The 46,606-nt window shown below is 64.1% G+C and carries 43 protein-coding genes (1 of these 43 cut by a window edge); 20 read left to right on the top strand and 23 right to left on the bottom strand.

Features of this window, described 5'->3' with window-relative positions; translation table 11 throughout:
- Window positions 1-248 precede the first annotated feature (248 nt).
- The 8 genes from E8E95_RS07640 to E8E95_RS07605 form a co-directional block, all read right to left on the bottom strand.
- Window positions 249-1,139: a LysR family transcriptional regulator gene (locus E8E95_RS07640; RefSeq protein ID WP_280349274.1), complete on the bottom strand. Its 891-nt coding sequence runs from the start codon at window positions 1,137-1,139 to the stop codon at window positions 249-251.
- Window positions 1,140-1,678: 539 nt separating this feature from the next.
- Window positions 1,679-2,005 (bottom strand): Rieske 2Fe-2S domain-containing protein, encoded by a 327-nt coding sequence (locus E8E95_RS07635; RefSeq protein ID WP_280349273.1) that lies wholly within the window; start codon window positions 2,003-2,005, stop codon window positions 1,679-1,681.
- Complete coding sequence (locus E8E95_RS07630) at window positions 2,002-2,313, bottom strand: YciI family protein (RefSeq protein WP_280349272.1); 312 nt, start codon at window positions 2,311-2,313, stop codon at window positions 2,002-2,004. Before E8E95_RS07630 ends, E8E95_RS07635 begins: the two co-directional genes overlap by 4 nt.
- Window positions 2,310-3,185: an intradiol ring-cleavage dioxygenase gene (locus tag E8E95_RS07625; protein ID WP_280349271.1), complete on the bottom strand. Its 876-nt coding sequence runs from the start codon at window positions 3,183-3,185 to the stop codon at window positions 2,310-2,312. The genes E8E95_RS07630 and E8E95_RS07625 overlap by 4 nt, the downstream gene beginning before the upstream one ends.
- An 89-nt stretch (window positions 3,186-3,274) precedes the next feature.
- Entirely contained in the window at window positions 3,275-4,342 is a 1,068-nt protein-coding gene (locus E8E95_RS07620; RefSeq protein WP_280349270.1) for a maleylacetate reductase, read from the bottom strand.
- An 8-nt stretch (window positions 4,343-4,350) separates the two neighbouring features.
- Window positions 4,351-5,814 (bottom strand): aldehyde dehydrogenase family protein, encoded by a 1,464-nt coding sequence (locus tag E8E95_RS07615; RefSeq protein WP_280349269.1) that lies wholly within the window; start codon window positions 5,812-5,814, stop codon window positions 4,351-4,353.
- A gap of 91 nt (window positions 5,815-5,905) precedes the next feature.
- Window positions 5,906-6,925 carry a hydroxyquinol 1,2-dioxygenase gene (locus tag E8E95_RS07610; RefSeq protein ID WP_280349268.1) on the bottom strand — a complete coding sequence of 340 codons (1,020 nt, stop codon included), beginning with the start codon at window positions 6,923-6,925 and terminating at the stop codon, window positions 5,906-5,908.
- A 37-nt stretch (window positions 6,926-6,962) separates the two neighbouring features.
- Window positions 6,963-7,457, bottom strand: coding sequence for a hydroxyquinol 1,2-dioxygenase (locus E8E95_RS07605; RefSeq protein ID WP_280349267.1), 495 nt, complete (start codon window positions 7,455-7,457; stop codon window positions 6,963-6,965).
- A 421-nt stretch (window positions 7,458-7,878) separates the two neighbouring features.
- Here E8E95_RS07605 and E8E95_RS07600 point away from each other — a divergent pair, with 421 nt between their 5' ends.
- Window positions 7,879-8,199 carry a hypothetical protein gene (locus E8E95_RS07600; protein WP_280349266.1) on the top strand — a complete coding sequence of 107 codons (321 nt, stop codon included), beginning with the start codon at window positions 7,879-7,881 and terminating at the stop codon, window positions 8,197-8,199.
- A gap of 365 nt (window positions 8,200-8,564) precedes the next feature.
- On the opposite strand, the gene E8E95_RS07595 is transcribed toward E8E95_RS07600, so the two are convergent.
- The 3 genes from E8E95_RS07595 to E8E95_RS07585 all read right to left on the bottom strand — a co-directional run bounded on the left by E8E95_RS07595 (window position 8,565) and on the right by E8E95_RS07585 (window position 12,996).
- A complete protein-coding gene (locus E8E95_RS07595) occupies window positions 8,565-9,536 on the bottom strand; it encodes a GTP-binding protein (protein ID WP_280349265.1) in 972 nt (323 codons plus the stop codon).
- A 24-nt stretch (window positions 9,537-9,560) separates the two neighbouring features.
- Window positions 9,561-11,297 (bottom strand): amidohydrolase, encoded by a 1,737-nt coding sequence (locus E8E95_RS07590; RefSeq protein WP_280349264.1) that lies wholly within the window; start codon window positions 11,295-11,297, stop codon window positions 9,561-9,563.
- A gap of 115 nt (window positions 11,298-11,412) precedes the next feature.
- A complete protein-coding gene (locus E8E95_RS07585; protein WP_280349263.1) occupies window positions 11,413-12,996 on the bottom strand; it encodes an amidohydrolase in 1,584 nt (527 codons plus the stop codon).
- 153 nt (window positions 12,997-13,149) lie between these two features.
- Here E8E95_RS07585 and E8E95_RS07580 point away from each other — a divergent pair, with 153 nt between their 5' ends.
- The 5 genes from E8E95_RS07580 (at window position 13,150) to E8E95_RS07560 (ending at window position 18,281) form a co-directional block, all read left to right on the top strand.
- The gene (locus E8E95_RS07580; protein WP_280349262.1) at window positions 13,150-14,055 is read left to right on the top strand and encodes a LysR substrate-binding domain-containing protein; all 906 of its coding nucleotides are present in this window, start codon (window positions 13,150-13,152) and stop codon (window positions 14,053-14,055) included.
- A 231-nt stretch (window positions 14,056-14,286) separates the two neighbouring features.
- The gene (locus tag E8E95_RS07575) at window positions 14,287-15,378 is read left to right on the top strand and encodes an ABC transporter ATP-binding protein (RefSeq protein WP_280349261.1); all 1,092 of its coding nucleotides are present in this window, start codon (window positions 14,287-14,289) and stop codon (window positions 15,376-15,378) included.
- An 86-nt stretch (window positions 15,379-15,464) separates the two neighbouring features.
- Window positions 15,465-16,580 (top strand): ABC transporter substrate-binding protein, encoded by a 1,116-nt coding sequence (locus E8E95_RS07570; protein WP_280349260.1) that lies wholly within the window; start codon window positions 15,465-15,467, stop codon window positions 16,578-16,580.
- A 10-nt stretch (window positions 16,581-16,590) separates the two neighbouring features.
- Window positions 16,591-17,427, top strand: coding sequence for an ABC transporter permease (locus E8E95_RS07565; protein ID WP_044874530.1), 837 nt, complete (start codon window positions 16,591-16,593; stop codon window positions 17,425-17,427).
- Between the two features lie 8 nt (window positions 17,428-17,435).
- The gene (locus tag E8E95_RS07560; protein ID WP_280349259.1) at window positions 17,436-18,281 is read left to right on the top strand and encodes an ABC transporter permease; all 846 of its coding nucleotides are present in this window, start codon (window positions 17,436-17,438) and stop codon (window positions 18,279-18,281) included.
- A 452-nt stretch (window positions 18,282-18,733) separates the two neighbouring features.
- On the opposite strand, the gene E8E95_RS07555 is transcribed toward E8E95_RS07560, so the two are convergent.
- Window positions 18,734-19,468 carry a class II aldolase/adducin family protein gene (locus E8E95_RS07555; RefSeq protein WP_280349258.1) on the bottom strand — a complete coding sequence of 245 codons (735 nt, stop codon included), beginning with the start codon at window positions 19,466-19,468 and terminating at the stop codon, window positions 18,734-18,736.
- A 112-nt stretch (window positions 19,469-19,580) separates the two neighbouring features.
- On the opposite strand from E8E95_RS07555, the gene E8E95_RS07550 reads away from it, so the two are divergent.
- Window positions 19,581-20,465 carry a LysR substrate-binding domain-containing protein gene (locus tag E8E95_RS07550; RefSeq protein WP_280349257.1) on the top strand — a complete coding sequence of 295 codons (885 nt, stop codon included), beginning with the start codon at window positions 19,581-19,583 and terminating at the stop codon, window positions 20,463-20,465.
- Between the two features lie 122 nt (window positions 20,466-20,587).
- On the opposite strand, the gene E8E95_RS07545 is transcribed toward E8E95_RS07550, so the two are convergent.
- The 3 genes from E8E95_RS07545 to xth form a co-directional block, all read right to left on the bottom strand.
- Window positions 20,588-21,613, bottom strand: a complete 1,026-nt coding sequence (locus E8E95_RS07545; RefSeq protein ID WP_280349256.1) for a LacI family DNA-binding transcriptional regulator — start codon at window positions 21,611-21,613, stop codon at window positions 20,588-20,590.
- Between the two features lie 177 nt (window positions 21,614-21,790).
- Window positions 21,791-23,401, bottom strand: coding sequence for a 5-guanidino-2-oxopentanoate decarboxylase (locus E8E95_RS07540; protein WP_280349255.1), 1,611 nt, complete (start codon window positions 23,399-23,401; stop codon window positions 21,791-21,793).
- A gap of 111 nt (window positions 23,402-23,512) precedes the next feature.
- Complete coding sequence (gene xth, locus E8E95_RS07535; RefSeq protein ID WP_280349254.1) at window positions 23,513-24,298, bottom strand: exodeoxyribonuclease III; 786 nt, start codon at window positions 24,296-24,298, stop codon at window positions 23,513-23,515.
- Window positions 24,299-24,492: 194 nt separating this feature from the next.
- On the opposite strand from xth, the gene E8E95_RS07530 reads away from it, so the two are divergent.
- Window positions 24,493-24,813, top strand: a complete 321-nt coding sequence (locus E8E95_RS07530) for a thioredoxin family protein (RefSeq protein ID WP_280349290.1) — start codon at window positions 24,493-24,495, stop codon at window positions 24,811-24,813.
- A gap of 6 nt (window positions 24,814-24,819) precedes the next feature.
- Here the strand turns inward: E8E95_RS07530 and ilvA are convergent, their stop codons facing one another.
- Window positions 24,820-26,400, bottom strand: a complete 1,581-nt coding sequence (ilvA, locus tag E8E95_RS07525; protein ID WP_280349253.1) for a threonine ammonia-lyase, biosynthetic — start codon at window positions 26,398-26,400, stop codon at window positions 24,820-24,822.
- A 234-nt stretch (window positions 26,401-26,634) separates the two neighbouring features.
- Window positions 26,635-26,829: a hypothetical protein gene (locus E8E95_RS07520; protein WP_179059100.1), complete on the bottom strand. Its 195-nt coding sequence runs from the start codon at window positions 26,827-26,829 to the stop codon at window positions 26,635-26,637.
- A gap of 156 nt (window positions 26,830-26,985) precedes the next feature.
- On the opposite strand from E8E95_RS07520, the gene E8E95_RS07515 reads away from it, so the two are divergent.
- From E8E95_RS07515 to E8E95_RS07505, 3 genes are all read left to right on the top strand, one after another.
- A complete protein-coding gene (locus tag E8E95_RS07515; protein WP_280349252.1) occupies window positions 26,986-28,164 on the top strand; it encodes a murein transglycosylase A in 1,179 nt (392 codons plus the stop codon).
- Window positions 28,161-28,667: an N-acetyltransferase gene (locus E8E95_RS07510; RefSeq protein ID WP_280349251.1), complete on the top strand. Its 507-nt coding sequence runs from the start codon at window positions 28,161-28,163 to the stop codon at window positions 28,665-28,667. The genes E8E95_RS07515 and E8E95_RS07510 overlap by 4 nt, the downstream gene beginning before the upstream one ends.
- Before the next feature lie 74 nt (window positions 28,668-28,741).
- Entirely contained in the window at window positions 28,742-29,710 is a 969-nt protein-coding gene (locus tag E8E95_RS07505) for a sensor domain-containing diguanylate cyclase (RefSeq protein ID WP_280349250.1), read from the top strand.
- 436 nt (window positions 29,711-30,146) lie between these two features.
- Here the strand turns inward: E8E95_RS07505 and E8E95_RS07500 are convergent, their stop codons facing one another.
- Window positions 30,147-30,284 carry a hypothetical protein gene (locus E8E95_RS07500; protein ID WP_179059104.1) on the bottom strand — a complete coding sequence of 46 codons (138 nt, stop codon included), beginning with the start codon at window positions 30,282-30,284 and terminating at the stop codon, window positions 30,147-30,149.
- Between the two features lie 235 nt (window positions 30,285-30,519).
- On the opposite strand from E8E95_RS07500, the gene E8E95_RS07495 reads away from it, so the two are divergent.
- The 3 genes from E8E95_RS07495 to E8E95_RS07485 all read left to right on the top strand — a co-directional run bounded on the left by E8E95_RS07495 (window position 30,520) and on the right by E8E95_RS07485 (window position 33,365).
- The gene (locus E8E95_RS07495; protein ID WP_280349249.1) at window positions 30,520-32,418 is read left to right on the top strand and encodes a potassium transporter Kup; all 1,899 of its coding nucleotides are present in this window, start codon (window positions 30,520-30,522) and stop codon (window positions 32,416-32,418) included.
- A gap of 155 nt (window positions 32,419-32,573) precedes the next feature.
- The gene (locus E8E95_RS07490) at window positions 32,574-32,735 is read left to right on the top strand and encodes a hypothetical protein (protein ID WP_280349248.1); all 162 of its coding nucleotides are present in this window, start codon (window positions 32,574-32,576) and stop codon (window positions 32,733-32,735) included.
- 3 nt (window positions 32,736-32,738) lie between these two features.
- Window positions 32,739-33,365 (top strand): XRE family transcriptional regulator, encoded by a 627-nt coding sequence (locus tag E8E95_RS07485; RefSeq protein WP_280349247.1) that lies wholly within the window; start codon window positions 32,739-32,741, stop codon window positions 33,363-33,365.
- A gap of 234 nt (window positions 33,366-33,599) precedes the next feature.
- Here E8E95_RS07485 and E8E95_RS07480 read toward each other — a convergent pair whose 3' ends face one another.
- Complete coding sequence (locus E8E95_RS07480; protein WP_280349246.1) at window positions 33,600-34,118, bottom strand: hypothetical protein; 519 nt, start codon at window positions 34,116-34,118, stop codon at window positions 33,600-33,602.
- 578 nt (window positions 34,119-34,696) lie between these two features.
- On the opposite strand from E8E95_RS07480, the gene E8E95_RS07475 reads away from it, so the two are divergent.
- Window positions 34,697-37,177: an EAL domain-containing protein gene (locus E8E95_RS07475; RefSeq protein WP_280349245.1), complete on the top strand. Its 2,481-nt coding sequence runs from the start codon at window positions 34,697-34,699 to the stop codon at window positions 37,175-37,177.
- A gap of 355 nt (window positions 37,178-37,532) precedes the next feature.
- Here E8E95_RS07475 and E8E95_RS07470 read toward each other — a convergent pair whose 3' ends face one another.
- Both E8E95_RS07470 and E8E95_RS07465 read right to left on the bottom strand, forming a co-directional pair.
- Window positions 37,533-37,748, bottom strand: a complete 216-nt coding sequence (locus E8E95_RS07470; protein ID WP_256873337.1) for a hypothetical protein — start codon at window positions 37,746-37,748, stop codon at window positions 37,533-37,535.
- Window positions 37,749-37,882: 134 nt separating this feature from the next.
- Entirely contained in the window at window positions 37,883-38,851 is a 969-nt protein-coding gene (locus tag E8E95_RS07465; RefSeq protein WP_280349244.1) for a helix-turn-helix domain-containing protein, read from the bottom strand.
- Window positions 38,852-39,074: 223 nt separating this feature from the next.
- Here E8E95_RS07465 and E8E95_RS07460 point away from each other — a divergent pair, with 223 nt between their 5' ends.
- The 4 genes from E8E95_RS07460 to E8E95_RS07445 all read left to right on the top strand — a co-directional run bounded on the left by E8E95_RS07460 (window position 39,075) and on the right by E8E95_RS07445 (window position 42,869).
- Entirely contained in the window at window positions 39,075-39,830 is a 756-nt protein-coding gene (locus E8E95_RS07460) for an SDR family oxidoreductase (RefSeq protein WP_280349243.1), read from the top strand.
- 44 nt (window positions 39,831-39,874) lie between these two features.
- Complete coding sequence (locus E8E95_RS07455) at window positions 39,875-40,285, top strand: cupin domain-containing protein (protein WP_280349242.1); 411 nt, start codon at window positions 39,875-39,877, stop codon at window positions 40,283-40,285.
- 391 nt (window positions 40,286-40,676) lie between these two features.
- A complete protein-coding gene (locus tag E8E95_RS07450) occupies window positions 40,677-42,386 on the top strand; it encodes an amidase (protein WP_280349289.1) in 1,710 nt (569 codons plus the stop codon).
- 132 nt (window positions 42,387-42,518) lie between these two features.
- Entirely contained in the window at window positions 42,519-42,869 is a 351-nt protein-coding gene (locus tag E8E95_RS07445; RefSeq protein WP_280349241.1) for a hypothetical protein, read from the top strand.
- 66 nt (window positions 42,870-42,935) lie between these two features.
- Here the strand turns inward: E8E95_RS07445 and E8E95_RS07440 are convergent, their stop codons facing one another.
- Both E8E95_RS07440 and salA read right to left on the bottom strand, forming a co-directional pair.
- A complete protein-coding gene (locus E8E95_RS07440) occupies window positions 42,936-44,291 on the bottom strand; it encodes an aromatic acid/H+ symport family MFS transporter (RefSeq protein WP_280349240.1) in 1,356 nt (451 codons plus the stop codon).
- 73 nt (window positions 44,292-44,364) lie between these two features.
- Window positions 44,365-45,654 (bottom strand): salicylate 1-monooxygenase, encoded by a 1,290-nt coding sequence (gene salA, locus E8E95_RS07435; protein ID WP_280349239.1) that lies wholly within the window; start codon window positions 45,652-45,654, stop codon window positions 44,365-44,367.
- 136 nt (window positions 45,655-45,790) lie between these two features.
- On the opposite strand from salA, the gene E8E95_RS07430 reads away from it, so the two are divergent.
- Window positions 45,791-46,606 carry the 5' portion of a LysR family transcriptional regulator gene (locus tag E8E95_RS07430; protein ID WP_280349238.1) on the top strand. The gene runs 87 nt beyond the window's last position, so 816 of the gene's 903 nt are visible here — the first part of the coding sequence; it begins with the start codon at window positions 45,791-45,793; its stop codon lies off the right edge, out of view.

Below are 46,606 nucleotides of genomic sequence, written 5' to 3'. Positions count from 1 at the left end.
GATCGCGTCAAGGCGCGGACCGTAGGTTGTGGCTGAGCGATGCGAAGCCCAACATCCCCGCCCGCTCGTTGGGCCGCGCTGCGCTTGGCCCAACCTACGAATGGGTGGCGAATCGCTGCATCAGGAAATCGATGTCGGACGGTTTCATTAACAGGATCGCGTCAAGGCGCGGACCGTAGGTTGTGGCTGAGCGATGCGAAGCCCAACATCCCTGCCCCCTCGTTGGGCCGCGCTGCGCTTGACCCAACCTACGAGTGGACGGCGAATCGCTGCACCAGGAAGTCGATCAAGGCTCGTACCTTGGCCGGCAAGCGGCGACCAGGCGGGCAGACCGCATAGATTTGCGAGCTGGGCAGCGGGAAGTCCTGAAGCACTTCTACCAGCCGGCCGCTGGCGAGGCCCTCATTCAGCAGGAAGCGCGGCAGCGAAACCAGCCCCAGGCCATCCATCGCCGCCTGCACCAGCACTTCGCCGTTGTTGGCGATCAGCCGCGGCCGCACCACCACCGAACGCCACTCGCGGCCCATGAGGAACTGCCACTGGCTGCTGTTCGCACGGTTCTTGTAACCCAGGCACTGATGCTCGCGCAGGTCATCGGGGACCTCCGGGGTGCCATGGGCCGCCAGGTATTCGGGACTGGCGCAAACCGCGTGAGGACAGGGGCCCAATTCACGGGCCACCAGGGTGGAGTCCGGCAGGCGGCCGATGCGCAGGGTGAGGTCATAACCCTCGTTGACCAGGTCCACATAGCGGTCGTTGAGGTCCAGTTCCACATCTAGGCCGGGATGGGTGCGCATGAATTCGTTGAGTGCCGGCGAGAGGTGTTTCAACCCGAAGGACATGGGTGCGGCTAGACGCAAGCGTCCGCGCAACTCGCTCTGCAGGCTGCGGGTCGCTTCCTCGGCTTCGGCCAGGTCACGCAGGATTCGCTGGGCGCGCTCGAAATAGTCCAGTCCGGTTTCGGTCAGGCTGAGGCGTCGCGTGGTGCGATTGAACAGCCGGCACTCCAGGTGCCGCTCCAGCGCACTCATGCGCCGACTGACCACCGACTTGACGATGTTCAGCCGTTGCGCCGCCGCCGAGAAGCCACCGGTCTCGACCACGACCACGAATACCCGCATGTCTTCGAACAGGTTCATCGCTAACCGCCTGTGAGGAACGAGGGGCCGTTATCACAGGTTTAGCGGATTTGGGCATTGGCATTTGTTAAGGCGCGGTTGTCTTGCGAATCCTTGTGGGGGCGAATTCATTCGCTGAGGGCTGCGCAGCTGCCCCGTAGGTTGGCGTTGAGCGCAGCGAAGCCCAACACGCCCAAAATACCGGGCTCGCCGCACCTTCCCTCACCCCAACCCTCTCCGAGGGGGAGAGGGAGCCGTCCGTGCCAAGTTCGGCTCTAGCACGTCCCTGCAGGGGCGAACCTTCGGTCCGCATAGCGATTGAAATCGCCCCCACAAAAGAGAGCGGCACCGAAGCATCGTCGCCCCTCGAATACCTGTAGGGGCGAATTCATTCGCCAAGGGCAGCGAAGCTGCCCCGTAGGTTGGCGCAGAGCGCAGCGAAGCCCAACGCGCTCAAACTCCGGGGCCGACTCTGGCTCGTTCCTGTAACGGCGAACCTTCAGTCCGCTTGGCGAATGAATTCGCCCCTACAGAAAGCAATCCTCCTGGAGGATATCCACCTACAAAAGCTCCACCCTCCCCTGCACCACCCGCACCGGCACCGCTTGCAGCCGACTGCCGGCACAGGGACCTTCGATGCAGTGGCCGTCCTCGAAGCGGAACAAGGCGCTGTGGTGGGCGCACATCAGTACCTGGCTGCGGTAGGTGGAGAACTCGCCAGGGCGGAAGTCCAGCGGCACCGAGAAGTGTGGGCAGCGGTTGTGGTATCCCCAGACTTCTTCGCCACGACGGACCAGTACCAGCGGCAGCGCCCTACCCTGCAGCGTGGCCTCCAGCGCCAGGGCGCCGCCGTCGACGATGGCCTCCAGCGCGCAAAGCAGCTTCATCCGCGCAGCTCCGGGTTGCCCAGGCCCCAGTTCCAGGGGCGGACCTCGATGTGCTCGAACAACCCTGCGCGCACGTAGGGATCATCACCGAGAAAAGCCTGGACCTCGCCCAGGCTCATGGCTTCCACCACCAGCAGCGTACCGTTCATGCGGCCGTTGCCGCTGTCCAGTGTCGGGCCACCGAGGCGCACCACCACCCGGTGTGGATAGGGATTGCGCAGGTGCTCGCGATGGGCCGGGCGCACCTGGTTACGCAAGGCCATTTGGCCAGGCTTGTCAGTGGCGAAGACGGCGAAATACTGGCTCATGACGTTGCGCGCTCAAGCACGAAGTCGTAACTGGCCAGGCGGAACGCGCCGTCGATGCCATGCGCTGCCGCCAGCGGATGGTCGCCCTGACAGGGCTCGTAGACCACCTTGAGAGAGTCCTTCACACCGAACACCACATCCGACTCCAGGTAGGGGTCATCGTGGTTGAACAGGTGGGTGACCAGGGTGCGCCGCCCCTCGGCCATGACCATGAAATGCAGGTGCGCCGGACGCCACGGGTGGCGGTCGCTGGCCTGGAGCAGGCGTCCCACCGGGCCATCGGTGGGAATGGGGTAGCTCACCGGGACGATGGTCCTGATCGCGAAGCGGCCTTCGGCGTCCGTGCGGTAGCGACCTCGCAGGTTGGCCAGCGGCTGGTCCGGGTCCTGCCCGGAGTACATGCCGTTCTCCGCGGTCTGCCAGACATCCAGCACGGCGTTGGCGATGGGCTCGCCGGTGGCATCCAGCACCCTGCCCAGCACCAGGGCGGGCTCGCCCGGGGTGAATGCCATGTTTTCGCCAGGGCTGCGTTCGGGCATACCGGCGATGTAGAAAGGCCCGAACACCGTGGTTTCGGTGACGGCTTCGCTGGCGCGATGGTTGATGGCATCCACCAGCATGGACAGGCCGATCACATCCGAGAGCAGGATGAATTCCTGGCGCACGGTGCCATCGCACTTCTTACCGGTGTCGGTGAGGAAGCGGATGCCTTCCAGCCACTCTTCCTCGGTCAGTTCCACTTCGCTGGCGAAGGCATGGAGGTGGCGCACCAGCCCCTGCACCAGCTGGCGCAGACGCGGGTTGGGCGTATTGGCGAAGGCGGCAACCGCCTGTGCGGAAATCTTCGATTCGTTAGTCGGGATGTTGTTCATCTTGTGTTCCCGTGGGTCGGTTACGGCGAGTGGCGTGGGAGCACCCTCTCCCCCGGCCCCTCTCCCTGAAGGGAGAGGGGAGTAGTACTTCATGCGGGAGGAAGGCCCTGCCAGGCGCGAAGCAGCATGGCTTCGATGGCGTCCCGTTCGAACGGGCGCGGGTTGTAGTAGGGGCTGGCGCAGGCGATCGCGGCGGCTTCCGCCGGTCCTTCCTCGGGCAGTCCGATCTCGGCCAGGGAAGCCGGAATGCCCAGCTTCTGGTTGAGCGCGAACAGGAGCGGCCCCACTTCTTCCGCCTCCTTGCCCCCCAGGGCACGGGCGGCGCGGCGCAGCGGTTCGGCGGCAGCCTTGCGGTTGTAATGCGCGGCATGGGGCAGCACCACCGAGTGGACCTGCGCGTGCGGCAGGTTGAAGGTCCCGCCCAGGGTGTGGCAGAGCTTGTGGTGAATGGCCATGCCCACCGAGCCCAGGCAGATGCCGGCCAGCCAGGCACCGTAGAGCGCCCGGCTGCGCGCTTCGGCGTCTTCGGGGTTGGCGACCACACCAGGCAGCGACTCGGCCAGGGCGCGAATCGACTCTTCCGCCATCAGGGTGATGATGGGGTTGGCGTCCTGGGCGTAAAGCGTTTCCACTGCATGGGCCATGGCGTTCATGCCCGAGCACGCGGAGATCGCCGCTGGCAGGGTCAGGGTCAACTGCGGGTCATAGACCACCGTCTTCGGCAGCACGCGAAAATCGCGCCCGGTCTTCTTCAGGCGGTTCTCGGTGAGGCCGTAGATGGGGGTCATCTCGGAGCCGGCATAGGTCGTCGGCACTGCCAGGATCGGCAGGCCGGATTCCAGGGCGATGGCCTTGCCCAGACCGATGGTGGAACCACCGCCGATGGCGACGCAGCAGTCGGCGCCAAGCCGGGACGCCTCTTCACGCGCGGCACGGGCCACTTCCACCGGCACATGCATCACCGCCTGCGGATAGACGCCGGCGGAACGCTCTCCGAGTATCGCCGCCACTCGCTCGCCGAGGTGACGCTGCTCCGGAGTGGTGAGGATCAACGCACGACGAGCACCAAGCTTGTCCAGTTCCTCGGCCAGGGTTTCCAGCTTGCCCCAGCCGAACACCACGCGAGAGGCCAGGCCTTGGTAGATGAAAGGATTCATGCTCAACCTCAACGTTTGAAATGGGGCGGAATCTTCGCGTCCACGTTGACCCACACCGAACGAGCTTCGGTGTAGTCGTGGATCGCCTCGAAGCCCATCTCGCGGCCATAGCCGGACTGGCCCAAACCGCCGAAGGGGCTACCCGGACTGACGCGCTTGTAGCAGTTGATCCAGCACATCCCGGCATGGATGTTCGCCGCCATCCGGTGAGCGCGTTGCAGGTCGCGGGTCCAGAGGCCGCTGCCGAGCCCGTACTGGGTGCCGTTGGCGATTGCCAGGGCTTCTTCATCCGAAGAGAAACGCAGCACGGTGACGAAGGGACCGAACACTTCTTCCTGGGCCACACGGTGGTCCGGTTGGGCTTCGACCACGGTGGGCTCGATGTAGTAGCCGTCGGCGAACGCCGGATCGTTGGGCACCTTGCCGCCAGTGAGAATGCGGCCACCCTGGGCGCGGGCGATGTCCACATAGTCCAGTACGCGGTCGCGGTGCTGGGCAGAAGTCAGCGGCCCCATCTCGGTGTTCGGGTCCAGCGGGCTGCCCAGGCGGATGGAGCGAGCCAGGCCGATGAAACGCTCGAGGAATTCGTCGGCAATGCGTTCATGGAGGATCAGCCGCGAGCCGGCAATGCAGGCCTGCCCCTGATTATGGAAGATCGCCCAGGCGGCGCCGTTCACGGCTGCCTCCAGGTTGGCGTCGTCGAAGACGATATTGGCGCCCTTCCCGCCCAGCTCCAGTTGCACGCGCTTGAGATTGCCCTGGGAGGCTTCGACGATCCGCCGGCCGGTAGCGGTCGAGCCGGTGAAGGCGATCTTGCCCACGTCCTCGTGCTCGGCCAGGCGTTGGCCGGCTGTGTGACCGTAACCCGGCACGACGTTGACCACGCCATCGGGAAAACCGACTTCCTTCATCAGCTCGGCGATGCGCAGGGTGGACAATGGGGTGATCTCCGACGGCTTGATGACCACCGTGTTGCCCGCGGCCAGGGCCGGGCCCATTTTCCAACTGGTGAACATCAGCGGGAAGTTCCACGGCACGATCTGCCCGACCACGCCAATGGGCTTGCGCTGCACATAATTGAGGAAGCCGGTTTCCACCGGGATCACCGCACCTTCGATCTTGTCGGCCATGCCACCGAAGTAGCGGAAGCAGGCGGCCGTGCGCGGCACATCCAGGCTGCGGGAATCACGGATCGGGTGGCCGGTGTCCAGAGATTCCAGTTGGGCCAGCTCCTCGAGGTGCTCCTCGATCTTGTCCGCCAGCTTCAGCAGCAGGCGGCCGCGCTCGGCGCTCGACAGTGCGGCCCAGGCCGGAAAGGCACGCTTCGCGGCAGCGACGGCCAGGTCCACGTCCTCGGCTTCGGCGGCGGCGATATGGGTGATCAGCGAGCCGTCATGGGGCGACAGGACTTCGATCGTCCCGCCCTTCTGGGCCGGTACGAAGCGGCCATCGATGAAGAGTTGGTTTTGCATGGGTAAAGCTCCCCGGGCGCCGCAACGGAGCGCGACGCCTGTGAATGGCATGAAATCGTCCCCTCTCCCAGAGGGAGAGGGGCGCTGGGCATCAGAACTCCACGGGATACGGCGGCAGCTCGCCGCTTTCGTAGCGCTGCGGCAGGTTCGGCGTGGCGTTCTCCCACACCAGCAGCATGGAGCGCTTGGTGGAGTAGCCCTGGTGGCGGATGTCGGCAGGCATGGCGCAGATGTCACCGGGGCGCATGGTGATGCGCGCACGCGGGGCGCCATCGTCCTTGTCGGCCACGTCCCAGATGATTTCGTCGGAGAGCTGCAGGAACCACTCCACGCGGTCGTTGCCATGGAACACCGGGAGGATGAATTCCTCAGTGGTCGGGCAGAACAGGCTGGCCTTGCACACCGAACTGACCGAGGGGTTCCAGGTCACGTCGGAGCGGGACAGGTATTTGTAGAGGTTGAAGGCATGCAGCTCGCCTTCGAAACCTTCGGCGGCATGGATCTCTGGCTCATCCTGGGCGACGTCGGCGAACTGGCGGTTCACCGGCAGGTCGTTGCGCAGCGGCGAGTCGTCCGGCAGGCCCGGCATGCGGCGGGTGGCGACACGGAAGCGCTCGATGGCTTCGATGTTGTCGCCGTTCTTGCGGCCGAAGGCGCTACCGGTTTCTTCCGGTGCGGCGAAGGGGTCGAAGCCAGCGTTGGTCCAGTCGCGCAGGATGGCCTTGAAGGTGGCCATGATCTTCGGCGTCTCGAACTGCTCGGTGTAGTCGACACCTGCCTCGCGCAGCACGCCGTTGAAGGTGCCGGCGTAAAGGTCGACCTTGCCGTAGTGGTTGCGGGTGCCGATGACTTCATCGAAGTTCACCCAGCCATAGAAGAAGCCCCAGGCCACGTCGCGCATGGTGGCGCGCAGGAAGGCGTCGGCGGGTATCAGGTGCGAGCGCTGCTGACCCTTGGCCGGCCACTGGATGCGCGCGAAATACTCGTCGCGGGACAGGGTGAAGGCACCCAGCTTGAAAGTGCGGTAGCCGGTGACGGCATCGGGCAGGCTGGCTTCGACCTCATCGGCGGCGAAGCTGGCGGAAGTGTCGAGGGTTTCGAGCATGGCCATGGTGGATGTCCTTTTGTTCTGGTTGTGGGTCAGGCGGTCACTTCAGGCAGATGTCTGCCCACTTCTCCACCGACAGCGGTCCCTTGATGGTCTGCAACAGCAGCACACCAGGGCGCGCACTTTCGAAGCGGTAGGCGCAGCCCGCCGGCAGCAGGGCCTGGTGACCGCGCTTGAGCAGCACATAACCCATCGGGCGCCCCTTGGGCTGCTCGCCGGCCAGGTGCGTGCCTTCACCATCCGCCAGGGGTTCGTCGAGCTTGAGGAAATCCACCCGCACCTCGCTGTCCACGGAGATGGCGAACTCATCGTGGGCGGCGGTGTACCAGGGCGAGGTGCCCTCGGCGCGCAGGGTTTCGATGACGTAGCCGAGGTTCAGCCCTACCACCACCTTTTCGTAGGGGGCGGAACGGCTGGCGACGTCGAAGATATTGGAGAACGCGTAGTGGCGGGCTTCGCCCTGGATGATCTCGATCGACCCCATGCGATGGTCGTCGAGCGAGCCGAAGACGGTATGGAACGCGGCAGTGCTCATCTCATTCACCGTTTGTTGTAGTGGTGAGTGAACGTTACGAGGGGTGCCTGCCGGCAACAATTCCAAGCCGGGCGACAACAGTGTTTGCAAAACGCGAACAGTGCACGAGACGCTCTAGTTCGGCACTTTCAGCGGGACATGCGGTTGAGTTCGCAGGCCGGAGTTTCGGTTGGTGATTGCTTTAGGAAGACTCTATCGAACAGATAAATCGGTTTGATCGATTATTCCGCCCCACAGAAAAGGTCTTTCCAGCAAAGGCAATAACATCCCAATGAATGCGCTAACGCTTTGTTTTTATTTAACTTAAATAACTATCACTGACATCGATGGCAACCATCATCGAGGATCACTTCTTCATCGAAATCACATCAGTAACATGGGCCCCACAGACGAACACCACCCCCTCACCAAGGTGCCCAAAATGAAAAAGCAAATCCTCGCCAGCCTGTTCATCGCCAGCCTGTCCGCCACTGCTTTTGCCCTGCCCCAGGGTGCCGTTGTCGCTGAAGGGGGTTCCGACCGCACCACCATCAACCGTGTCGCCGAAGGCGGTGCTGACCGCACCGGCGCCAACCGCATCGCCGAAAACGGCTCCGACCGTTCCGAGTCCCTGCGGGTTGCCGAAGGTGGTTCCGACCGCACCAAAGGCTTCGATGTTGCCGAAGGTGGTTCCGACCGCACTAAAGGCTTCGATGTTGCCGAAGGTGGCGCCGACCGCACTGGTGCCAGCCGCATCAGCTGATATCGGAGCACCGTTCAGAGGCAGGCAATCACGATGTATGCAGTTCCTCGAAAGGCAGAAGGCGCCACATGTGGCGCCTTCTTCTTTTGGGGGACTAGAAAAGATCGTTTCAGGTTGGTTCTTGTAGGGGCGAATTCATTCGCCAAGCAGATCGAAGATCTGCCCGTCGGACCTGCATGGGGCAGCTTCGCCGCCCTTGGCGAATGAATTCGCCCCTACAGTCAGATTGCGCATGAGTTCAGCGACGTAGGATGGGTGGAGCTTGCGATACCCATCAGCCTTGTCCGCATGGGTATCGCTCCGGTCGCGGAACGCCGCCCGACCCATCCTACGAAGGCGAATGAATTCGCCCCCACAACAAAGCCTCAGGCCACGCAAGCTTCGAAAGTCGCCTGCATCTGCGCAGCGTCGATGGTCCCGCGCTTACCGATGAACACCAGCTGGGTGAAGGGTTCGCGGCCTTCCCAACCAGCCTCCGGCAGAATCTCGCTGCGGCTTCCCACGAGATGCAGGATGCAACGCTTGCCCGGCGCTTCGGCTATCTGGCAGATGCCCTTGGCGCGGAATATCTCCGCTGGCAAGGCAGCCAGTGCCTGGCGCAAGGCTTTTAGCGACATTGGCCGCTCACTGGCGAAACTCCAGGTCTCGAAGATCGCCGAGTGATCCTCCTCCTTCACGCTCGCCACTGCCGGAGCCGCCGTTGCGGCAGCAGGACGGAAGCTCCACCCCGCCTTGAAGCGCCCTACTCCCAGCACCAGCTCCAGCGGGACCTCGCCATACTCGCTTTCCAGTATCCGCGCGCTGGGATACAGCCACCGGGCCTTGAGCGTGTCGAGCTGGTCGCGGCTGACCCGATCCACCTTGTTCAGGACGATGATGTCGGCCACATCCAGCTGTTCCATTGCCAGCTGCGCCATCTCGCCCTCCAGGGACTCGAACTGCTCGGCATCCACCACCGTCAGGATGCTGTCGATGGCGAGCGCATCGCGGAATTGCGGATAACGCAGGGTGTTGGCGATCTTGCTCGGGTTCGACACGCCGCTCGCCTCGATCACGATGTACTCGGGGCGATTGCTGCGGTCGTCCAGGAGTCGCCCCAACTGCTCGATCAGGTCGCTTTCGACGGTGCAGCAGATGCAGCCATTGGCCAGGCTCACCGTCGTCTGGGTCTGGCTGACGATCAGTTCGCTGTCGATGTTGATCGCACCGAAGTCATTGACCATCACCGCCATGCGCAGGCCGTGGTCGCTGTTGAGGATGCGGTTCAGCAAGGTGGTCTTGCCGGCGCCGAGAAAGCCCGAAACCAGGGTGACGGGAATGGGGGCGAGTCTGCTCAAGGGCTTGTCTCCTGGCCGTTTACATCAGAAGTTCGGCAGCTCGAAGCGCCAGGTGGCGACATGGCTGGTGTCGTCGAATTCGCCATGGCGGTCCCAGGTTACCTCGCCCTCCAGCAGGGTCAGCTGCACCTGGGTGTTATGGATGTTGCCCTTGGGTTCCACGTCGAAGAGGTTGCGGTCGAGCACGATCAGGTCGGCGGACTTGCCCACCTCGATCGAACCGGCCTTGTCTTCGATACCCATGCACCAGGCGCCGTTGATAGTCATCACGCGCATGGCCTGTTCCAGGCTGATGGGGTTGCCGTAGAACCGGCCCTCTTCCTCTCCATAGGGGTTCTCGCGGGTGACCATGGCCTCGAAGCCGATCCACGGGTTGATGCTGGACACCGGCCAGTCGGTACCCATTACCGCCACGCCGCCGTGCTCCAGGACGCCCTTGAAGTTGTAGGCGCGCTGCATGCGGTCTTCGCCGAACACCGCGCGGGCGTTGGCGAAGGAGGACGGGAACCAGCCCACCGGCGAGAACTCGGCGGTGACATTGAGCTCGGCGAAGCGCGGCAGGTTGGCATCCAGCAGCGTGGTGCTGTGGGCGCACTGGTGGCGTACTCCGCTGTAGCCGTTGCGCCGACGCGCTTCGGCCACGGCATCGAGGAACAGGTCGGAGGCGCCGTCGCCGGTGCAGTGGGCGATCACGCGGATGCCCCTGCGGTCCATGTCCACCACCATGTCGGTGATGTGTTCCGGGGTCAGGTTGAGGTGACCGCGCCAGCTGGCATCCCCCGGCCAGGCGCTGGACAGGTAGGACGAACGGGATTCGTGGGTGCCGTCGAAGTGGAACTTAACCGCGTTGGCGTTGAGTCGGGCGCTGCGGTAGTAGTGACGCTCTCCTGCCAGCAGCTCCCAGCGGCGTTTCACCGGGAAGATGTCGTCCTGCCAGCTGATGGCGGCCTCGACCCGGACCGACAGCTCACCGGCCTGGTCGATGGTTTTCAGTGCGTTCAGGCGATGCTCGCAGACATGGACGAACTTGGTGCCCACCACGCCATGGCCGCTCTGGAACCACACGCCCTCGCGGTAGGCGCGCTTCAGCGCGTGTTGCGGCGTGGGCGGCATGGCGGCATGCATCAGTGCGTAGGCGCCGTCGACCAGGATGCCGGTGGGTTCGCCGGTGACGCTGTCGCGCTCGATGTAGCCATGGCGCGGGTCCATGGTGTCGGCATCGATACCGGCCAGCTCCAGGGCTCGGGAGTTGACCATCATGCAGCCCCAGGAACGGTCGAGGATGGCCACCGGACGATCGGGCAGGACGCTGTCCAGCCAATGGCGATCAGGCACCAGGCCGGCTTGGCGGAAGGTGTAGCGCACGAAGTACTGGCCGTACACCCAACCATCACCGGGGTGGGCCGCTGCGTAGTCGAGGATGGACTGGCGCACCTGCTCCGGGGTCGGGTCTTCCACGCCGACTTCCAGATAGCCCGCATAGCCGGGCGCCAGCTTCAGGTCCGGGTGGGTGTGCATGTCATAGAGGCCCGGCATGGCAAAGCGGCCCTTGAGGTCCAGCACCTGAGTGCGCGGACCAATGAGGCTGGCCATGTCGGAGGTTGCCCCCACCGCGACGAAGCGCCCGCCTCCAACAGCCACGGCTTCAGCCCAGGGATTGGCCTCGTCCACGGTGTAGATGCGGCCGTTGGTCAGCACCAGGTCGGCGGCGCCGGTCGGGCCTGGAACGTTGCTGGAGCGGTAATCGGTGGGGTTACCCATGGCAGTGACACCTTCTTCGGAATGCGCGCGGGCTTTCCACCCGTCTTGGCAGAATCAGTCTTGAATCGTTGGAATCGTGGTGCGGGCGCGCCCGGTTCGCAGGCGCGCCGCCGTTTCATTCGTCGTCGCGGGCGGGAATCCACCACTCTTCACCGCGCACGGTGCGGATGTACTCCGGCCAGCGATAGCGGTGCGGCGCCTGGAAATCCTTCGGCAGCAGGGGTGCCTGCCAGCGACTGCCGCCGATGCCGCCACCGGTGCGCTCGACGAACTCGGCGCGTGCGGCAGCCAGCAGGTCCGGGCGAGTCAGCAGGTCCACCAGGGTCGCGGCGATGGTCTTGGCCGCCACCTGGATCATCGGGTCGATGGTCTGGCGGATGCCGCCCAGGGCGTTGGCCACCCAATCGGGATAGGTGTAGCCAGCCGGCGCCGAGAGCATCGGCCGCGCCACCAGCAGGCGCACGGTCGGGCAATGCCAGGTGTATTCCGGGTAGTCGTCGGAGGTCAGGTGCTTCTGCCAGGCCGGCATCTGCAGGCGCATCTGGCGCTCGCACTCCTGCGGCTCGATCAGTTCTTCGGTGGCCGGCAGGAAGGGTTTTTCCATCGGTTGCAGACCGAGGTTGGCCTGGATTTCCTGGGCGATCTCGATCGCTTCATTACCCCAACGCGGAGCGCCGACCAGCGCCAGGTTGTCGTAGGTAGCCTGGGCCATCACATGGTTGGGCAAGCCGCCACGGGACTTGCACACCCAGGTCTTCTTCCACTGGCAACCGGTGGCCAGCGCGGTGGCGGCAGCGTTGTTGTCCATCACCTGGGCAATGGTCTCGGCCTGCTCGATGGAATCGCAGCGCAGCAGGTACTGGATCTGCGAAATGTGCGGCGGCAGGTTGTCCGCAGTCGCCTGGCCAGCGGTGAGGATGGCCTCGTTGTAGCTCCACAGGCCGGTGAACGGCAGCGTGGAACGGCGCAGGCTTTCGTTCAGGGTGTAGAAGTGCACCAGCGCATCGTTGGCGCCCGGTGCGCGGGCCGCCAAGTGGTTCTGCGGGATCGGGCTGTACTTGTCCGAGGCGATCCAATTCTGCGGCTCATCGCAGGTGAAGGTGTAGATGTAGGCATAGGCGATACCGCAATGGGTATCCCAGGTGGTGGTGTTGTTCAGCGGCAGCATGTAGGTGGGGTGGAAGCTGATGGCCGCATCGATATCGTCGTAGTAACCCTTGGCGGCATGCACCGGCTTGGAAGCGCGCAGCTTTTCCGCCGGCTCGCCGAAGAACTTCAGGGTGCCCTGGATACCGTGCTCCAGCATCGCCGCCTTGGCCGCCAGCAGGCCACCGAGGGCGCTGATGCCCAGCGCCGAGTGAGGGTCGGTATGGCCGGGCGCAAAGCGCGACAGACCATCACGCGGCATCTTGCGGGTCGCCGCAGCCTGGCAGTTGCCGGGCACCGCGTCGTACTCGCCATAGGTCGCTACCACCGGGCCTTCACCGTTCTTGAAGGTGGCGCAGAACGCCGTGGGCATGCCACCGCTGCCCTCTTCCACCTCGAAGCCTTCCTTGCGCAGCAACTCGACGTACCAGGCGCAGGACTTGTACTCGCGGAATGCCGGTTCCGCGTAATGCCAGATGACCTGGTGCCAGTCCGACAGGGTCTTGTGCTGCTGCGCCACCCATTCCAGGGCGAATTGCTTGGGCTCGTGCATGAAGGAGGTTCCTTGATGGTGTGACCGGGCCCGTCCGTGCAGGGCCAGCGGTGGGCTGGCCCTAGTATTGTTGAGTGGAGCGATACAACAATCGATTTATTTCGCCACTAATGTTTAGATATTTTCACCTCACACCAGTATTCCGGAGCTGCCATGCGCTTCCCCTCGATGACCGCCCTGCGTGCCCTGGACGCCGTCGCCCGTCTGGGCAGCGTGTCCGCCGCCGCCCATGAGCTGAACCTGACCCGTAGCGCCATCAGCCACCAGATCAGCAGCCTGGAAGAGAGTCTTGGCTTCACCCTGACCGAACGCATCGGCCGCGGCATCGGCCTCACCTACCGCGGCGAACGCTATGCCCGCGAGGTCCACCGCATCCTTTCCAACCTGGAGGAAGCCAGCCGGCGCCTGGATGACCAGGAAATCTCCGGACGCCTCTGCGTCAGCTGCAATCCCGGCTTCGCCACCTACTGGCTGTGCCATCACATCGGCGGCTTCCTGCGCCAGTACCCGCAGGTCCAGTTGCAACTGATTTCGCCGCGCACACCGGATCACGTCAGCAATCCCAACGTCGACCTCTTCATCGCCTACGGCATTGGTGACTGGCCCGACATGTCGGTGGAGCAGATCGTCGCCCTGCGCTTCTTCCCGGTGTGCAGTCCGCGCCTGATCAACGCCCTGGGCGGCCTCAAGAACCCACAGGAACTGGCCGAATTCCCCCTGCTGCACATGAGCGACTACAGCGACTGGAGGGTCTGGCTTGCCGCCGCAGGTGCTTCCAGCGTGGATGCCGGCACCGGCATCGTCTTCTCCGATGCCCACTGCGCGCAGTCCGCGTGCATTGCCGCTCAGGGCGTCGGCATGGGCGACAACCTGATCAGCGGCGACGCCCTGGCTCGTGGCCTGCTGGTGCGTCCATTCGAAATCGCCATCGACTCCCATCGCGGCTATTACCTGGTGGCAGACCCGCAGAAGGCCGAACGCCCGGCCGTGCAGGCCTTCAGCAACTGGGTGAAGACGCAGCTGCAAGCCTCTACACAGATCTGGCACGAGCATCGCTGAACCTGCTCTTGTAGGAGCGAGCTTGCTCGCGAAGCGTTGGTGCTGGCCTCTTTCACGAGCAAGCTCGCTCCTACGGGAGACGGGCAATTTCGGGATCTTAAATGTCCAAAAAAACTAAACATTAAGGGCGAAATAATTCCATTGATGTAGCGCTGCCTTTGACAATAATGGCCAAAACGCCCAATCCGGGACCCATTTGCGAGTCCCAGCACAACAAGGGGAGTAACCAGCGTGCCAAGCAGTCAGGCCATCCAGCTCAGCGCCCAGGGGATCAGGAAGCAGTACGGACATTTCACCGCCCTGGACGGCATCGACCTGGACATCCGCCAGGGTGAGTTCCTCACCCTCCTCGGCCCGTCGGGTTCAGGCAAGACCACCCTTCTGATGATCCTCGCGGGTTTCCTCGAAGCCAGCGCCGGCCAACTCATGGAGAACGGCGTAGATATCAGTCGCCGTCCCGCCGAGAAACGCAACTTCGGCATGGTGTTCCAGGGCTACGCGCTGTTCCCCCACATGTCGGTAGAAGACAACGTCGCTTACCCGCTGCGCATCCGTGGCGTGAAGGCAGAAGAACGCCAACGTCGCGTCAGGCACATCCTCGAAGTCGTAGGCCTCGGCGCACACATGAAGAAGAAGCCGGCCGAGCTCTCCGGTGGCCAGCAACAACGCGTCGCCATCGCCCGCGCGCTGGTGTTCGAGCCGGACCTGCTGCTGCTCGACGAACCCCTCTCCGCGCTGGACAAGAACCTGCGCGAGCAGCTCCAGGCCGAACTGCAACGCATCCACCGCCAGGTGGGCACGAGCTTCGTGTTCGTCACCCACGACCAGGGCGAGGCGCTCGCCCTCTCCACCCGCATCGCGATCTTCAACCAGGGCCGCCTGGCCCAGGTCGACAGCCCGGAAGACATCTACGACCGCCCCAACAGCCGCTTCGTCGCAGAATTCCTCGGCAAGATGAACCTCTTCCCCCTGGCAGACCTGACCCGTAACGGCACCAACGCAAGCGGCCGCTGCGGTGACAACCAATTGCACGCCGCTGCACCGCAGACACTGGGCGATCAACCGAAGCTGCTGGCCGTACGCCCCGAGCACATGGACCTGCACACCGAGCGCCCCGAGCTCAGCGGGCACAACATCGTCGCCGCGCACCTCACGGAAAAGGTCTACCAGGGCGCCAGCACCCACCTGGCCCTGAAACTGGGCCAGGACGCTCCGGCCATCAACCTGGCGGTACCCGGTAACCACCCCGGCGCCCAGTTGGCCAGCGGCACACCGGTGTGGCTGAGCTGGCCGGTACAGCGCAGCTTCCTGCTCGACGCCTGACCACCGAGACGCACCTTTTTCCACTGCGCTTCCCTACAACAACAATCGGCCGCGCCCCAAAGGGCGGGCCACGCGAGGAATTGCCCATGAGCCAGGAACATCAGCGCGACTGCATCGAAGTCCTCATCGAGAAAGCCCGTGGCGGGCAGATCAACCGCCGCACCTTCATCCAGGCGATGGGCCTGCTGGCCGCCGCGCCGCTCGCCATGCGCAGCGGCATCAGCTGGGCCGCCGACGGCAAGCCGCTGGTGGTCGTGAACTGGGGCGGCGATGCCCTGGACGCCTTCCGCCGCGCCTGGACCGACAGCTTCAGCAAGAGCACCGGCATCCAGGTTCGCATCGACGGTGCCGGCCCGACCGAAGGCGCCATCCGCTCGCAGCTGGCCAGTGGCAAACCGAGCTGGGACGTCGTCGACGTGGACAGCTACAGCGCCATGACCCTCGGCCGCGACAAGATCCTCCAGCCGCTGGACTACAGCGTCATCCAGCGTGGCCAGGTGGCCCCGGGCCTGTCCCACGACCACGGCATCGCCGGCTACCTGTTCAGCTACGTGATGGCCTGGGACAGCGAGCAATTCGGTGACCAGGGCCCGACCAGCTGGGCCGATTTCTGGAACGTCGAGAAATTCCCCGGCAAGCGCACCCTCTACAAGTGGATGAACGGCATGTTGGAAGCCGCGCTGCTGGCCGACGGCGTACCCGCCGAGCAGCTCTACCCGCTGGACGTCCCGCGCGCCCTGCGCAAGATCGACGAACTCAAGCCCCACGTCCTGTCGTTCTGGAGTTCCGGCGCGGAAAGCCAGCAGTTGATGATCGAAGGCGAAGTCTCGATGGGCGCCATCTGGAGCACCCGCGCCAAGCTGCTCGCCGAAGACAGCGAAGACCGCATCCGCTGGGGCTATGACAATGCATTCCTCAACGCCAGCAGCTGGGCGGTGCTTTCCGACAACCCGGCCGGCAGCCCGGCAGCCATGCAATTCATCCAGCACGCGCTGCAACCGGAAGGCCAGCTCAAGTTGTTCGAACTGCTGGGGAACGGCCCGTCAAACGGCGCCACGCAGAAGCTCATGAGTGCGGAACAGCGCGAGGCGGATTGCGCGTCCGAGGAGAACTTCAAGAAGCAGATCTTCCTCAACACCGAGTGGTACGCCGACAACTACGCCACCACCCTGGAACAGTACCTGACCCACCTTTCCAAGTGAGCCGCCGCGCATGAGCACAACCCACTCCGCCAACCTGGAGCGCAGCCTGCTGCTGATTCCTCTGCCCCTGTTGCTGGTGGTCTTCTACCTGCTGCCGTTCCTCGGCGTAGTGGGCTGGAGCTTCACCCTGCCGGAGCCCGGCATCGAGCAGTACCAGCGCATCGCGACCGATCCCGCGATCCACGACATGCTCTGGCGCACCCTGCGCCTGTGCCTGACCGTCAGCACCCTGGCGCTGGTCATCGGCTACCTGCTGGCCTACTGCTGGGTATTCAGCCCGCCGTTCTGGCAACGCATGGTGGAGATCTGCATCTTCATCCCGTTCTGGATTTCGGTGCTGGTACGGGCCTTCGGCTGGCTGATCGCCCTGCGCAGCAACGGCGTGCTGAACGGTGGTCTGATGGGCCTCGGCCTCATCGACTCGCCGTTGCAGCTGACCCGTAATGAGACCGGCGTGGTCATCGGCATGCTCCACTTCATGGTGCCGTACGCCCTGTTCCCGCTGCTTTCCAGCATGCGCCAGCTCGACCAGCGCGTACTGCTGGCCTCCCGCGGCCTCGGTGCTGGTGCCTTGCGCACCTTCTGGCAGGTGTTGCTGCCGCAGACCGTACCGGGCCTGCTGGGCGCTTTCATCATGGTCTTCGTGTTCTGCCTGGGCTTCTTCATCACGCCGGTGCTGCTGGGCGGTGGCCAGACGGTGATGATCGCCGAGTACGTCTTCCTGCAGATGTTCCAGACCAGTAACTGGGGTCTCGGAGCCGCACTCAGCGTGGTGCTGCTGGCCCTGGTCAGCGCCCTGATCTGGCTGCTGCTGCGCATCACCCGTGTCAACCGCCTGGTGGGCTGAGGTCAATCATGAATACACATAAAACGGGCCTCTCCACCCGCCTGCTCGCCACCGTGGCCATGGCCTTCATGCTGTTCCCGCTGTTGACGGTCATCCCGGTGTCGTTCACCAGCAAGCGCTACCTGTCGATGCCCAACGGCAACTGGTCGCTGCGCCACTACGAAGCCCTGCTGGGCAACCCGGAGTGGATGGCGAGCATCCTCCAGAGCCTGGGCATCGCCTTCGCCACCAGCCTGATCGCCACCGCCCTGGCGGTCAGTTTCAGCCTCGGCATCTGGTACCTGCGCTCGCGCCTGGCCACCGTGCTGATCGGTCTGGTACTGCTGCCCATGGCGATTCCGCCGGTGATCTCGGCGCTGGTCCTGTACTTCATGGAGACCAACCTCGGACGCATTGCTCCTGGCTTCGGCTACGACACCATTCCCGGCGTGATCATCGCCCACGTGGTGATGGTGGTGCCCTACGGTGTGGTGACCATGCTGGTCGCCCTGAGCCAGATCGATCGCCGCATCGAACTGGCCTCGCGCAACCTCGGCGCCAGCCTGATGCAGACCACCTTCCTGGTGGTGATGCCGAACCTCAAGCTCGGCATCGCCTCCACCGCGCTGCTCAGCTTCGCGCTGTCCTGGGAGGAAGTGGCGGTGACCCTGTTCATCACCAGCGTCGACGTCAACACCCTGCCCCGCCGCATCTGGGGCGGACTGCGGGATAACGTCGACCCGAGCGTGGCGGCCATCTCCGTGCTGCTGATCGGGGTGACCCTGCTGGTGCTCTGCGCACGGCTGCTGTTGCAGTACCTGGCGGAACGCAAGGCCAGGGAAGCGACACCCCGAACGGCGACCGCGCCGGCCTGATACGAAAAAGCCCGGACCTGATCCGGGCTTTTTCGTTGGGGATACGGACTGTAGGAGCGAGCTCTGCTCGCGAATCTGGGAGTTGGAGTTGGCCTGCTACCCCCCCTCTCCCCCGGCCCCTCTCCCTGAAGTGGAGAGGGGTGACTCGCGCCGGATACACCATGCCATCCGGCAAACTCGAAACCCTGTGGGGGCACGTACTGTAGGAGCGATCTTGCTCGCGAATCTAAGCGACACCTGGGAGTCGGAGCCACCCGGCTAGCTCCCTCACCCCCGGCCCCTCTCCCAAAGGAGAGGGGTGACTCGCGCCGGATGCACGATACCATCCGGCGAACTCCAAACCCTGTGGGGGCGATTTCAATCGCTAAGGGCAGCGCAGCTGCACCCCTCCAAGGGCGAACCTTCGGTCCGCTCAGCGAATAAATTCGCCCCCACAAGGAGCACAGCCCCTGTCACTTACGGAACGACGAATCGATCCGATCCAGTCGGCGCAGTTCCGCCTGCCAGACCAGGTCGACGCTTTCCAGGTGGTAGCGGTCGTTGTTCAATTGGCGCGCGGTGAACTCGCAGGCGTCGTGATCGGGGATGATCAGCGGCCGGCCCGTCTTCATCGCTTCCAGCTGAATCTCGCAGGCCTGGTTCAGGTAGTACATGAGGAAGTAGGCCTCGGCGACGCTGCGACCCACCGTGAGCAGGCCATGGTTGCGCAGGATCAGGGCCTTGCTGGTCCCCAGCGCGGCGACGATACGGCCGCGGACTTCCAGGTCCAGCGGCACGCCCTCGTAGTCGTAGTAGGCGACCCGATCGTAGAAGGTCATGTTGGTCTGGTTCAGTGGCAGCAGGCCTTCCTCCAGTGCCGCCACCGCCATGCCGGCCATGGTGTGGGTGTGCATCACGCAAACGGCGTCGTGGCGGTTCATGTGCACGGCGCTGTGAATGGTGAAACCGGCTGGATTCACTTCCGGTGAATGGGCATCGAGTTTGTTGCCGTCGACATCGATCGCTACGAGGTTGGAGGCGCAGATCTCCTCCGGACGCAAGCCGTACTGGTTGATCAGGAAAGCCGGATCGTCCCCCGGCAGGCGCACCGAGATGTGGGTGAAGACCTGGTCGCTCCAGCCATTCAGGTCCAGCAGGCGGTAGGCGGCGGCAAGGTCGGTTCGCAGTTGTTGTTCTGTAGTGTTCATCGGTGCTCCCGCAGGCTAGGTGGTTGTCGAGGCAGGCAGACTAGGTCCGCTTGTTGGCCGTGGGATATCGATTTATCCTCCCACCACTCATTCCATTTCGTAATGAACTTCCATGCGCCGACTTCTGCCCAGCATGATTTCCCTCACCTGCTTCGCCGCCTTCGCCCGGCACATGAGTGTCACCCGTGCGGCAGAGGAACTCAGCCTGACCCAAGGCGCCGTGAGCCGACAGATCAAGAACCTCGAAGAAATGCTCGGCCGTCCCCTGGTGGAGAAAGTTCGCCAGCGCCTGCTGCTGACCGAAGACGGACGTCGCTACGTGGAAGAGATCAGCCCGTTGCTGGACCAGATGGAAGCCGCGACCCAGCGCGTCAGTGCCAATCGCTCCGGTCGCCTGCGGATCGGCGCGGAACCCTCCCTCACCACTCGCTGGCTGCTGCCGAAGCTGAAGGCTTATGGGCAGTTGCATCCCGAGATCGAACTGCAGGTGATGAATGACCTGCACCGTCTCTATGAGCAACTGGAAGGCTTCGACCTGGCCATTCTTTTCGGTGACGGCAGCTGGCCGGGATTCGAAGCCCAGCTGCTGATGGGCGGCGAAATGGTCGCCGTCTGCACCCCGGAACTGCTGGAACGCCATGGACCGGTAAATGAACGGCGCGACATCCTGCGTTATCCCCTGCTCCACCACAGCGCCCTCGCGGATCAGGGCAAATCGTCGACTCAGCTCTGGCTGCAAAGCGCCGGTCTCTCAGCGAAGGAGATCGACGCCCTGCCCGGCCAGCGTCTGGAGCACTTCCAGTTCGTCCTCGACGCTGCCGTGCACAGCCTGGGCATCACCGTGCTGCCTCGTTATTTCGTGGCCCCGGAAGTGGAAGCGGGTCGGCTGGTGATCGCCAGTCCGGAACCCTTGCTCTGCGGCGACTATTACCTGGTGGTGCCGGAGGGTTGCCGGGATGCCAAGGTCAGGGCGTTTGCGCAGTGGTTGCTGCGCTGATTCCCTGTGGGGGCGATTTCAATCGCTGAGCGGACCGCAGGTTCGCCCTTGAGACTTGCGGGGCAGCTGCGCCGCCCTCAGCGAATAAATTCGCCCCCACATAAGAGCGATCCTGCACCGAGTTAACGCTGCAGCGCGGTCGACTCCCGCGCCACCAGTTCGCTGCCTACATCCACCAGTGCCTCCCACTTTTCTTCACCCGCGATGCGCTGGCAGAGCAGCTCCACCGTGGCATTGGCTACCTGCTCGGCGGGGATTCGCACGCTGGTAAGTGACGGTGTGGCCACCCGGGCGATGGGCAGGTCACCGAAGCCGCAGATGCCGAGTTCGTCCGGCACTCGGATACCCAGGCGCTGACAGGTGAAGAGCGCGCCGATGGCGGGCATGTCGTTGGTGAAGAAGGCGCCATCGCATTCGATCTCGCCGCGGGCGAAGCGCTGGATCACGTCCACGCCGTCATCGATATGCGGTACGGGCGACGTATTCAGGCGCAAGGGTTCGATTCCGAGTCCATCCTGCACTGCCTGACGAAAGCCGGCGAAGCGCAGATTCTCACGCTCGTCGTCGTAGCCGAAGAATGCCGGCTTGCGGTATCCGCACTCCACCAGATGGCGCCCAGCCGCCGCACCCGCTGCCCAGTTGGAGAAGCCCACGACCTGCCCCACGGGCGTACGCGGCACGTCGCCTTCCGGCAGGTCCCAGAGTTCGATCAGGGGGATATCCGTGGATTGCAACAGTTCCAGTGTTTCGGGGGCGTGGTAGCCATAGGCGAGGATCAGCCCGTCCAGCTGGCGTCCGAGAAAAGCGCGCAGCAGCTTGCCTTCCTCTTCCTGGGAGAAGCGGGTTTCACCGATCAGCAGGTGGTAACCGGCTCGCGCCAGCCCTTGTTGGAGGATTTCGATGGTGGCCGCGAGGATGGGATTGGTGATGGTGGTGATCAGCGCACCGATGATGCCGCTGCGCCGTGTCACCAACTGGCTGGCCGCCAGGTTGGGCACGTAACCCAGTTCGCGCACCGCCTGCTCGACCTTCTGCCGGGTCCGCTCGGAAACCATGTCCGGTTTGCTCAGCGCCCGCGACACCGTCATCCCGGACACCCCGGCCAATTGGGCGACGTCGTGCAGCGTGGGTTTGCTCTTGTTCGACATCCTGGCCTCTGGCGCCGTGTTCAGGGAGGCGCATTATCCCTATCGGCACCCCAAGGAGCACGAATTTGTGGGGGCGAATTCATTCGCGAAGGGCAGCGCAGCTGCCCCCTGGGTCTCGAAGGGCGAACCTGCGGTCCGCTCAGCGATTGAAATCGCCCCCACAGGACACCTGCTCCGTTACTGCAGGAACTCCGCGTGCTCCCACACCTCGATCACCGTCGGGCGATCAGCCTTGGCGGCGGTCTTCAGCAGCTCGGCCAGGTGCTCCAGGCTTTCGGCCTTCTCGGCGTTGCAGCCGAAGGCGCGGGCAAGGCCCTGGAAGTCCGGGGTGTAGATGTCGACGCCGATGGTGGGGATGTCGCGGTTCTTCATGTAGCGCTTGATCTCGCCGTAGCCGCTGTTGTTCCACAGCAGCACGATGATCGGCGCCCCGGCTTCCACCGCCGAAGCCAGTTCCGGCAGGGTGAACTGGATGCCGCCGTCGCCGATCAGCGCTATCACCGGACGCTCGGGCGCGGCCAGCTTGGCACCGACGGCAGCAGGCAGGCCGTAGCCCAGCGTGCCGTAACCGGTAGCGGAATTGAACCAGCTGCGGGTACGGGTGGCTTCGAACAGGTGGTTGCCGGAGTAAACCGGTTGGGTCGAGTCGCCCGCGACGATCAGGTCTGGCAGGGTCTGCTGCAGGATTTCCAGCACCTTGCGCTGGCCATTCCAGGTTTCCGGCCACTGGGCGTCCAGTTGTTCGCGCACGGCGGCGGCGCGCTTCGAGCCGGCACTCTCGGCATTGAAGGAAGCGGTCGCACCCAGCGCATCGGCCAGCGCAGCCATGGCCTTGCGGGAGTCGCTGAGGATGGCGATATCGGCCGGGTAGTTACGGTTCAGCTGCTCGGCGTCGATGTCGATACGGATCAGCTGGCTCTCGATACGGAAGTTGCCGTCGAACACCACGTCGTAGTCGGTCTCGCCCAGCTCGGTGCCGATCGCCAGCACCACGTCGGACTCAAGCACCATCTTGCGCACCGGCACCCAGGCCTGGTTGCAGCCCAGCGCCAGCGGATGGCCCTTGGGCAGCACACCCTTGGCGTTGATGGTGTAGGCGGTAGGCGCATCCAGCGCTTCGACCAGACGCTGGGCTTCAGCGCCCGCATCGGCGCAGCCGCCACCCAGGAGAACCAGCGGACGCTGGGCACCCTTGAGCATGTCGGCAGCGCGGGCGATGGCATCCAGGCAAGGACCGGGACGGCTCGGCAGCGCGCCCAGCTTGCGGCGCACGTGGTCGGCCGGAGCGGTGATGACGTCGATCGGAATCTCGATGTGTACCGGGCGCGGGCGCGCGCCATTGAACACGGCGAAGGCGCGGGTCAGTACGTCCGGCAGCTCGTCGGGACGCATCAGGGTGTGGCTGAAGGCGGCGACGCCGGAAACCAGGTTGCGCTGCGAAGGCAGCTCGTGCAGGCGGCCACCGCCCATGCCCAGTTGTTCGGTGTTGTTGACGCTGGAAATCACCAGCATCGGAATGGAGTCGGCGTAGGCCTGGCCCATGGCGGTGGTGATGTTGGTCATACCCGGGCCGGTGATGATGAAGCACACGCCCGGTTTGCCGGACACGCGGGCGTAACCATCGGCCATGAAGCCTGCGCCCTGCTCGTGGCGCGGGGTCACGTGACGGATAGCGGTATTGGGCAGGCCGCGATACAGCTCCACCGTGTGCACGCCAGGGATACCGAAAACGGTATCCACGCCAAAGCCTTCCAGCAGCTCAACCAGCAGTTCTCCGCAGGTCAACATGGGCAGTCCTCCAAAGGATCGGTCATCGAATGGGGCGCACTCTAACACCAGATTGTTAGCGTTAACATCACGCTTGTCAGATTTTTCTTCTAGCCGGTTTCCACTCGTCCCTTAGTCGATTTCCAACTCCACCCAGGTCGGCGCATGGTCGCTGGCCTTTGGTTCGCCACGTACCCAGCGATCGACACCGGCATCACGTAGTTTCGGGGCCAGCGACGAGGTGAGCAGCAGATGGTCGATCCGCAGACCGGCGTTGCGCTGCCAGTGCTGGCGGAGATAGTCCCAGAAGGTGTAGATGCGCTCCTCCGGATATCGGGCTCGTAGCGCATCGGTCCAGCCCTGCTCCAGCAGACGCTGGTAACAGGCCCGGCTCTCCGGCTGTAGCAGCGCATCCTTCTGCCAGGAGCGCGGGTTGTAGATATCGAAGTCCGTGGGCACGACATTGAAGTCGCCCGCCAGGACGACGGGGTGCCCGCTGGCCTGCAGTTCCCCGGCACGCGCGATGAGTCGTTCGAACCACGCCAGCTTGTAGTCGAAGCGCGGGCCTGGCTGCGGGTTGCCATTGGGCAGATACAGGCACGCCACCAGTACGCCGCGCACGGCCGCTTCCAGGTAACGACTCTGAATGTCCCCAGGGTCGCCTGGCAGCCCTCGGGAGGACTCCAGCGGCTCCTCGTCACGCGCGAGAATCGCCACGCCGTTCCACGACGCCTGCCCATGCCAGATGGCGCCATAGCCAGCCTTGCGCAGCTCCTCTAATGGAAACTGCTTGTCCTGCATCTTCAGCTCCTGCAGGCAAGCCACATCCGGCTTCTCTTTCTCCAACCAGTGCAGCAGAGCGGGCAAGCGCGAACGCAGCCCGTTGACGTTGAAAGTGGCGATTCGCAACCGGCTCATACCCTGGTCCTCCTGCTCGCGGTTCTATGGAGGACAGGCCGGCGCGGGCCTGGGTTCGAACGATTGGCGTGATCGGGTTGAACCTTCCATGCCGACGCGGGCTCGGAACAGACATGAAGCCGACAGGAGCATCGCCATGCCGTCCAATGCGCCCACTCCCTCGCAGCCCGAAAAGCAGGAGTGAGCCCGTGTCCATGACCACCAGCTACCTGGACAACGAGCCCAGCTCCACCGCGGTAGCGGCACTCTCGGGCGCGACGCTGCTCGAGTTCGGCGCCTCATGGTGCGGCTATTGCCGTGCCATCCAGCCACTGCTGGCAGAGGCGTTCGATGCCTATCCCGAAGTGCGCCACCTGAAGATCGAAGACGCCAAGGGGCGCCCCCTGGGTCGCTCCTTCCAGATTCGTCTCTGGCCGACCCTGATCTTCCTGCGCGACGGCCGGGAACTGGCCCGGCTGGTGCGCCCTACCCGCCTCGACGAGATCGAAGAGGCATTCCTGCGCCTGTTCGGCTGAGCCGCTTCAACCGAGGAACAGCTTGCAGGCCGGGTTGTCGCTCTCTTCCCAGTACGGGTAACCGATCTCGTCCAGCGCTTCGAAGATCAGGTGGTTCTCGTCTTCCGGCACCTGCAGCCCGGCCAGCACACGGCCATCGGCGGCTCCGTGATTGCGGTAGTGGAACAGGGTGATGTTCCAGCGCCCACCCAGCTTGTTGAGGAAGTTGAACAGCGCACCCGGACGCTCAGGGAATTCGAAGCGGAACAGCCGCTCTTCGCCGATGTACGCGGCGCGACCCCCGACCATGTGGCGAACATGCATCTTCGCCAGTTCGTTCTCGGTCAAGTCGAGCACCGGAAAACCTCGTTCCTGCAGACTTTCCACGAGGGCCGCGCGAGGATCGGTAAGCGGATGGGTCTGCACGCCGACGAAGATGTGCGCCTCGTCACCCGAGTTGTAGCGATAGTTGAACTCGGTGATCTGCCGCCGTCCCAACGCCTCGCAGAAGGCCTTGAACGAACCGGGGCGCTCCGGCAGCGTCACCGCGATGATCGCTTCGCGCTTCTCCCCCAGTTCGGCGCGCTCGGCCACATGCCGCAAACGGTCGAAGTTGACGTTGGCGCCCGAATCGATGGCCACCAGCGTCTGGCCGCTGGCGCCGTCGCGCTCCACATACTTCTTGATCCCGGCCACGGCCAGCGCGCCGGCGGGTTCGGTGATGGAACGGGTGTCGTCGTAGATGTCCTTGATCGCCGCGCAGATCTCGTCCGCACTCACGGTCAGCACCTCATCGACGAAATGCCGGCAGACCTCGAAGTTGTGCGCGCCGACCTGCGCCACCGCCACTCCATCGGCGAACAGCCCGACCTGGTTCAGCACCACCCTTTCCCCGGCTGCCATTGCGGCCTGCAAGCAATTGGAGTCCTCCGGCTCGACGCCGATCACCTTCACCTCGGGTCGCAGGTATTTCACATAGGCGGCGATGCCAGCGATCAGGCTGCCGCCGCCCACGGGCACGAAGATGGCGTCCAGGCGGCCGGCATGCTGGCGGAGGATTTCCATGGCGACGGTGCCCTGTCCGGCGATCACATCCGGGTCGTCATAGGGCGGCACGAAGGTCAGCCCCTGCTCCGCCGACAGTTCCAGCGCGTGGGCCAGCGCATCGGGGAAGGCATCGCCGTGCAGCACCACCTTGCCGCCCCGGGAACGCACGCCCTGCACCTTCAGCTCAGGGGTGGTGCGCGGCATCACGATGGTGGCCTCCACTCCCAGCTCACGGGCCGCCAACGCCAGGCCCTGCGCATGGTTGCCCGCCGAAGCGGCGATCACGCCCCGCGCGCGCTCTTCAGCGCTCAACTGCACTACGCGGTTGTAGGCGCCACGGATCTTGAAGGAATACACCGGCTGCAGATCTTCACGCTTGAGCAGTACCTGGTTGCCAAGGCGCTCGCTCAGTTGCCGCGCAGGCTGCAAGGGCGTCTCGATGGCCACGTCGTACACCGGCGCGGCGAGGATCTTGCGCACGTAATGCTTGAGCAGGCTTTCGCGCTCATCCAGCGGGCGCTCGGTGAGTCGTTCGGCGGGTTGGGTGGTGAAGGTGGTCATGCTGGGCTCCTGGTTTCGATCTTGGCGCCCAGGAGACAGAAGGAAAAAACCCGCCTCGAGGGCGGGTTTCTGTTTGGTCGTCGGCTAACCCGCCACTGCTGGAATGGCGGTAATAATCGCGGGGCCGGACAACCAAGGGAATTGAGTCATGGCGGGCAATCTAGAGGCCCGCAGTCCTACAGGTCAAGAAGAAAATGCACTCAAGGAAAAAGGAAGGGGCCGATAACCGCATCGTCAGGAGACATGGTCGCGCACGATCCGCAGCTCGGCCGCGTCCTGGTTCATTCGCTGGATCACATTGAACAGCTGCTCCTTCAGCACGGCGTCACCAATGCGATCGGCCGCGCGCATCACGGCCAGCGCCGCGTCCTCGTTGTTCATCGCCACGGCGTCCAGGGTCTTGCGGAAGTTTCTAACGGTACGGGTCACACCAAAGGCTCCAGAAAATCTGTGTGCACCCTATTAGATGAATATTTCTCTTTGATTTCAGTGGCTTGGATCAATGCTTCGGTCTGCCCAATTTGACGTTGCCAGCGCCATTCACCAAGCTACCGCCCTCGAATCGCTCATCAGGAACATCACGACGTGATTGCCCCTCTCTACCGTCGGGGCCGGCTGGCGCTGTGCGTCGCCGCCCTGCTCTCCTTGCTTGCCGGTTGCGACAAGGAACCCACCAAGCCCGAGCCGCCCAAGGTCGACACCTACACCAAGGCGACCTGGGAAGAACTCCCCGCCAGCAGCGATGCCGATGTCATCGCAGGCTTCAGCGCCTGGCGCTCGGCCTGTGCCCGCCTGGCCAAGGACCCGGTCTGGTCCGCTACCTGCAGCAGCGCCGCGCAAGTGCCGCAAGACCCGGCTGCCATCCGCACCTGGCTCAAGGCGCAGCTGGAGGTCTACAGCCTGCGCAACTCGCGCAATAGCCCTCAGGGCCTGATCACCGGCTATTACGAGCCGGTTTATGCCGGCAGTCTGGAACACAGCGAGCAGACGCCCGTTCCCGTCTACGGAATTCCCGAAGACATGATCGTGGTCGCCCTCGACAGCCTCTATCCGGAACTCAAGGGCAAGCGCCTGCGCGGCCGCCTGGAAGGCCGCGTGCTCAAACCCTATGACGATGCCGCGACCATCCGCACCCAGGGTGTCAAGGCGCCTGTCCTGGCCTGGTTGGCCGACCCGATGGACCTGCAGTTCCTGCAGATCCAGGGCTCCGGACGCATCCAGCTGGAGAGCGGCCGGCAACTGCGCATCGGTTACGCCGACCAGAACGGACACCCCTATCGCCCGGTAGGCCGCTGGCTGGTGGAACAGGGCCAGTTGAAGCAGGAAGAAGTCAGCATGGGCAGGATTCGCGACTGGGCGAAAGCCAACCCGCAGCGGGTGCCGGAACTGCTGGCGAGTAACCCGAGCTTCGTCTTCTTCGGCCTCAACCCGGACAGCAACGAAGGCCCGCGTGGCTCGCTCAACGTGCCGCTCACCGCCGGCTACAGCGTGGCCATCGACCGCAAGGTAATCCCGCTCGGCAGCCTGCTCTGGCTCTCCACCACCCGCCCCGATGGCAGCCCGGTGACCCGCCCGGTCGCAGCCCAGGACACCGGTGGCGCCATTGCCGGCGAAGTACGCGCTGACCTTTTCTGGGGCACTGGCGCCGAAGCGGGTGAACTGGCTGGCAACATGAAACAGCAAGGACAGATCTGGCTGCTCTGGCCCAAGGGCATTCCGCTGCCCGGTTCGGCCGCAACACAGGTTCAAGGAGGTAAGTCATGAGTCTCGGCATCCGCGCGGAAACACCCGCACACATCCCGGCCATCGAGGCCCTTACTGCCGCGGCGTTCGCCACTGCCCCGCACAGCAGCGGCACCGAACAATTCATCGTCAATGCCTTGCGCCGCGCCGGGCAATTGTCGATTTCCCTGGTGGCGGAGGAGAACGGCGAGATCGTCGGCCATGTGGCCCTTTCGCCAGTGACCATTTCCTCCGGCGCCCAGCACTGGTACGGCCTGGGGCCGATCTCCGTGGCGCCGGCGCGCCAGGGCACGGGCATCGGCTCGCGACTCATGGGCGCAGCCCTCGCGGCGCTGCGTGAATTGGGCGCGCAAGGCTGCGTACTGCTGGGTGATCCGGGCTACTACAGCCGCTTCGGCTTCGTTGTGCGACCTGGCTTGGTGTTGCCCGGCGTGCCAGCGGAATACTTCCAGGCCCTGTCCTTCAGCGGTGACTGGCCTGTAGGCGACGTCAGTTACCACGTGGCATTCGAAGCCACTGCCTGAGCGGCGCTCGATTCGGTATAAGAAGGCTTTGCGCAAGGGAAGGCGCCAACCGAATCGGCCAGTACGGGGCAGCCATGAGCGACGTCAGCGAATCCACCACCCAGGAGGTCTACAAGGCCCTGCTGGAATCCACCCGGGCGATCCCCTGGAAGATCGACTGGAAGACCATGACCTTCGCCTACATCGGCCCGCAGATCGAGGAGCTGCTGGGCTGGAGCCCGTCGAGCTGGCTCACGGTGAACGACTGGGCGGAACGCATGCACCCGGACGACCGCGACGCGGTCGTCGCCTTCTGCGTTTCGCAGTCCCAGGCGGGCACCGATCACGAAGCGGACTACCGGGCGCTGACGACCACCGGCGACTACGTCTGGATTCGCGACGTGGTGCATGTCATGCGCGATGCCGACGGTGAGGTGGAAGCGCTGATCGGTTTCATGTTCGACATCAGCGAGCGCAAGAAAGCCGAGCAGCAGCTCATCGACCTGCAGAAGCAGCTGGAAGAGTATTCCTACAAGGATGGCCTGACCGGCGTAGCCAACCGGCGCATGTTCGATTCGATGCTCGACGTGGAATGGGCCAACGCCCAGCGGACCGGTGAGCCGTTGTCGCTGATCCTCCTCGATATCGACTACTTCAAGCAGTACAACGACCACTACGGCCATATCCAGGGCGATGACTGCCTGAAGAGCGTCGGCCGCGCGCTGATGAATGCGGCCATCCGCCCCCGTGACTTCGTCGCCCGCTTCGGTGGCGAAGAATTCGTCCTGATCCTCCCGGGTACCGACGAACCCGCAGCCCGCCAGGTGGCCGAGCGCTGCCGCAAGTTGATCCGCGAGCAGTGCATTCCACACGAGAAATCCAGCATCGCCTCACTGCTCACCATCAGCCTGGGCGTCGGCACCGCGGTGCCCCGCCATGACGAGCCGTCACTGCCCTTCATCCAGGCCGTCGACCGGCTGCTGTACCAGGCCAAGCAGCGCGGCCGCAATCGCCTGGAGTCGGCCCACTGGAGCAACACGGCAACCGCCCTGGTTGGCGAATGAAGTCCAATAGCCTTGTAGGAGCTAGCTTGCTAGCAAAAAGGGGGGCATTCGCTGGCAAACCAGCTCCTACGGGCAATGCAGCAAGCTGGCTCCGTGCCTCGCCATTTCGCGAATGAATTCGCCCCCACAGGACAGTGCCGAAGGTGGGCCGAGAGTCACCCCTCTCCTCTTCAGGCCAGGGGTGAGGGCTGCCATCGGCTGGCACGGTATCTGGATACAGCACGCGCTCTACGGTCGATTGGCCAGCACTAGTGGCACACCGCCAGATGCGAAAACGATGCATTTTAGAGCTGCTCATCGTTCTTGAGCTTGGCCGTCACGGTATGAAGTGCCTCATTGCGCCTTGGCACCGTGACGGTCCTTTTTAAGGACCACCTCTGGGCGACGCATCCCACCGAAAGACCCAGCCCCTCCAAAGAGGGGCTGGTTCGTTGCATCAGTGGAACCGTGGCCAGTGCCAATGATGGTGCTCGAACCACTCCTTGATTTCCGGACGGTTGCCCCACAGCACCATGCCGATGCAACCGAAGAACAGGCAACCGATGACGATCAGGCCCAGTGCATTGACGCTCATTGCACACCTCCGACTCATTCGACCGACTACAACATTCAGCTTACAAGCCCCCAAGCCCTCCACAAGTGGCGGGCGCCAACCGGTCGCGCGCTGACTTTTTACGCATTTTTTACGCCGCTGGGTCCAACCAGAATGGATACTTGCCTCCCCATTGTGGCCAGCCGCCATACGCGATTCGCGCCCTCATTCTTTCCCGTTCGACATCCGCGCCACGCCCCACCCCAGGAGTGATCCAATGAGTTCCAACGCCCTGGAGCAGCACAGCCATGCTCGCCCACATTCTTCGCTTGGCCTGCTCGTGGCCGCGGCCGGCGTGGTCTACGGCGACATCGGCACCAGCCCGCTATACACCCTGAAGGAAGTGTTCGCCGGCCATTACGGCGTGCAGGTCAACCCGGAAGGCGTCTACGGCATCCTGTCCCTGGTGCTCTGGTCGCTGCTCTGGGTGGTGTCGCTGAAGTACGTGATGTTCATGCTGCGCGCCGACAACGACGGCGAAGGCGGTGTGATGGCCCTGACCGCCCTGGCCCGTCGAGCCACGGCGGCGTACCCGAAACTGAGCGGGGTACTGGTGTTGCTGGGCCTGTTCGGTACGGCGCTGTTCTACGGCGACAGCATGATCACCCCGGCCATCTCCGTACTCTCCGCAGTCGAAGGCCTGGACGTCGCCCTGCCTGGCGTCAGCCACTGGGTGGTGCCGGTGACCGTGGTGCTGCTGATCGGCGTGTTCCTGATCCAGAAGCACGGCACCGCGCGCATCGGCATTCTCTTCGGCCCGGTGATGGTGGTCTGGTTCGTGGTGCTGGGCGTTCTGGGCATCCACGGTATCGTCCGGCATCCCGAAGTGCTCCAGGCGGTGAATCCCTGGTGGGCCTTCAACTTCTTCCTGGCCCACCCGGGCATCGGCGTCACCATCCTCGGTGCAGTGGTGCTGGCGCTGACCGGCGCCGAGGCCCTCTACGCCGACATGGGCCACTTCGGCCGCAAGCCCATCGCCCGCGCCTGGTTTAGCCTGGTACTGCCCGGCCTGGTGCTGAACTACTTCGGCCAGGGCGCATTGCTGCTCGACAATCCGGCAGCTGCCCGCAACCCGTTCTATCTGCTGGCCCCCGACTGGGCGCTGCTGCCCATGATCGGCCTGGCCACCCTGGCGACAATCATCGCCTCCCAGGCGGTGATTTCTGGCGCCTTCTCGCTGAGCCAGCAGGCCATCCAGCTTGGCTACATCCCGCGCATGCAGATCCAGCACACCTCCAGTGCAGCGCAGGGACAGATCTATGTCGGTGTCGTGAACTGGGCATTGATGACCTGCGTCGTACTGCTGGTCATCGGCTTCGGCTCATCCGGCGCGCTCGCGGCGGCCTATGGCGTGGCGGTGACCACTACCATGCTGATCGACACCCTGCTGGTTTCGGCCGTCATGCTGCTGCTCTGGCGGGTGCCGCGCTGGCTGGCAGTGCCGCTTCTGCTGGGCTTCCTGTTCGTGGACACGCTGTTCTTCAGCGCCAACGTGCCGAAGATATTCCAGGGCGGAGCCTTCCCTGTGATCGCCGGGGTGATCCTCTTCGTCCTGATGACCACCTGGAAGAGCGGCAAGCGCATCCTCATCGAACGCCTCGATGAAACCGCCCTGCCCCTGCGCGGCTTCATCGACAGCATCTGCCTGCAGCCGCCGCACCGTGTCGAGGGCACGGCTGTGTTCCTCAGCGCCAGCCCCGACGCCGTGCCCCATGCGCTACTGCACAACCTGCTGCATAACCAGGTGCTGCACCAGCAGGTGGTCTTGCTCACGGTCATGACCCGCGATACGCCGCGTATCGAAGAGACCCAGCGCTTCGAAGTCACCCGCTACGACGGCGGCTTCTACCGGGTACTGCTGCATTTCGGCTTCATGGAAGAACCCAACGTGCCGGAAGCCCTGAGTGCCTGTCGCCTGGAGGGCCTGGACTTCACCCCCATGCGCACCACCTATTTCCTTAGCCGCGAAACAGTGATTCCCACCCGGGGTCTGGGCATGTCGCTCTGGCGCGAAGGACTATTCGCCTTCCTGCACAAGAATGCCAACAGCAGCCTGCGCTACTTCCAGCTGCCGGTTAACCGGGTGATCGAACTGGGCACCCAGGTCGAGATCTGATCTCCCCGGGCTGCTGCGGACTGACCCCCGCAGCAGCTTCCGGCCCAAATAGCTCCAAAAGGAATTAATAAATACTAATTAAGTATTTATCGATCTAAGAGAGGAGCGGCTAGTCTAGCCCCGTCACCCCTCAGGATTCCCCAAGGAGCTGCACCATGGACCGCACCGACAACGTCATCGACCTCGCCCGCTATCGCACGCGCCGCCAAGCGCGCCGCATGGCCGAGCTGATGTGGACGATGTATGCCTGCCGGGCCGGTTACGGGGCGTTCCAGCTCATCCAGCATCAGCGGGAAAACGGCATTCGCGAGGCGTGATTCATGGGTCATTCGCTACCTCTAGACGCCGTTGACCAGGTGTTGCTCTCGGCCGCTACCGTGGACGACCCGGTGGGTCAGCGCGTCGCCAGCAACCTGCTGCGCCTGCGCGCCAAGCGCAATCTCTCACTGGACGGCCTGGCCCGCGTTTCCGGCGTGAGCCGGGCGATGCTGGCGCAGATCGAGTCCGGGCGCAGCGTTCCCTCGATCAAGGTCCTGTGCAAGATCGCCCAGGGCCTGAAGGTCTCGGTAGCGGCATTTCTCGATGACCGAGCCTTCGATGGCGTGGCGGTGTTGCCGGCCAGCCAGAGCAAGCGCCTGGTGAACGGCGACGGCAGCTTCGTCAGCCGCGCGCTGTTCCCCTTCGATTGCTCGCGCCAGGCGGAATTCTACGAACTGCGCCTGGCGGGTCTGGCCACCGAGGACTCTCCTGGCCACGCCCCCGGCACCCAGGAGAACCTTGTGGTCGCCCAGGGCGTGCTGGAAATCAGCGTGAACGAGGAACGCTTCCTGCTCGCCACCGGCGATTCGATCCTGTTCTACGCCGACCAGCCCCACGCCTACCGCAACCCCTCCAACAGCGAAGCGGTGGCCTACCTGGTCACCACCTACGCCGAACGGCTCGACTGAGCGCCGGTCGAGGTCAATAGGCCTCACCGGCCCACCAGCAGTAATTAATGGTGGATGTAGGAGCCAGCTTGCTGGCGAAGCTCCTGAGCAGACCTTTCGCGAGCAAGCTCGCTCCTACTAAAGCCTCGAACCATCGGAGCCCAGCCGAGCCGAGACGGACGCCGTGCCAGAACTTCGAGCGAGCACAAAAAAGCCCGGCGGGTTTCCCGGCCGGGCTTTTTCACATCCTGCCGATCAGCAGGTGCAGCACATCATCGGCATGCCGTTGCAGCTCATCATCATGGGCATGCCGCATTCCATCATTTTGGTCATCAGCGCGCAGCAGCTCTTGAACATCTCCATGTTCATGCCCTGCATCGGCATCATCTTGCACATCATGGCGTCGCCCTGCATGGAGCACTCCATCATGCATTTCATGGACGGCATGGGCATGCCCATCCCCATGCCCATTCCCATCATTGGCATCATGTTCATCATGCCCATCATCGGCATCATGGCCATGCCGGCCTGGGACATGCACATCATCGACATGTTGCCGCAGTGCATCATCATCGGCATGCCGCAATTCATCATCATCGCCATCATTTCCGCGCTGTTGCGGAACATCGTCATGTCCATGCCCATGGCCGGCATCATCTTGCACATCATGCCGTCGTCCTGCATGTCGCACTGCATGGTGACCATCATCATGGGCATGCCCATCATCGGCATCATGGAGTTGGCGGACATCGGCATTTGCATGGCATTCATCATGGTGGCGCTCCCTCAAAGGATGGAATGTGTAACCGGAATGGGGCCGATTCTAGGGAGGCGAATCTGTCGGACAAGATGACGAGGCAGCGTCGATGGGGTACGCCCTGCCAAGACTTTCGTCACTGATGGCAGCGCTTCTGTCTGCGATAGCAGCGGCATGAGCGCAATCCCGAACGCTGCGGAATCGATAACGTCACTGTCCGCGCAATGGATATGCACTTCAGGAATTAGCAAATAACCCTAGTGAATATTCAGTCTAACGCCCGAACACTTTTTTCCCGCAAACCAGCTGCGCGCGAAAGCGCCTCGGGGTGCTGTCCCCTGTTTTCCTGAAACCTCAGTTGCAACGGGCAGAAACTCACCACGACATCCCGTCGCCGCCTGCACACCAGCAGTCGGTGCCGCGAAATAATGGCAAATCCGTGGCTATGCTTTGAGTGACATCATGCCGAACGGATTGGGCATGTGGCGCCCGTCCCGGGGGATTCCGGCGCCGAAATTCAAACGACAGGACGCCTGGCTTTCTTGAGCTTCGCTTATCAAGTCCATACAGAAGGACGTTGGCTGGAGATCGCGAAATGGATTCGTTCGAGAGGGAAAGCGCTGCCAACCAGGTCATATCCGCGCACTCGAACACTCAACCCACGACCCGATGGCACCGCATGTACTTCTTCCTTGCGGGCTTCGACGTGCTGGTCGTGGTGCTGAGCGTCCTGCTGAACCACCTGATCGTCGATACCTACCACCGCTCCATCAAGGCCAACCAATCCTGGGTCCAGCAGCTTTCGTCCTATTCGACCCTGGGCAGCCTCGCGTCGGAAGTGAACGCACCGGGCAACAACGTGTTCGACACCCATGATGTCGAAGCCGAGTCGCGGAACATGACCACCGCCTTGCGTGCCTTCGACGAACACCTGGCGAGGGCCAAGCTGCAACTGGAAGCGCGAATCGCCAATCAGGCCGAGCACAGCGCGGACATCCAGGCCTTCACGCGGGCCCTGAAGGATGAAGTGGCGGAGGTCGACTCGGCGATGGTCGAGATGGTGAAAGAGGCCACGCTCATCTTCTCCTTCTTCCGCGAGGGCAAGTCGGACGAAGCCGGCAAGCGCATGGCGACCATGGACCGCAAGTACGCCAAGCTGCTCGCTGCCCTGGCCACCGTGCGCGAGCGAGTCGGCGTGATTCAGAGCAAGCTGCTGGAGGAGGAACTGGAGTCGGTCGAAGAGCTGCGCCGCATCGAATACGCCATCATGATGTTCGTGCTGCTGATGGTGACTGCGGCCATGTTCTATGGGCGCCGCATCCGCCGCGAGATGGAATCCCACGCCGCCGAGCGCGAAGGTTATCTGGCGGTGCTGCGCGAGAGCGAACGGCAGTTCCGCCAGCAGGCATCGCTGCTGGACAAGGCGCAGGACGCCATCGTCGTGCACGACATGAATCACCGCATCCTCTACTGGAACAAGAGCGCCGAGCGCCTTTATGGGCTGCCCAGGGACGAGGCGCTGGGCAAATCGGCCCAGGGGCTGATCTACCCGAGCCATGCCTTCATCGAAACCGCCACCCACAGCCTCATCGAACTGGGCGACTGGTCAGGCGAAGTGACGCTGCGACGCCGCGACGGCAGCACCATCAACTTCGAGAGCCACCGCACCCTGGTTCGCGATGACAGCGGCCTGCCGCAGTGCGTCCTCTCCATCAACACCGACATTTCCCATCGCAAGGCTGCGGAACAGGAGGTCAAGCGCCTGGCCTTCTACGACCAGCTCACGGGCCTGGCCAACCGGCGGCTCATGCTCGACCGTCTGCAGCACGCGCTGGCCAGCAGCGCACGCAGCCAGCATACGAGCGCGGTCATCCTGATCGACCTGGACAACTTCAAGGCCCTCAACGACACCCTCGGCCATGACCGCGGCGACGTGCTGCTGCAGCAGGTCGCCCACCGCCTGTCCGCCTGCATCCGTGAAAGCGATACCGTCGCCCGCCTCGGCGGAGACGAATTCGTGGTCCTGCTGGAAGGCCTCAGCGAGAATCCCCCGGATGCCGCCATCCAGGCCAAGACCATCTGCGAGAAGATCCTCAGCTCGCTGAACCTCTCCTATGAACTGGATGGCTACGAGCATCACAGCACGCCCAGCCTGGGCATCGCTCTGTTCCAGGGACAGCTCAATACCGTCGACGACATCATGAAGCGCGCGGACCTGGCGATGTACCGCGCCAAGGCCGCCGGTCGCAACACCATGCGCTTCTTCGACCCGGAGATGCAGGCGGTCGCCACCGCCCGCGCACGGCTGGAGTCCGACCTGCGGCAAGGCCTGCAGAACAAGGAACTGTCACTGCACTTCCAGCCGCAGGTGAACAGTCAGGGCCGTATCGTAGGGGCGGAAGCGCTCATGCGCTGGCAGCACCCCGAGCGTGGGAACGTGGTGCCGGCGGAGTTCATTCCCCTGGCAGAGGAAACCGGGCTCATCCTGCCACTCGGCCGCTGGGCATTGCATACCGCCTGCGCCCAGTTGGTGACCTGGGCCAAGCAGCCAGAAACCGCCCGCCTGGTCATGGCGGTGAACGTCAGCGCGCGCCAGTTCCACCATCCCGACTTCGTCGAAGAAGTGCTGACCGTGCTGCGCTTCACGGGTGCCGACCCGAGGAAGCTCAAGCTCGAGCTGACCGAGGGGATGCTGGTGGAAGACATGGAAAATACCGTTGCCAAGATGATCGAACTGAAGGAGATCGGCATCGGCCTGTCACTGGACGACTTCGGCACGGGTTACTCGTCGCTCTCCTACCTCAAGAGCCTGCCGCTGGATCAGTTGAAGATCGACAAATCCTTCATCCGCGACGTGCTGGTCGACCCCAACGACGCGGCCATCGCCTGCGCAATCGTGAGCCTGAGCCAGATCCTCGGGCTCTCGGTGATTGCCGAAGGCGTGGAAACCGAGGCCCAGCGTGCCTTCCTCGTCAGCCACGGCTGCCACACCTACCAGGGCAACCTGTTCTCCCGCCCGCTTCCGGCCGAACAGTTCAGGCAGTACGTCCACGAACGGTCGATGGCGGAGCACTGACGCCCCCGCCCTCACCCCGGCCCCTCTCCCGCAGGAGAGGGGTGACTCGCGCCGGATGCACCATGCCATCCGGCAATCCCGAAGCCATGTGGGGGGGTACGTACTGTAGGAGCGAGCTTGCTCGCGAATCTGGACTGCACCCGAGAGTCCGAGCCGGCCGGCTAACGCCCTCACCCCCGACCCCTCTCCCGCAGGAGAGGGGTGACTCGCGCCGGATGCACCATGTCATCCGGCAATCCCGAAGCCATGTGGGGTACGTACTGTAGGAGCGAGCTTGCTCGCGAACCTTCTGAGTCCGACCTTTCGCGAGCAAGCTCGCTCCTACACAAAGCACAGCCACCAGGCCATTGGATCCTCAGTACTTGATGTCCCGCGCCCTCTCCCGCCCCTGCTGCTTGGTCTGGCGCTTGTCCTGCCGGCACTGGGCGTTGTACTGCTGGTCGGCGGCGCGGCAGTCCTGTTTGATCTGGCGTGCATCCTGCCGTGTTTCCTGCCTTACATCGCGGGCGGCGCGGCGTTGATTGGCCTGTTCGGTGGCCCAGGATGCGCCTGCTGAAACCGTCAGGCACATGGCAACCACCCATACGGGGAATCGAATAACAGGCATGACATGAACCTCCTCTGACCTTGGGGTAACCGCTTCTTTCATTACAACCGATTCTCCCGAAACCGGCGGTGGAGTCGCCAGGCGGCGTCGCTGAGAGGTCATGACGCAGACCGGAAAACTCCACGTTCGCCTCGTGCGCTACGCCGAAGCTCCTGGGGTGTTCGACCCGCGACCCGCAGGAAGCTCTGGCACATGCGCCCGGCATCGATGAAGCCGTTCAGGCGCGCAATTTCCTCGAACGTCTGCCGCCCATCCTCGACTTGCGGCCGTGCCGCTTCTACCCGCATGCGTTCGACCGCTCTGGCCGGCGTCACGCCCGTCGACGAGGTGAAGGCGCGCCCGAACTGGCGGACGCTCAGGTTCGCGACCTCGGCCAGGCGCTCGACCGAGAGGTTCTCCCGCAGGTGCTCACGCGCGAAGCTCAGCGTGGAGCGAATCCGGTCCGACCCCGGATCGAAATCCAGCAACGACGAAAACTGGTATTGCCCGCGCGGTCGCCAGTAATAGACGACCAGCATGCGTGCCACGGAAAGCGCCATTTCCCGGCCCATGTCCTGCTCGATCATCGCCAGGCTCATGTCGATGCCGGCGGCCATCCCCGCCGACGTCCAGAAACCAGCGTCCTCGCTCCAGGTCCGGTCACCATCGACCCTCACAGTCGGATAGCACGCCTGCAACTGCGCTGCGTAATGCCAGTGGGTCGTCACGGTGCGCCCGTCGAGCAGTCCACTCGCCGCCAGCAGGAAGGCGCCGGTACCGATACTGGCAGTTCGGCGCACGTGCAGAAAGACTTTGCCGATCGCCCTGGCCAGCACTGCCGCCCATTCACCTTCGGGAGGCTCGGGCGCGCCCACCACCATGAAGGTGTCGAAGGCAACCAGCCGCAACGGCTCCGTATGGACACAAAGGCCGCAGGCACTGCGCACCATCCCGCCGTCCAGGGAAACGGTGGTCAGCTGGTAGTCAGCGGATGAGCGTTGATTGGCGTTCGAGAAGGCTTCGAGCGGGCCGCTCAGGTCCAGCAACTCGAAGCCCGGATAGACCAGAAAACCGATGTGCCGGTTCATGGCTGAAATCCCACGATCAATGTCCTTTCCGGGAACAATCCCCCGGCCATAACGTGATCGTCATTGCGGATCACTGGCGATGCGGCGAAGCGCGTCACGCCACCTGGCGACCGCTGCGGTTCCCACACGCCATACAGCCACGAGTGTAGCTCCGGGCTGCCATGCACTCGCTGCCCCCCGACAGATGCACCCTGCGCTGCGTCATCCAACAGGAGGCATGCACATGAAGATCGTCGTTATCGGCGGAACCGGCCTGATCGGAACCCAGCTCTGCAACAACCTTCGCCAGCAGGGGCATGAGGTCCTGCCGGCGTCACCGAACACCGGGGTCAACGCCGTGACGGGCGAAGGGCTTCAGGCGGCACTGCAAGGTGCCGATGTGGTCGTCGACGTCGCCAATTCGCCGTCATTCGAAGACGCTGCGGTACTGGCGTTCTTCGAGGCCTCCGGACGCAACCTGGCCGCTGCGGAAAAGGCTGCCGGGGTAAAGCATCACCTCGCGCTTTCGGTCGTCGGTACGGAGCGGATGCTCAGCAGCGGTTACTTCCGCGCCAAGATGGCCCAGGAAAAGCTGATCAAGGGATCGGGCGTCCCCTACTCCATCCTCCGGGCCACGCAGTTCTTCGAGTTCGTCGGTGCCATCGCGCATTCCGGCACCGAGGGCAATAGCGTTCGCCTGCCGCCCGCCGCCCTGCAGCCGATCGCCTCGGCGGATGTCGCAGAGGCCCTGGCCAACATCGCGGTACAACCGCCAAGCAATCGGACAACGGAAGTCGCCGGGCCTGACTGCAAGCCCATGGGCTGGTTCGTCAAGGCCTACCTCGACCACAACAACGACCGGCGGGAGGTGATCGCGGATGCCGGAGCCACCTACTTCGGCGCACCGGTCGACGACCAGTCGCTGACCCCAGGGGCCAATCCGATCGTCGGCGCGACCCACTTCGAGGAATGGCTCAAGCAAGCCGCCGCACCGCGCTAGCGGCCGGGCCACCACATCCTGCTCGACGGAACCAGGAGCGCCACATGCGAATCCCTCAGCTCGTCGCCCTCTTCTCCCTCTCATGCATCACGGTCGCCATCGCGCAGGACTCGGGAACCTCTGCCCCGCCCCCGGTCGTCAAGCCGGTCATGACCCAGGCGCTTCCGGACTACCCCGGCAAGGAAGTGCTGATGATCACCGTGGAATATCCGCCCGGCGGCGCCGACCCGGTCCATCGCCACGATGCGCACGGCTTCATCTACGTGCTGGAAGGCACCATCGTCATGGGCGTGAAAGGCGGGAAGGAGGTGACGCTGATACCCGGGCAGAGTTTCCATGAAGGCCCGCAGGACCTGCACACGGTCGGACGCAACGCCAGCCAGGACAAACCCGCGAAGTTCCTGGTGTTCCTGCTGAAGGACGTGGGCAAGCCGCCGGTAATCCCCGTCGACTGAGGGGCCATTCGTGGCTTTTCCTCCCGAAAGGCTCCGAACGATTCCTGGGTCATTGCACTCGGTATAGCTATGAGCCGCGACGTTTCCTTGTGAGCGTCGCGGTTCGTCATTTCAGGCTCAGCCGTCCGGCTGGCCACTATCCGACTACCCTCCCCACATCGTCCCGCCAGGAACCTCGCTAGCTGATGCACGCCAGCGATGCCGCGGCTTCGCGCTTGGTGCAAAATAGTGCGCCAAATACCCCCGGCTCTGGTTACAGCCCCCCCGTTGCGTGATGGCTGAAACGAGGGCCGATGTGATGACCGTCTTCGCAAGTTGATGTTCCTGGACCCAGCGTCCAGCGTGATGGAGAGATTCGATGCACAACCCAACAACCACCGGCGGTGAGAGCATGATCGAGGTAACCGAGGTTTCCATTGCCCAACTGCGCGCCGCGCTCGAGTCCGGCCGCACGACCGCCGTCGAGCTGGTCAAGGCCTATCTCGCCAGGATCGATGCCTACGACGGTCCCGAGACGCCGACCGCCCTCAACGCGGTCGTGGTGCGTAATACCGAGGCGCTCAAGGAAGCCGAAGCCTCCGATGCCCGCCGCGCGCGCGGCGGGACGCTCGGACCGCTGGATGGCATTCCCTATACGGCCAAGGACAGTTACCTGGTGAAGGGACTGACCGCCGCGTCCGGCAGCCCGGCCTTCAAGGACCTGGTCGCCTATCGCGATGCGTTCACCATCGAACGCCTGCGCGCTGCCGGCGCCATCTGCCTGGGCAAGACCAACATGCCGCCCATGGCCAACGGCGGTATGCAGCGCGGCGTCTACGGCCGTGCGGAAAGCCCCTACAACGCGAACTACCTCACCGCCCCCTTCGCCTCGGGCTCGTCCAATGGGGCGGGCACCGCGACCGCAGCCAGCTACTCCGCATTCGGCCTGGCCGAAGAAACCTGGTCGAGTGGTCGCGGGCCGGCATCCAACAATGGCCTTTGCGCCTACACGCCTTCGCGCGGGGTGATCTCGGTGCGCGGCAACTGGCCGTTGACGCCGACCATGGACGTCGTGGTGCCTTATGCGCGCACCATGGCCGACCTGCTGGAAGTGCTCGACGTGGTGGTCGCCGAAGACGCCGACAAGCGCGGCGACCTGTGGCGTCTGCAGCCCTGGGTGCCGATCCCCGCCGTCTCGGAAGTGCGACCGGCGTCCTACCTGGACCTCGCCGCCGGCCCCGAAGCCCTCAAAGGCAAGCGGCTGGGCGTACCGCGCATGTTCATCAACAAGGACGAACTGGCCGGCACCAGCGAGAAGCCCGGCATCGGCGGCCCGACCGGCCAGCGCATCAATACCCGTGCCTCGGTCATCGACCTCTGGGAACAAGCCCGCAAGGCCCTGGAAGCGGCCGGCGCCGAAGTCATCGAAGTGGACTTCCCGCTGGTTTCCAACTGCGAGGGCGACCGTCCCGGCGCGCCGACCGTGTTCAACCGCGGCTTCGTTTCCGAGCAGTTCCTCCATGACGAGCTGTGGGAACTGTCCGGCTGGGGCTTCGACGATTTCCTCCGTGCCAACGGTGATCCCAAGCTGAACAGGCTGGCTGACGTCGACGGCCCGCAGATCTTCCCCCACGACCCGGGCACCCTGCCGAACCGCGAGGATGACCTCTGCGCGGGCATGGACGAATACGTCAATATGGCCAAGCGCGGCCTGAAGACCTGGGAACAGATCGAGACCCTGCCCGACGGTCTGCGCGGTCTGGAAAAGACCCGCAAGCTCGACCTGGAAGACTGGATGGACGACCTGAAGCTGGACGCCGTGCTGTTCCCCACCGTGGCCGACGTGGGCCCGGCGGACGCCGATGTGAACCCGGAATCGGCCGACATCGCCTGGAGCAACGGCATCTGGGTCGCCAACGGCAACCTGGCGATCCGTCACCTGGGCGTCCCCACCGTCACCGTGCCCATGGGCGTGATGGCGGATATCGGCATGCCCATCGGGCTGACCTTCGCCGGCCGCGCCTACGATGATTCGGCCCTGCTGCGCTTCGCGTCGGCATTCGAGTCGACCGGCTCCAAGCGCCTGATCCCACCGCGCACCCCGTCCTTGGCGCGCGGCTGAAGATGACACGGGCGGGATTGGGGCTGCGCGTCCCAATCCTGCTCACTACGGCCAGGGACTGGCAAACCCAGAAATATCCAGCGAACTCGGCGAGCAGCCGGGCTCCGCGGAATAGGAAAGGCAGCAAAGGATATGCACCCAGTACTTCACTTCAAAGACCGGAATATCGCCGAATACCTGAACACTGCGCTGCGAAGGCACGGGTTGGATTCTCATGTCTTCAATACCGGGCTCAGCCCCGAAGGCGATGAGATGTTCTCCATCACGTGCCTTGAATCCAGCGAACTCAAGCTCGCCCGGCATCTCATCTACAGCAGCCGGTACTTCCTGAACGACATCCACCCTGAAGCCGCAAGTGAACTGCGGGAAATTCGAAAGGCGAATAGGCGGATCTTCCTGGACCTGGTCAAATCCAGGCCGGCCATCATCATCTCCATCCTCGCAATGAGCGCCGCCGCACTGGGATACATCTTCGACTTGTGAGTCCTTGAACACCGGGGCGTCGACGCCCGCCCTGGCGGTAGCCGGGGCGGTCTTGGTGTTACCTGCTCAACCGGAGACGGACTCCAGCGGCTTGTCGACCCCGTCGTGGGCCTGAAGCCGTCTGCCTGGCCGGTGCCAGAGGAACACCAGGATGGCAGCAGCGCCGATCAGGCCCGGCAGGGCGAAGGCCAGGAAGCTCGCCTGGATCGGCAGTTGCGCCGCATGCAGCGCCCCACCCAGCAGCGGACCGATGATCGCGCCGATGCGACCTATTCCCATGGCCCAGCCCAGTCCGGTTGAGCGGATATGTGCCGGGTAGAACTGCACCGCGCAGGCGTTGGCGAGAATCTGCGTGCCGATGGTGCAGGCACCGGCCACACCGATCAGCAGGTACAGCACGGGTAGCGGGGATTTCAGCGCCAGCAGGCTGAGGGACAACGCGCCCAGGGCGAAGAATGCGAAGAGCACGCGACCGAGACCGATCCGGTCCCCGAGCCAGCCGCCGCCGATGGCGCCGAAGATGGCCCCGAAGTTCAGCACCAGCAGGAACGCGAGACTGGAGTTGAGGCCGTATCCGGCAGCATTCATCAGTTTCGGCAGCCAGGAGCTCAGGGCGTAGACCATCAGCAGGCAGCAGAAGAACGCCACCCACAGCATCAACGTGCTCAGCGTGCGTCCATCGTGGAAGAGCTGGGCAATGACGGCCTTGCCCGCCTGCCCCTTGGCCAGTCCAAGCTGATCATCGGCACAGGGCTGATAGTCCGGCGCGGCCTTTGCCAGCAGCTCCCTGGCCATCCCGACCTTGCCCTGGCGAACCAGGAAGTTGATCGATTCGGGTAACTGGCGAACCAGCAACGGCAACACCAGCAAGGGCACCACGGCGACGAAGAACACCGCCTGCCAGCCCCACTGCGGTATCAACGCCATGCCCAGGCCGGCAGACAGCATGCCGCCGACCGAATAGCCGCTGAACATGACCGCCACCAGGGTGCTGCGAATCTTCTTCGGCGCGTATTCGTTCATCAACGCGACGACATTCGGCATGACGCCACCGATTCCGAGCCCGGCGATGAAGCGGCAGATCGCGAACTCCTCGGGGGTGCTGGCGAAGCCGTTGACCACGGTGAAGCCGCTGAACAGGACCACGCAGGTCATGATCGTCTTGCGCCGTCCGACGCGGTCCGACAATGGGCCGAAGAACAGCGCGCCGAACATCATCCCCACCAGCGCGCAGCTGCCGAGCAGGCCAGCCTGGAGCGCGCTCAGGCCCCAGGTCTGCATGAGTGCAGGCAGCACCACGCCGTAGATGACCAGGTCATAGCCGTCGAAAATGATGATCAGCGCGCACCAGAACAGCACGCGCGCGTGGAAGGCATTGAAGCGTGCCCCGTCGAGCAGGGCGGAAACGTCGATGGTACGCATGGCATGGCTCTTCTTGTCATTGTTATAGAGCCGGAGCGGCCTGCAGGGCTCGCCCCGGTAGGACGCGGCTTGATCAGGCGCAGCGACTTTGGGCCGTCCAGCCCAGACGCGACCGCGCCTGGGCGACGTCCGCGTCCAGGTCGTGGTTCCACAGCCAGTCGAAGCGACTGGCCAGGGTCGCACCCAGCGCCTGCTCGTTGTCGCCGGCGACCGGGTCGCGCAGTTCATACAGCTCGCCCGCCTCCCAGGAGGTGCGCTGGACGCGACAGGCGCGCGGTCGGCGCAACGCGTCGTAGGCCGCGAGCAACTCATCCAGATTGCCCTGGCTCACGTGCGGATCCCCCAGCAAGCGCGCCAGGAAGTACGCGTCTTCCAGTCCCTGCCCTGCCCCGGCCCCCTGGTGCGGCAGCATGGCGTGGGCCGCGTCGCCAATCAGCGCCACCCGGCCGTGCACGTAACCAGGCAGTTCGGCCAGGTCGTGCAGTGCCCAGTGGGTGGGTGCCGGGATGCATTCGAGCAGGATGCGCGCGGCATCGCCCCAGCCATCGAACGCGTCGAGCATTTCGCGTTGGCTGGCCTCTCGCACCCAGGAGGCTTCCTCGGGCCATTCGGGATTGGGCTGGCTGCGGTCGGATACGAAGGCCACCACATTGATGATGCGGCCCTGTTTCACTGGGAACGTGAGGATGTGGCCATCGAGGCCGAGGTACATCTGCGGTACATCCACCAGATGCTCATCGACCCCGGCGGCACGGTAGGCCTCGCGCAGGCGCTGGCTGTCGATCAGGCCGCGATAGGCGCAGGTACCGGTGAAGCGGGGAGCGGCCGGCGCGGCACCGATACCCTCCAGGACATGGCTGCGCAGGGCGGATTTGATTCCGTCGGCGGCGATCAGCAGATCACCCCGGTACTCGCTGCCATCGGTGAACAGCACCCGTGCCTGGTTTCCCTCCTGCTCCACACTGACGGCGCGCTTCCTGAAACACGCCACGCCTTCGGGCAAGCGGCTGGCCAGCACGTCCAGGAAGTCTGCGCGGTGCACCGAGGACTGCCCCACGCCCGGCGCAATACTGGCGCCGATGTAGCTGGCATCGCTGCCACGGCGCCATTCGAACCAGACGTCCTGCCAGGGCTCCGGGGTACGGTCGGCCACCTGCCCGTAAGGCTCGGCCAGGCCGAGGCCGGCGATGGCCCGGACTGCGTTGGCGCCAAATGAAACGCCTGCACCGACTTCACCGAAAGCAGGTGCGGACTCGAAGAGCTGAACGTCGAGATGAGAATGACGGCACAGGTCCAGTGCCAGGGCGACACCGGAGATTCCGCCGCCGATGATGCCGACGCGCAAAGCAGGCTTCTTGCTCATGTTCGTACCCATGAAGGTCTTGTTGTTGGAGTGGAACCATCATGGCGATACGAGGAATATTGATAAATGCACCGACTCGCATACAGACTATTCCGGGTGTGAATATTCCTCTCACCCCCACCTCCCGAGACACCCCATGGACCTGCGCGATCTGGATCTGAACCTGCTGGTGGTCTTCAACCAGTTGCTCATCGACCGGCGCGTCTCCACGGCCGCCGACAACCTGGGGCTCACCCAGCCCGCCGTCAGCAACGCCCTCAAGCGCCTGCGCGTCGCCCTGCAGGACGATCTGTTCGTGCGGACCTTCCAGGGCATGGAACCCACGCCCTACGCAGAGCAGCTGGCAGAGCCGGTGTCCCTGGCCATCCAGACCCTGCGCGACGCCCTGAGCCGCCAGAACAGCTTCGATCCCCTGACCCGCGAGCGCACTTTCACCCTCGCCATGACCGACATCGGCGAGATCTACTTCACCCCGCGGCTGATGGACGCGCTGGCCCGGCTGGCGCCGAAATGCCGCATCAGCACCGTGCGCAACACATCGGTCACGCTGATCGAGGCCCTGCAGAACGGCACCGTCGATCTCGCCGTGGGGCTGCTGCCGCACCTGCAGGCGGGCTTCCACAAGCGCCGCCTTTTCCACCATCGCTACGTGTGCATGTGCCGCAAGGACCATCCGGCCACCCGCGAGCCGCTGACCCTGGAACGGTTCAGCCACTACGGCCATGTGCGGGTGATCGCCGCAACCACCGGTCACGGCGAGGTGGATGCGCACATGTCGCGGCTGGGCATCGAGCGGGATGTGCGCCTGGAGGTGCCCCACTTCGTCGCTGTCGGGCATATCCTCCAGCGCACGGACCTGCTCGCCACCGTGCCCCAGCGCTTCGCCGACTCATGCGTCGAGCCCTTCGGGCTGGTCGCCCTGCCGCACCCGGTCGAGCTGCCCGAAATCGAC

The sequence above is a fragment of the Pseudomonas sp. BN414 genome (genome assembly GCF_029871275.1).
In the GTDB taxonomy this organism is placed as follows: domain Bacteria; phylum Pseudomonadota; class Gammaproteobacteria; order Pseudomonadales; family Pseudomonadaceae; genus Metapseudomonas; species Metapseudomonas resinovorans_C.
The sequence above is the reverse complement of the archived record's forward strand: the minus strand, read 5'-3'. Positions and strand labels throughout refer to the sequence as shown.

What these genes read in the sequence shown, in the direction of transcription:
- E8E95_RS07455 (WP_280349242.1), top strand. Translation starts at nt 39,875, where the DNA reads ATGCGAATCCCTCAGCTCGTCGCCCTCTTCTCCCTCTCATGCATCACG.
- E8E95_RS07555 (WP_280349258.1), bottom strand. Translation starts at nt 19,468, where the DNA reads ATGAACACTACAGAACAACAACTGCGAACCGACCTTGCCGCCGCCTAC.
- E8E95_RS07625 (WP_280349271.1), bottom strand. Translation starts at nt 3,185, where the DNA reads ATGAACAACATCCCGACTAACGAATCGAAGATTTCCGCACAGGCGGTT.
- E8E95_RS07615 (WP_280349269.1), bottom strand. Translation starts at nt 5,814, where the DNA reads ATGCAAAACCAACTCTTCATCGATGGCCGCTTCGTACCGGCCCAGAAG.
- E8E95_RS07630 (WP_280349272.1), bottom strand. Translation starts at nt 2,313, where the DNA reads ATGAGCCAGTATTTCGCCGTCTTCGCCACTGACAAGCCTGGCCAAATG.
- E8E95_RS07565 (WP_044874530.1), top strand. Translation starts at nt 16,591, where the DNA reads ATGAGCACAACCCACTCCGCCAACCTGGAGCGCAGCCTGCTGCTGATT.
- E8E95_RS07545 (WP_280349256.1), bottom strand. Translation starts at nt 21,613, where the DNA reads ATGTCGAACAAGAGCAAACCCACGCTGCACGACGTCGCCCAATTGGCC.
- E8E95_RS07610 (WP_280349268.1), bottom strand. Translation starts at nt 6,925, where the DNA reads ATGGCCATGCTCGAAACCCTCGACACTTCCGCCAGCTTCGCCGCCGAT.
- E8E95_RS07450 (WP_280349289.1), top strand. Translation starts at nt 40,677, where the DNA reads ATGATCGAGGTAACCGAGGTTTCCATTGCCCAACTGCGCGCCGCGCTC.
- E8E95_RS07640 (WP_280349274.1), bottom strand. Translation starts at nt 1,139, where the DNA reads ATGAACCTGTTCGAAGACATGCGGGTATTCGTGGTCGTGGTCGAGACC.
- E8E95_RS07470 (WP_256873337.1), bottom strand. Translation starts at nt 37,748, where the DNA reads ATGTGCCTGACGGTTTCAGCAGGCGCATCCTGGGCCACCGAACAGGCC.
- E8E95_RS07605 (WP_280349267.1), bottom strand. Translation starts at nt 7,457, where the DNA reads ATGAGCACTGCCGCGTTCCATACCGTCTTCGGCTCGCTCGACGACCAT.
- E8E95_RS07500 (WP_179059104.1), bottom strand. Translation starts at nt 30,284, where the DNA reads ATGAGCGTCAATGCACTGGGCCTGATCGTCATCGGTTGCCTGTTCTTC.
- E8E95_RS07635 (WP_280349273.1), bottom strand. Translation starts at nt 2,005, where the DNA reads ATGAAGCTGCTTTGCGCGCTGGAGGCCATCGTCGACGGCGGCGCCCTG.
- E8E95_RS07460 (WP_280349243.1), top strand. Translation starts at nt 39,075, where the DNA reads ATGAAGATCGTCGTTATCGGCGGAACCGGCCTGATCGGAACCCAGCTC.
- ilvA (WP_280349253.1), bottom strand. Translation starts at nt 26,400, where the DNA reads ATGACCACCTTCACCACCCAACCCGCCGAACGACTCACCGAGCGCCCG.
- E8E95_RS07560 (WP_280349259.1), top strand. Translation starts at nt 17,436, where the DNA reads ATGAATACACATAAAACGGGCCTCTCCACCCGCCTGCTCGCCACCGTG.
- E8E95_RS07585 (WP_280349263.1), bottom strand. Translation starts at nt 12,996, where the DNA reads ATGCACGAGCCCAAGCAATTCGCCCTGGAATGGGTGGCGCAGCAGCAC.
- E8E95_RS07580 (WP_280349262.1), top strand. Translation starts at nt 13,150, where the DNA reads ATGCGCTTCCCCTCGATGACCGCCCTGCGTGCCCTGGACGCCGTCGCC.
- E8E95_RS07445 (WP_280349241.1), top strand. Translation starts at nt 42,519, where the DNA reads ATGCACCCAGTACTTCACTTCAAAGACCGGAATATCGCCGAATACCTG.
- E8E95_RS07550 (WP_280349257.1), top strand. Translation starts at nt 19,581, where the DNA reads ATGCGCCGACTTCTGCCCAGCATGATTTCCCTCACCTGCTTCGCCGCC.
- E8E95_RS07490 (WP_280349248.1), top strand. Translation starts at nt 32,574, where the DNA reads ATGGACCGCACCGACAACGTCATCGACCTCGCCCGCTATCGCACGCGC.
- xth (WP_280349254.1), bottom strand. Translation starts at nt 24,298, where the DNA reads ATGAGCCGGTTGCGAATCGCCACTTTCAACGTCAACGGGCTGCGTTCG.
- E8E95_RS07480 (WP_280349246.1), bottom strand. Translation starts at nt 34,118, where the DNA reads ATGATGAATGCCATGCAAATGCCGATGTCCGCCAACTCCATGATGCCG.
- E8E95_RS07600 (WP_280349266.1), top strand. Translation starts at nt 7,879, where the DNA reads ATGAAAAAGCAAATCCTCGCCAGCCTGTTCATCGCCAGCCTGTCCGCC.
- E8E95_RS07530 (WP_280349290.1), top strand. Translation starts at nt 24,493, where the DNA reads ATGACCACCAGCTACCTGGACAACGAGCCCAGCTCCACCGCGGTAGCG.
- E8E95_RS07590 (WP_280349264.1), bottom strand. Translation starts at nt 11,297, where the DNA reads ATGGGTAACCCCACCGATTACCGCTCCAGCAACGTTCCAGGCCCGACC.
- E8E95_RS07495 (WP_280349249.1), top strand. Translation starts at nt 30,520, where the DNA reads ATGAGTTCCAACGCCCTGGAGCAGCACAGCCATGCTCGCCCACATTCT.
- E8E95_RS07465 (WP_280349244.1), bottom strand. Translation starts at nt 38,851, where the DNA reads ATGAACCGGCACATCGGTTTTCTGGTCTATCCGGGCTTCGAGTTGCTG.
- E8E95_RS07440 (WP_280349240.1), bottom strand. Translation starts at nt 44,291, where the DNA reads ATGCGTACCATCGACGTTTCCGCCCTGCTCGACGGGGCACGCTTCAAT.
- E8E95_RS07510 (WP_280349251.1), top strand. Translation starts at nt 28,161, where the DNA reads ATGAGTCTCGGCATCCGCGCGGAAACACCCGCACACATCCCGGCCATC.
- E8E95_RS07485 (WP_280349247.1), top strand. Translation starts at nt 32,739, where the DNA reads ATGGGTCATTCGCTACCTCTAGACGCCGTTGACCAGGTGTTGCTCTCG.
- E8E95_RS07570 (WP_280349260.1), top strand. Translation starts at nt 15,465, where the DNA reads ATGAGCCAGGAACATCAGCGCGACTGCATCGAAGTCCTCATCGAGAAA.
- E8E95_RS07475 (WP_280349245.1), top strand. Translation starts at nt 34,697, where the DNA reads ATGGATTCGTTCGAGAGGGAAAGCGCTGCCAACCAGGTCATATCCGCG.
- E8E95_RS07505 (WP_280349250.1), top strand. Translation starts at nt 28,742, where the DNA reads ATGAGCGACGTCAGCGAATCCACCACCCAGGAGGTCTACAAGGCCCTG.
- salA (WP_280349239.1), bottom strand. Translation starts at nt 45,654, where the DNA reads ATGAGCAAGAAGCCTGCTTTGCGCGTCGGCATCATCGGCGGCGGAATC.
- E8E95_RS07620 (WP_280349270.1), bottom strand. Translation starts at nt 4,342, where the DNA reads ATGAATCCTTTCATCTACCAAGGCCTGGCCTCTCGCGTGGTGTTCGGC.
- E8E95_RS07540 (WP_280349255.1), bottom strand. Translation starts at nt 23,401, where the DNA reads ATGTTGACCTGCGGAGAACTGCTGGTTGAGCTGCTGGAAGGCTTTGGC.